Origin of the sequence: Nonomuraea sp. NPDC050478 (genome assembly GCF_044458265.1) — a bacterium.
Taxonomy (GTDB): Bacteria; Actinomycetota; Actinomycetes; order Streptosporangiales; family Streptosporangiaceae; genus Nonomuraea; species Nonomuraea ferruginea.
In genome coordinates, this window is record NZ_JBITHT010000010.1 from 221,284 (window position 1) to 278,954 (window position 57,671).

The window sequence follows — 57,671 nt, forward strand, 5'->3', positions numbered from 1 at the left end:
GCCGCAACCGTACGGACAGGAGGACGGCACCGTCGCGCTGTACCACCTCGACGACGCGCGCGGTGCCTCGGTACGCGACGCCTGGCCCCTCTATCTGGGCGGGGGCGCCGGGCATCCGGGCGCCGCCACGGCAGGCGTGCAGGCCGAGTCGCCCGGCCGTTTCGGCACCGCGATGCGGTTCGCGGTCCTGGACGCCGAGATCGCCGTCCCGCACGCCGCCGCGCTGTCCACCGGCGCCACCGCGAGCCTCACGGCGGAGTGTTTCGTCAAGCCCGACACCATGACGGGTGACGGCGCGGTGCTGTCCAAGCACGCCGATCCGGCGGACGCCGCGCTGCCGGGCTGGGCTCTGAGCGTCGGCGCGTTCGGCCGCGGCATCCCGCGCAACGTGCGCCTGCGCATCGGGGACGGCACGACGTCACGCGACCTGTTCGCCGACCGCCCGCTCCCCACCGCCCGCTTCACGCATCTCGCCGCGGTGGTGGACCGCGCCGCCGGCCAGGCGCGCCTCGTCGTCGACGGTGAGGTCGTGGCCGCCGCTCCGCTCACCGCCACCGGCGGCCTGCCCGCGCTCTCCGGCGCCCTCGCCAACACCGAACCCGTACGCATCGGCAGGAAGGGCGTCAACGCGACGAGCACGTTCGCGGGGACGATCGACGAGGTGCGGCTGTCGTCGGCGGCCCGCGCCGCGTTCCACCCGGTGCTGGGCGAGGCCGACGAGGGGTACCGGCTCCGCCTGCGCATCTTCCGCCGCTGGGTGCTGCCGACGCGGAGCGGGGTGCAGGCGGCGCTCAACGACGTCGTCGGCACGCTCGCCGGGGTGGCGGACCCGTTCGTGGTGACCGACGCGGACGCGACCCTCGTTCAGGCCACCCATGCCCTGACCGTGCTTCCGGTCGCGGTCCCGGCGGGCGGCACGCTGGACGACACCGGACGGCGCGGGCTCGGCGAAGCGGACGTCCTGGAGCCGCCCGCGCGGGACAAGGCGTTCGCGGCGGAACTGCTCGTGGACGGCAGCGACCCACGGGTGGAGTTCGCCCAGCCTCCGGCGGCGGGCGATCCACGGCTCATGCGGACCGGCACCCGAGTGGCCCTGCGCACTTTGCTCGGCGCGCTGGCGGCGAGCGGCGTCGCCGGCCGGCTGCGGATACTGGCCGGCTTCGATCCCGCGGCCGAGGACCTGCGGGCCGTCGGCCGCGCCCTGGTGCTGGCCCATCCTGCACTGCCGCCGGATCGGCTGGCCGCGCAGGCCGCGCGGGCCGGCTTCGCCTTCGTTGCGCACCGGCCGGGCGCCGGACTCGCGAGCGGGGACGTGTACGCGGCCGTGCGCTCGACGGCGTCCGTGGAGATCGTGGCCGGTCCCGGCGGTGACGCCACTCCGGAGAACGGCTTCGACCTGCTGATCCACCAAACCATCGGGCTGCGGCTGGAACCGGCGCCACCCCTGGGGGCCTCCGTCCGGTGGTCGGTGATGCCGTGCGGGGAGGGACGGGCGCGCATCACAGGACAGAGCGACCTCCGGGACGTCGTGCTGAGCGCCGAGCGGCCCGGACACCTGCTCGCCCAGGTACAGGTCCGCCACCGCGGCGGGGCCTTCTCGGCGTCCCGCCTGCTGCGGATCGGCCTGGCCGAGCTGGCGGCGGGCGACTCGGTCGCGGCGTCCGGCCGGCTCGGCCCGAGTCCTCCCGGCCCGCTGCGCGACGACGAACGCGTCCATCCCGTCTACCTGGTGGACGCGCCGGTCGCGTTCGGCCGCCCTCCGGGAAGCCAGCCGCGGACCCGCCGCGTGCATCCGGCGCTGGCCGCCCGGCTGGCGGCGCTGGCCACGCTTCTGCCCTCCGGGCACCCTGAGCTGCGGTCCGCCTGGGATCCCGCCGACGACGGACCGGCGGGCGCCGGCCGCGCGGTGACCCTGAGACGAGGGACGTCCACGGCGTCGCTCGCCAGGCTGGGAGCTCTGGCGCACGCGGCAGGGTTCGGCTACGTCGCCAACGACGGGTCGGAACTCACGCTGGCGCAGGAGGCCGGCCCGGCCGCTCCGATCGAGGGCCCGGTGACGGTCGACGCGGGCGCGTCCGTCACCTTGCGGGTCGCCCGGGCGGAGCCGTGCGCGCTCGCGGCCGCGGCCGGTCAGGTGTGGACGGTGAACGGCGGCACGGGCAGCGTGTCGGCGGTCGATCCGGAGACTGGCACGGTGAGGGCCTGCGTCAAAGCCGGGCTGGGCCCGCGGGCGATCGCCGCGGCGCCGGACGGTGCCCGGCTCCTGATCGCGGACGCCGGGGACACCACGCTCACCGTCGTCAGCACCGCGGACCACCGGGTGGCCGGGCAGATCGTCCTCCCCGCCGCGCCCACCGATGTGACGTACCATCCGGGCGGCGCCCGCGCCTATGCCGCCCTGCGATCTGGGGACGTCGCCGAGGTGGACCCCGTCACCCGGACCGTGACCCGGGTCCTCAGCCTCGGCTCACCCGTGGTGGCGGTGCGTTGCGAGCCCGGCGGCGCCCGGCTGTGGGCCGCGACGCAGGATGGCCGGTTGCGGGCGGTGTCCCTCCCCACGTTCACGGCCGCGCAGATCGTGAGCCTGCCGGGGGCGCCGCACGGCCTCGCGGTGGGGGCGGCACGCGCCTACGTCACGGTGCCCGGGGCGTCGTCCCTGCTGGTCGTCGATCTCGCCGCCGCCTCCGTGCAGGCGACCTTCACGGACGTGGGCGCCGAGCCGGCGGCTCTCGCGCTCGCCCCGTCCGCCGACGTCCTCTACGTCGTCGATCTCGCCGGCGGACGCGTGCACCTGCGCCGACCGGACGGGACGGCGCACGCGCCGCCCGGCCTTCCCGCGTCCGTGCCCCTGCCCGGCGCCACCGCCGTGACGGCGGACGCCGGCCGCTGCTACGTCGCCTCGACCGGGGACGTGCCCGATACGGTCGCCGTGCTCGACGCCGCGGACGGCACGCTGCTCACCTGCTGGCCGCTCGGCACCGGGCTCGGCGAACGCCTCGTGTGGTCGGTGCGCTTGACGGGCGGAGCGGACGCGCGGCTGTCCAGCACGACCCGGCCGTGGGCCTCGGTGCTCGCCCAGGGGGCGGGAACCGTACAGGTACGGGCCGTCCAGCAGTGGAACGACGCGACGCCCGCGTACACGATGCGCGTGGAACTGGCCGAGAGCTTGCGTGAGGTGGAGCGCGAGGGCGGCCGTGTCGTCATCCGCAAGGACCAGTACGACCTGGTGATGAACGTGCTCAGCCATCTGTGCCCGATAGGGGTCGAGGTCGACACGCGTGTCATCCGGGCACACGTGCTGGAGCTCCAGGCCGCGCTGATCGACGCCTTCCCGCCGTACACCTATCCGGACTTCCGCGCTCACGGCCCGAGGCCACCCGGCTGGACGTTCGGGCTGGACCCATGACCGGCGGCATTCCCCAAGGAGGACAACCACGATGGCCGTGACCTACACGCCCGAGTTCCGGCACAAGGACTGGGTGGACAACGTCGACCGGGTCCGGGCGGCGGGCGACAACGGGTTCAACGTCCGCTTCCACGCGCTGGAGGCCGAGTTCGCCCGGATCGCCGACATCATGGACAAGGTCAGCGACGCGCTCGACGCGTTGTCCCAGACGCCCGTCCCCAAACCGGTGAAGCTCACCCTGACGCCGACGCTGATCACGCTGACCGACCCGTGGAACCACGTCTTCGGAGGCGCCGACAAACCGTCGGGCGCCACCGACGCCAGCGGCATGATGTCCGTCACGCTGCCGCACGGGGCGACGATCCGTGAGCTGCGCGCCTGCGGGCGCAAGGACTCCGGGAACCTGTCGGTCAACCTGCGCCGGCAGAGCCTGGCCGCCGGGTCCACCACCGAGCTGCTCGTGGGCCTGACGTTGAGCAACGGCAACTTCGACTCCTCGGCCGTCGCCCCCGCGGGAGCGGCGTCGAAGGTGGACAACGATCAGTTCCGCTACTACCTCACCGCGGAGCTCGACGGCGCGGGCTCGACCGCGGTCGTCTCGCTGACCTGCTTCCAGATCACCTGTGTCCCGTCGTAACCGTCATCGACAGAAGGAGAGGCGTTCACCATGACCAGAGTGCCCGGAGACCTCTACATCAAGTACGACAGCGGCGACGACGGCAGCGACGTGATCCCCCAAGGAGCGGCGTTCTGGGCCTCACCTTCGATCTGGCTCACCGATACGGGCGGCAACAGCCTCCCTCACGCGATCACAGGCGTGGACAACTGGGTCCACGTCCAGGTGGACAGCATGAGCACCGACCCGCGCTCCAGCGTCAAGGTGCAGACGTGGGTGTGCGACTACACCCCCGGCTACATCGGGCCGGACTCGGCCCGGCCGAGTTCGGGCGGCGCGAACGGACGGACGGCCACCGTTGCGACGGCCGTGACGAAGAGCGCGCCCGGCACGGTCCACGTGACCTGGCGTCCGACCACCGCGGACCTCATCAACGGACCCAACGCCGACACCGGGCACCTGTGCGTCGGGGCGAACGTCTATGTCGAGACCCTGCCGACGCCCGAGGGAGCCAGGCTCAGCGGCGGCAAGCTCGACGTGATCAACAATCGGCACCACGGATGGAAGAACATCACCGTCATCCGCAACGCCGGCCGCCGCACGCCGTTCGCGTTCCGGCTGGCCAACCCGGGAGCGGAACCGGACGACTTCGTCGTACGGGCGTGGGAGCTCGACCGCGAGACGGCGATGGGCCGGGTGGAGCAGGAGCACCTGCTCATGACAGCCTTCGTCGACCTGGTCGACGGCGAGCCCGAACCCCCTCCGGTGCCCGCGGCATGCCAGCAGGAGCCGCGCGAGCGCACCTGGCTGGCCCAGGGCGGGCGGCTGGTGCTGCGCGGCCTGCCGGAAGCGACACCCCTGCGCCCGGCGGAACACCCGGCCCATGTCGAGCTCCGCACCGTGAACGGCCGGGACCAGTCGGTGGGCCTGACCATCAGGCCCGGAGAGCTCGTACCGGTGGTCTTCGTGATGGGCTGCGAGGGCGAGCCCGGCGAGGTGCACGCGTTCGACATCGTGCAGCAGACGCGGGACGACCTCGTCCTCGGCGGGGCACGGCTCATCGTCGTCGACGTGCCGGAGTGGCACTGCTGCTGACGCCTGTCGCCGGCAACCTGTGACTTCAAGGGAGCGGGCCCTGATGATGAGTCACATGGACGGGAACCGTGGGAGGCGCTGGGCGGCGTCGCCGGTGGCGCTGGTCGCGATCCCGGTGGCGATCGGGCTCGTGGGGAACCTGGCGACCAGCACCGTGGAGATAGAGGCGTGGTGGTGGGTCCCGCTCACCTGGACGGTGACCGCTCTGCTCGTCGGAGCGGCCGTGGTGAGCCAGATCGCGCAGTCCCGCCCCGCCGGACACGGCGCCCCCACGGCCACGTCCGCGTCGACTGTCGAGGAGAGCGACCCGATCGCCCTGGGGGTGCATCCGGCGATCGCGCTGGATCCGGCGGCAGGGAGGCCGGAGCTGTCCCGGAGGCTCCCCACGTACGTGCAGCGCGATCACGACCGGCTGCTCCGGCGTCTCCTGGACAACCCGGAGCATCCCACCCTCGTGATGCTGGTCGGCACTTCTTCGACCGGAAAGACACGCAGCGCGTACGAGGCCGTCCTGAACTGCCTGCCCGGCTGGACGATCCTCCATCCCCTGCACGCCACCGACCTGCTCACCACTCTGGAAGGAGGAGTCGAGCCGCGCACCGTGCTGTGGCTGAACGAGAGCCAGATCTACTTCGACGGCGACCAGGGTGAGGCCGTCGCGACAGAAACACGTCGTCTCCTCACCATGACCTCGGACGTCGTCGTCATCGGCTCGATGTGGCCCGAATACTGGTTCGCCTACACCAGGACGCCGCGGCCTGGCGTGCCCGATCCTCACCACCAGGTGCGTGCGCTGCTGGACAACGCGACGAAGATCTCCGTCCCGGACGCGTTCACCCCGACCGAACTGCGGAACGCTCACCAGGTAGCCGAGCGCGATTCCCGGTTGGCCACCGCCCTGACGGCGATGGACAACGGATACGGGGTCACCCAGACCCTGGCCGGAGGGCCCGATCTCATGAGCCGATGGGAGGACGCTCCGGACCCGTACAAGCGGGCGGTGGTCAACGCCGCGATCGACGCACGCCGGCTGGGACACCTCAGCCCGCTGTCCGCCGAACTGCTCCACAAGCTCAGCGCCGCGTCGCTGAACGGGCCGCAACGGGCCGCCGCTCCGCCAGGATGGTTCGAGGACTCCTTGGGGTACGCGTGCGAGCCCCTCAGAGGCGGCATCTCCCTCCTGACAGCGACATCACGGGCGGAGAACCGCGTCGAAGGCTACGTGCTCGCGGACTTCATCCACCAGCAGGGTCGCGCGGCGCGCCGCTGCTCGCCGGTCTCCGACGAGATGTGGCGAGCACTGGCCGTTCACAGCGGCGATGCGGACGACCTCGAGCGTTTGGGGGCGTCCGCGTCGAGCCGTGGACGCTACCTCCAGGCACTCGCATCGTGGCGGGCGTCCTTCGCCAGGGGCAGGCTGTCCACATGGTCGCCGCTGTGGCGACTGCTGGGACAGATGGGCAGGTCACGCGAGGCTGAGGACGTCCTCCGGCAGGCCGCCGACGCCGGGGACGTCCATGCGCAGCGCCTGCTGCTCGCCTTGCTGCGGCGGGCACGCCGCGGCGGGGAAATAGAGCAGGCGCTCCGTGGGATGGCCGCCAACGGCGACCCGCAGGCCGAACGCGAACTCGCGATCCTCCTGCACCACGGTGAACGCCGGCGAGAAGCCGAGCAACTGCTCCGGACGGCGTTCCAGAGAGGGGACCGGTCGGCTGCCAGGTTGCTGCTCATCCTCCTCCGGCGCGCCGGCCGGACGAACGAGGCGGAAGAGCTCAGACGGCTCCTCGACGACCAGGTGATGGCGACGCCCTCTCGTCGCCGGGCCCAGCTGTCGGGATGGCAACTGCTCGAACGCGACATGCGGGCGGCCACGGCGTTCCCCGAGGCGGTGAGCGCACTGTTGCGCCTGCTGCGCCAGAAGGATCCCAGGTTCGACCCCGAGCGACTGCGACGGCGGATGATGGCCGGCAGATTCGACGCGGGCAACGAACTGACCGGTCTCTTCAGCGACGAGCCGATGAGGGGCAAGGCCGTTCGAGCCCTGGACGACGCACGAGCCGCTCCGGAGAAGGATCCGGGACTTGGTCTGCTGCTGGCGAAGCTGCTGCTCAAGGGCGACCGCCAGGCCGAAGCCGAGCAGCTCCTGCGCCGCTTGGTCGATCTCGACTACCAAGCGCTCGCGGCTCTCGCCGACCTGCTGACGAACTCGGGCAGACAGGAGGAGTGTGTCGAGGTCCTCCAGGCCGGGGTCGGATCACATGGCGCCAGAGCCCGCTACCTGCTGGCGCAGGCGCTGCGCGACCTCGGCAGGCACGAGGAGTCCGACCGGCTGCTGCGGTCGGCGGCGGCGGAAGGAGTCGACGCGGCGATCCAGGAGCTCGTGCGGCGGCTGCTCAAGGACGGCCACGTGGCGGAAGCCGTGGACATCGTGAGAGCAGCCTCGCGGGCAGGCCGAGCCGACTCGGTGCGGCAGGCCGCCGTGCTGCTCTTCAACGCGGGGTGGACGGAGGTGGCATTGAGCCTGTTGCGCGAGGCCGTCGTGTGCTGCGGGAACGCCGAAGCCCTGCCGCTCATCGTGCTCCTGCTGACCCGAACGCAACGCGCCGAGGAGGCCGCGGCGGTCTCGCGCCGCGGTTTGACGTCCGACGGTGCGACCGTGCAGCTTCGCCCTTCCGGGCTTCGGAACCCATGACCCTTGTCCGCGCCCGCCGTCGTTCCTGGATGGATACGCGGCGGACCGTCCGGCCTTCGAGGGTGCCGGGGACGCCCGGTGGTATTGATGATTCATGGGGGATGAGACTGCGGGTCGACGGACCGGCGTTCGATGAGCCAGCTGTGGTGGATCGCGGGGCGTGGACTGCTCGGAGGCCTGCTCGTGATGGTCTTCGCGGTGATCGGCGAGATGATGACGCCCAAGCGTTTCGCCGGCATCTTCGCCGCCGCTCCGGCCGTGGCGATAGCCGGGATGACGGTGACGGTGCTGCACCAGGGGCATGGCCCGCTCGCGGAGTCCGCGCTCGGCATGATCGCCGGATCGGTGGCGCTGGTGGCGTACTGTGTGGCGGCCGTGCCGCTCGTGGGTCGCCTGGGCGCCTTCGCGGGTTCGCTGGCGGCGCTCGCCGTGTGGGGGGCCGTCGCGGGCGCGGGCTGGGCGCTGCTGACATGAGAGCCTGGAGCGGGATCCGGCTACGGCCGTCGAAGCTGCGGGAGACGCCGGTGCGCGGGCTGGTGGTGCGCTTCGTCTTCGGCGCGTTCGTCTCGGTGGTCGCCGGGGTGGTCGGGCACGTCTGGGGGCCGGTGGCAGGGGGTGTGTTCCTGGCCTTTCCCGCCATCCTGGGCGCCACGCTGACCCTCATCGAGGAGGAGGAGCACCGGCGCGATCCGGCCGAGCAGGACGCGCGGGGCGCGGTGCTGGGCGCGACGGGCATGATCGCCTTCGCCGCGTGCGTATGGGCGCTGGCCCTCCGGCTGCCCGCTCCACTGGTGCTGGGGATCGCGACGGTGGCATGGGCGGTGGTCGCCGGCACCCTGTACCAGGCCTTCGGCGCCCGCTGATCGGGTCTGGCGCGGCCTTTCTTCCTTCGGCTCCCCCGAGGTCGCCCTGGCCCCGGACGGCACCGAGACCGACCAGCCCTCGACCGGAGCGCCGGCCTCCTGACCCTGGGTTCCAGGCTCCCGGCACGTCTCAACGAGTGATGCGAAGGGCCCACTCGACCGCGTCGGTGGCCTGGATCCGTACCGTCAGGGTCTTTCTCTCGCCGAGGTCGAGGCGGTTCATGATGGGGCTGACCACGTCGTCGAGGCAGGTGAAGGGCATGGTGATGCCCGGCTCCAGAACGATCTCCACCTTGCCCTGCCCGCGGCAATTGAACAGCACCCACAGTTCGTCCTTGCCGGGTGGGATGTCCCCGACGACCATGGATCCCTTCCTCGGCCCCGCCTTGAGGACGGTCTTCGTGCCGGCGTCCATGCCCGGCAGGCGGAGAGGTGATGGCGTGGCGACCGCGGTCCCGGCCGGGGCGGCCGACGAGGTGGCGCCTCGCGGCTCCGACACCGGATCGGCTGGAGGTGATGCCGCGCAGGCCGCCGCCGAAAGTGCGAGGGTGCTGGAGATCAGGAGAGGCGCCACCTGTCGGATCGTCATGTTCGGATCACCTTTGCTTGATGTACCAGCCAACGCGCCACGGGGTCCACGCGGTCACGCTTCTCTTCTTTCGGGACAAACGTGGTCTTCTTCCGCCAGACGCTGTACGTGGCGGTGGTCGTCTTCCGCGCCGGCGTGGGGGAGTCACTCATGCTGATGGCCGGCGAGCAACCTCTTGTGCTGGGCCGTCTCGTATGCTGCACCGTTCGCAGGGTCGCCGCATTCGCGGATTATGGGCTTATGCTTACCGCCCGTCCATAACAAAAGCCCACAGTGTTGCCGGAGTTAATAAGAAGCATCCGGTTTCCTGGGCGAATGTGATGTGGTGTCATCGAAGGTCCCTGGGACGCTGTGGCCGAACCGCAGCAGGCCGTCGCGGTGAACCATCACCACGGCCGTGTCGAGCATCCGCGTCCGGTCTCCTGGTCGCTGAGCCGGGCGCGGCGCCGGCTGGGGCCGGTGGGCCTCGGCGGGCACGCTTCTCGGCGAGCACGCGGGCGTCGTAGGCGGTGCGGGCGGCGGCGATCTCGTTCTGGTGCGTCTCGGTCCAGGTGCCGCGCGTACGGGTGAGCATGCGCCGGCTGACCCCGTCGATCATGCGGCGCAGCCCGGTGAAGCGCAGGCTGCGCCGGTCGAGTGCTCGGCTACGGCGGCTTCATGCTGCTGGGCGGCCGGGCGGCCGACCTGCGGCGGCTTCGATCTGGCCGGCGCCCTCAGCATCACCGGCGCGATGCTGCTGCTGGTGTACGGCGTGGTCCGGCTTGAGCATCCCGGCGACGGCCTCGCGGGCACGATCGGCGTGAGGTGCGCGGCTGGAGCAGCCTGCAGACCGGTCTGGCCATGCTGGTGATCAGCATCGACACGATCCTCGACCACGTTCTCGTACTGGAGCCCCCGGCAGAACACGGTGAGCCTGACACCGTGGCCATGACAGCATGGACCAATGGCGGTGGAGTGGTCGCGAGCGGAGATCGTCGAAGCGCTGAGAACGTGCGCGCTCCGGGTAGGCGGGACGGAGGACGGGTACTCCGGGCTCGACGTCATCGCGGAGCCGGACACCATGCTCGTGACGTTCCGCTGGCGGCTCGATCCGAACGTCTACGCCGTCGAGGTCGCGTTCCCGACGGAGCCGACCAGTCCGTGGACCGGCCTGGCGGTGACCTCGGCGTACGAGTGGGCCGCGGACGTCATGGCCGGGCTCTCGGAGAACCTCGCGACCGGGCTGGTCGGCTGGGGCGGCCGGACGATCCGCGATGGCCACGTCGTGCTGGACTCGCGCCATCCTGTGGACGTCGTTCCCGCCGGGTACTACGTCGCGTCGGTTCCCCTCGTGGGCGTGCCCCGCTCGTCGGGGCCCAAGCGGAAGGGGACCTTCTTCACGTGGGGGTCGCCGGAAGCGCTGGTGCCGCTGCCTCCGTCCGAGATGGGCTCCTGGCTGGCCGAGGAGGGGATGGACGTGAGCCTTCCCCGGCAGCTGGTCGTCGAGGACAGGCTGGCCTGCTGGGTGCAGGCCTACGTCGACAACGCCCGCGCAGAACCCCACGTGGGACACGCCGTCGCGTCCTGGGAGGACGCGCGGCACACCGTCGCACGTCTGGAACTGGTGCACCTCCAGCCCGGCGTCCCGTCGGACGTGGGGGCGGCGCTGGCGCACGGGGCGGTCCGCGTGGTGACCGAGGCCGGTGCTCTGCGCGTGGTCACCGCGATCGACGGTCCCGAGCTTCGAGGACTGGGGTTCCAGCCGGCGAACGGGGGCGGGCTCACGTTCTCCACCAGCGTCACCCCACCCCCGCCGCACGACGCGGCTGAGCTCTGACCCAGGCCGGATCCTCGTTACCGGACCTCTCACGACCCGGCGGCGGCGGCCCGTCACGCCGGCTCGACGTTCTCGGCTGCGGCCCCGGGGGGTTCGATGCCGGTCAGACCTGCCATTCGTCGTCGCGGAGGAGCTCGACCGCGCCGCCGTCGTGGCCGACTCCGGTGACGGTGACGTCGGGGCCGCCCACCATGAAGTCGACGTGCACGCGGGAACGGTTGACCCCGGCCGCGTCCAGGTCGGCGGCCTCCCGCGCGCGCAGGTGCGCGGGCACGCCGGGAGGCAGCCCGGCGCCCCAGGCCAGATGGCAGGTGGCGTTCTCGTCCAGCAGCGTTTCGAGGTACGTGATCCCCGACCGTCCGACTGGTGAGGAGCCGTCGACGAGTGCCAGCTCACCGAGCCGGGCGGCCCCGGCATCGGTCGCCTGGTGGGTGCGGACGACGTCCGCGCCGCTGCTCGCTCGTACCTCGGTCACCACACCTGCGGTGAAGGTCAGTTCGAGGTCGCGGATGACGGTTCCGTTGAGGATCAGCGGACGCGTCGAGCGAACCGTGCCGTCCACCCGGCGGTAGTCGGGAGTGGTGAACACCTCCTCCGTGGGGAGGTTGCACTGGAAGACGTGCCCCTTGACCGATTCGAGCCGCGCCGCGGTCCAGTGGGCGTCGGGCAGCAGGCCGATGGTCAGGTCGGTCCCCGGCCCTTCGAACCGTACGGCGTCGAGACGCAGGTCCTCCAGCACCTCCGCGCGGCGGAGCAGTTCGGCGATCCGCCGCTCCCAGGCGGCCCGGGGATCGGGCTGGTCGAGCCGGAGGATGGGGCGCAGGTGCTGCCACAACCGGGCCTCGTCCGGCTCCCCGAAGATCGCCTGAGCCCACTCCGCCGTCGGACCGGGGACGATGGCCCAGCGGACCAGGTTGCCGAGCTGGAGCCGCTGCCTCGACGTGAGGTAGGGCATCCGATCCAGACCCGCCCGGATCGGATCCTGCCCGACCAGGAGGTCCGGGGTCGCGGTGCCCCGGATGTTGACCAGGACGCCGCAGTGGCGGGCGAGCTCCTCATTGCGCGCGTCCAGCCAGGAAGGAACCTCGCCCAGCGTCGCTTCGTCCGCGTGCTGGACCCGTGACCGCCTGGCGTACGGGTCGAAGTACCAGATGTCGACATAGCGAGCGCCTCGGGCGTACGCGGCCTCCGCCAGGGCGCGGGCGAGCGGGGCATGCTCGATCTCGGCGTTGATCAGGACCCGGTCGTCGCGGTCGACCGGCACGGCGATGTCGAAGACGACGTCGGCGTACCCGGCCAGCTCAGCGGGGGGAATGGTCATGGATGTCTCCGTGGGGTGAGGCCTCACGAGGCTTGCGGCCGAGGGGGAGGAACAGCAGGGGCGCCAGTGCCGCCACCGCGGCCGCGGCGGCGAACCCGTACGTCAGCCCGAGGGACTGCGCGATGGCGCCGAGCGCGAGCGCGGCCGTCAGGAACCCGAGGTCGAAGAACGCCGTCGTGGTGGCCAGCGCCGAGCCGCGCTGCTCGGCGGGCAGGCCGGTCACCGCCATGGTCAGGAACGCCGGAAGGCCCAGCGCCTGCCCGGTACCGAGCACCGCCGCCGCGAGCAGCGCTCCCGTGACGGACGGCCAGACGATGAGCATGGCCAGCCCTGCCGCGGTGAGGATGAGCGAGGCCGCCGCCATCGTGCGCGGGGCGATCCGGGTCGACAGCCGATGACCGGCCAGCCGTACCGTGAGCAGCACGCAGCCGTAGAGCAGGAAGTGGATGCCGCTGTCGTCGCCGCCCAGCGCCGCGACGTGCAACGGCAGGAAGGCGCTGAAGGCCGTGTATCCCCACACCGACGCCCAGTAGGCGAATCCGGGAGCAAGGCCCGCTCGGTGGACGAGCGGCCCGGCCTTCCTCGTGCGGGACGGCTCGCCGCCCGCGGGCCCGGCCAGGAACAGGCAGCCGGCGAAGGCCGCGACGGCCACCGTTCCCGACAACGCCCACACGGCCCACAGACCGGCGGCGACGCGTACGGCCTCGGCCAGGGGCGGCCCCGCGAGCAGACCGGCGTTGACCGCGACGGAGAAGTGGTTGATCGCCGCGCCGCGCCGTTCGTGGTCGCTGGCCGAGGCGGCCAGGCCGACGTACGTCAGAGCCTCGCCGACCCCCGCGACGGCGCGGCAGACCAGGAACAGCGGCAGCGAGTCGGCCAGGAGCACGGCCGACGAACCGGCGGCCAGCAGCAGGGCGCCGGCGCACGCGGTCGCCCTGCGACCCCGGCGGTCGGCCAGCCTGCCCGCGACCGGCCGGGCGAGCAGGCCGAACATGGAGGTCATCGCCAGACAGACGCCGACCAGGACCGGGCCCTGGTCCAGCGGGCCGGTGACGTACCTCGGGATGACGGGTATGAGCAGCCCCAGCGACAGGAAGCACGCTCCTGTGCACAGCAGCAGGCGGGTCATCGCGCGTCGTCGAGTTCCAGCAGAAGGGCGGTCATGCTCACCTTGATCCTGTCGCTGGACCGGGGCGGCCCCGCCTTGCCATGGACCAGAGCGACCGCCTGGTCGACCAGCCCCACGACCTCCTCCCACACGGACCGGTCCAGCCACACCTCGGCGTCCATCGACGTGCGCGTGACCTGAGCCTGGGTGAGACGTCGTGACAGGTCGACGCTGAGCGCCTCGTGGAGGAGTTGCCGCCCCTGCGTCCGATCCAGGCGGGCTCCGCTGGAGGGGTCGTAACGGTAGCGCCTCCGGGGTCTGCCTTTGCCTCCTCGCGGCGGCTGCTCGTCGACGTGCTCCAGGAAACCCGCCTCGGCGAGCTGGCGCAGATGGTAGCTGGCCGAGGCGTGGGCGATCCCCAGCTCCTCCGCGACCTCGGTGGCCGACATGGACGTGCCGGTGAGCAGCGAGACGATGCGGATGCGGAGCGGGTTGGCCAGTGCTCGCAGCGGTACCAGATCGTCGTCGTTTTCCCAAGACATGTTGGGATCATAGCTTTCCAACATCTCTTGGGAAAGAGGTCCGTCTGGCCGCCGAGACTTCTGACAGGCGAGACGGCGACCCTGCGGGGATGGGAGGCTTGGACCGTGCGTACCTGGTTCGAGCCCGAAGAGGCCGAGGAGTTCGAGGCGACCAAGGACCTGCTGATCCGGCGGTGCGTCACCTGGGCGAAGGAGCACGGGCATCCAGCCGATGGCCTGCTGCTCTCCGCCGCCGTCGACGCCCGGCACGAGAGCCGTGACGGCCGGCTGGCGTACTGGGACCGTACGCGCATCAGGTTCTTCCTGCTGCGGTACGTGCCGTACAAGGTGACGGCTTCGCGGGAGGAGCTCGACCTCGCCCCGGAGGTGCTGCGCACGTACCTGCGCTATCTCGACGTCACGGGCCTTCGCGACCCGCGCGGCGCCACGCTCGCGGAGGCGGAGGAGATCATCGCCGGGGCGCAGGCGGAGTACGCGTCCGCGCTCGACGATCCCACGCTGCGAGGGTTGGCGACGTTCTGGGCGCACACGGCTCTCGACCAGGGATTCGATCTCACCGTCCCGGGGGCGTTCGAGCGGTTCAAGCGCGAACTCGACGCCGGACGCGTCCCGTACGACCAGCAGGTGCTCGACAAGATCATGCAGAACCGCTTGGTGTACGGCGGCATCGACGAGGAACGCGCCTTCCCTCAGCCGCCTGTCTCCCTGCCCCCCGCGTCCGAGCTGGCGGAGGCCGCCGGGCGCAGCCGGACCGTCCAGCGCCTCATCACCCTGGCCGATTGGGTGGGCAAGGACGGCCGCGCCCTCACCGACGCGGGCAACCTCCGCGTCGCCGACGCCCTCGAGGTGTCGGCCCTGCTGGGCACCGGCGAGGACCAGCCGCACGTCCGCAGCGCCGCCGACCTGCCGCAGCTCAACCTGCTGCTCGCCTGGGCCAGGAAGCTGCGGCTGACCCGCACCAGCAAGGGGCGGCTGCTCCGCGTGGCCAAGGCCGTACCCCTGCTGCGCGACCCGGAGACGCTGTGGGGTCGCGCGTTCGAGGTCCTGCCGGAGCTGGGGCGCGTGGTCACCGTGCCCGTCGCGACGTGGCGGCCCGAGCCCATCCTGGCCGAGATCTTCGACGAGATTCTCCCGGACGTGCTCAACTCCATGTACGGGCTGGACGAGATGCCTGTGGTCCGGCTCGAAGAGATGGTGTGGCTGGCCTGCCAGGAGTACGTCGTTCTCGACGAGGAGGAGCACCGGCTTGATCTCTTGCGCCGCGAGGTCGCCCGGGACCTGGGACGCATGTTCGAGGTCCTGTCCGACCTCGGGGCCGTGGAGCTCACCCACGGCCCCGCCGACCCCCTCTACGCGAGCGACCTCGACCACGACGACCAGCCCTTGCCGCCGGACGCGGTCGAACGCCTGCGCGCCGCCCTCTCCGAGTCCGACCTCCCGCTGGTCCGCCTCACTCCACTCGGCGTGCGCGGCGTCCGCGACCGCCTCCTCGCCGAGGGCCGCGACGCTCCCCTCGTCGGCGAACTGGCCACCGCCCCGCCGGCCGAGCTGCTCGGGGTGCTCGCCCAGCACTATCCACCGGAGGACGCCGTCGCGGAGCTCCAGGGGTGGCTGGCCCGGCCGGGGCAGGACGTCGAGATGTTGGTGCAGGCCGTACGGGATTGCCCGTTCCGTACGCGGGTGGGGGCGATGCTGCGCGTGCTGGCCGGCGCCCTTCCCGAAAGGCGGCTGCTGCAGGACCTACGGCACGACCCGGTCCTCGGGCCCGCCGTGTGGACGCAGCTCATCGATGCGGGGGAGATGAGGCCCGGGTCGTTGAGCGAGCGGGAGAACCTGCTGCTGGGGTCGGAGAACTTTCTGTCGGTGCTGGAACTCGCGGGGCCTGAGGGGCTTGTCGAGCAGCTCAGGAGAATGGGGGGCGGGGACGCGGACGAGTTCCTGGAGGCGATCCTGGCGTCGGGGCACCCTGATGTCGTGGGGTTGCGGGAGCTACGCGAGCTGGTGGCCGAGCCGCTCCGCAGGACCGCCCGCCACCCCCTCCGCCTCGTCCCCACCCGGCCGCCGGGAGCCCGAGGTCGCCGGAAGAAGCGTAAACGCTGATCTTGATCATTGAACTGCGCGGCCAGGTTACGGGTTGTCCGGGTCGACCGGTTCCAGGGGCCGAGTGGCCGGACCGTGCAGGACAGCTCCGTCGGGTCCGAATCGGGAGCCGTGGCAGGGGCATTCCCAGGTCTGTTCGGCCTGGTTGAAGGCGACGACGCAGCCGAGGTGGGTGCAGGTGGCGGAGACCGCGTGGACGACGCCTGCCGCGTCGCGGGAGACCGCGCACCGCCGCCCGCCGATACGGACGATGGCGCCCGATCCCGGAGCGACGTCGTCGACCGAATCGGCGTGGGAGGGGCGCAGCCGATCGCCGATCAGGTGGCGTGCGGCCTTGGCCTGGAGCTTGGCGATGGGGCCGGCTTCACGCAGCGGGTGAAGCCGCCGGGGATCGTACAGCTCGGCCCACGGCAGATCGTGCCCGGTGATGAGAGCGGAGAGGAGTTTGCCGGACATGACGCCGTTGCTCATGCCCCAGCCGCCGAATCCGGTGGCGACGTAGACGTGCTTGGCGCCGGGGTGGAAGTGGCCCACGTAGGGCAGGTGGTCGGTGCTGGTGTTGTCCTGTGCCGCCCACCGGTGGCTGATCTGTGTGCCGGTGAACCGGTCGCGGGTCCAGGCGGCCAGGCGCTGGAATCGTTCGCCGGCGTCACCGGAGCCGGGGTCGGCGGTCTCCCCTGTGACGATGAGCAGGCGCTGCCCATCCCGATATGGGGTGGTGCGGATCGACCGGGTGTTGTGCTCCGAGGTGATGTACATCCCGCCCGGGTCCTGCTCAGCTGGGATCGGCCCGGCGACCACGAGCTCACGCCGCGGCTCCAGCCGGGAGAACATCAGCGCCCGGTCGAAGATCGGATAGTGCGTGGCCACCACGACATCGCCGGCGGTGACCGTGGTGCCGTTCTCGCACGCCAGCCGGCACGGCCGCCCCTCCTCCAGCCCCATCACCCGGGTACGTTCGAACACCCGGGCGCCGTCGTCGGCCATCCGCCGCACCAGTGCGAGAAGGAACTTACGAGGGTGGAACTGGGCCTGGTCCTCCACCCGGACGGCCGCCGCGACGTCGAACGGGAGACCCGTCCGGGTCACCAAGGAGGCGGGCAGTCCGGCCTGCTGGGCCGCCTCCACCTCAGCGGTGATCTGCTCGGTCTCCCCGCCGGACTCCACATAGGTGTAGGCGGGCAGGCGTTCCAGGTCGCAGTCGATCCCCAGCTCGGCGGCGGTCGCGAACACGTGCTCGACCGCGTCCTGTTGCGACTGCGCGTACAGCCTGGCGGCCTGCTCCCCGTGCGACTTGCGCAACCGTGCGTAGATGAGCGTGTGCTGTACGGACAGCTTGGCGGTGGTGTAGCCGGTGACGCCCCCGGCGACGCGGTCCGCTTCGAGCACGACGACCGAGCGCCCCGTCCGCGACAACTCCCACGCCGCGCACAACCCGGCGATCCCACCGCCGACGACGGCGACATCGGCGGTGATGTCCTGCTCAAGCGAGGGAAACGAGGTGGTGGGGGTCGACTCGACCCAGTACGACTCGGGCACTCCCGGAAGCGCTGCCATGACGGACGCCCTGCCCTCGCGCCCGCCGGTTAGACGCACCACCGGTTATACGCACCGAGAGCCTCGAAGACGCCGATGGCGGTGACGCGGCGGGCCGCATAGTGTGTGGCGTAGATCGTACTTCGGGGCCGAGTTCCGGACGAGACCAGGGGCGAGCACGGAGATGACGTCAGAAGCCTCGGCGACACCGGCCGACGTGGCCACCTCCGGCAGGGTGCCGCTCGACGCGCTGGACGTCCCTCGCAGGTCGGGTGCCGAGCCGTTCACCGAGGCCGGGGCCCCGGCCGGTGCCACCTTGGCCGACTTCTGGGGATGGGCGTGCTCCGACGTGGTCGGCAACAGGCTGCGCGGCGTCCTCGCCGAGTACATCGTCGCCCTGGCCCTGGAAGTCCATGAAGGTGTCCGTACGGAGTGGGACGCGGTCGACCTGGTGCTGCCCAGCAGGCTGAAGGTCGAGGTCAAGTCGGCGGCCTACCTGCAGTCATGGAGCCAGCGGCAGCCGTCGGCCATCAAGTTCACCATCGCCCGTGCCAAGGGCTGGGACGCGCGGACGAACGTGGTGGCCGCCACGCCGGAGCGGCCCAGCGACGTGTACGTCTTCTGCCTTCTCCACCACACGGACAAGCGGACGATCGACCCGCTCAACCTGGACCAGTGGGAGTTCTACGTCACCTCGACGGCGGCGCTGGAGGCGGCGTTCGGCGACCGGACGCAGATCTCGCTGGCGGCACTGCGGACGATCGTCCCCGTCCCCGTACCGTTCGGCGGGCTCAAGGATTGCGTGCTCTCCTGCCAGGGCTCACGCAAGGTCGTCCCACGTGACGTCCGGATCGGGTTCGAGGTAGGTGACCGCGATGCTCGCGGCCGCTATGCCGAGCAGTGACCAGTCGGAGGCGGCGCTCGCCGTGGTGGGATTGGCGGGCACGCGCCGGGTGAGCAGGTCCGGGTCGGACAGCGACATCAGCACCAGGCCACGCATCGCCGCACAGGCCAGGGTCGCGATGAGCGGGAAACTGCCGCCCGTCCCCGGCCGCAGCCGGTAGCCCAGCGCCGTCGCCACCGTCTCCCAGCCGCGCGCCACGCGATCGACGAACCGCCGCTCGGAGCGGGCGAGCGCGGCCTGCACGTCGGCCCGCAGGTCCCCTTCCGGCAGGCTCAGGAACGTGGCCTGCAAGGCCAGGTACGTGCGCCACTCCGGGGAGCCGTGGACCGCCTCGAAGTCGCTGACCGCGGTCACCCGCAGGAGTTCGGTGACCAGGTCGTGGCGGCCCTGAGGCGAGGCCAGGTCCTCGGAACGGCTGGACAGGACCTCACTGAGCACCTCCCCGGTGATCTCCAGGGCCGGCGCGGAGGCGGGCGCGGCGCCGCGGGCCAGCTCGCGCAGCAGGTCGCTGAAGAACAGGTCCTTGTACGGCCAGCGGCGGTAGACGGCTGTCCTGGACACCCCGGCGTCACGGATGACGTCCTCGAAACCCAGGTGGTCGAGCCCCACGGTCAGGCCGTCGCGGTGGACCATCGCCACGGCCGTGTCGAGCATCCGCCGTTCGGTCTCCTGGTCGCTGAGCCGGGCGCGGCGCCGGGCGGGGGCGGTGGGCCTCGACGGGTCGTGGTCCGGCGGGTAGTTTCGAGCCATGAGACATGGTATCCCAAGTTCCATTAGTGGCGTGGCGGTGTTCTTCCCGCTGGTGTTCCTGTTCAGCGTCCCGTTCGTGGTGGTGGGGTCCCTGTCCAGCGCGCAGATCGTGCCGGGCGTGCCTCTGTCGGGGCTGGCCTTCGTCTGTCCGGCTCTGGCCGCGGCCGTGCTCGTCCACCGCGAGGGCGGGATGGACGGGGTGCGAGCGCTCGCCGGACGCGCCTTCGACGCCGGCCGGGTCGGCCGCAAGGCGTGGTTCGTGCCCGCTCTGCTGCTGTACCCGGCCGTGGTGGCCCTGTCGTACGTGCTGTTACGCCTGTCCGGCACCTCCTTGCCGGACGCGCGCATCTCCCTGACCTCGGCGCTGTCACTGGCCGCCGCGCTCTTCGTGGGCGCGCTGTGCGAGGAACTGGGCTGGTCGGGCTACGCCACCCGGCCCTTGCAAGCTCGCTGGGGACCGGCGTGGGCGGCCCTGATCCTCGGGTCGGCCTGGGCCGTCTGGCACTGGCCTGCGCTGCTCCAGGTGGGCCGTCCGGTGTCCTGGATCGCCTGGTGGTCGCTCGGCACCGTCGCGGCCCGCGTGATCATGGTGTGGCTGTTCGCCCACATGGGCGGCAGCGTCCTGGCCATGGCGCTGTTCCACATGACACTCAACCTGGCCTGGCAGCTCTTCCCGGTCGACGGATCACATTTCCCCGTGGCGCTGGTGGCGGTGCTGATGACGATCGTGGCTGTGACCATCGTCGTGCTGGACTTCAGTAGAGCGAAGGCAGCGTCCGCGCGACCGCGTCGTTGAAGCGGTCGAGCAGCGGTTCGAGACCTTTGCTGTGCTGCCGTGCCTCGTCAAGGCTGCCGGCCCAGATGGAGTCGCCGGCCACTTTTTCGACCTCTGCGGCGAGCGAGCGAATGCCGTCATCGAAAACCCGGGCCCGGGAGGACTTCAACAGGAGCAAGGCCGTGGACCATCCGACGGCCGTGGGCGTCTCCCATCGCCGTGCCGGCCACTGCCCTGTCTCTTTCGAGACGGCGATGAGCCTGTCGAGTTCGGCGTACGCCGATTGGACCAGATCCGTTATCGCGCTCTGGAGAGTGAGGATGCTGTCCCGCTGGAACGTGTCGCGCGCCGTCCGTCGCTCCCGTTCGTACTGACGATCGCTCTGGTCCGTCTCACGCTTGCCCTTCTGGACTTCCGCATAGATCGTCACGATCGCCGTGATGACAGAGCCCACCAGGACTCCGATCAAGCCGAAAAGCGCCTCGCTCACGTTGGCCCTCTTCCCTCAGATGCGGTCAGCCGGGTGTCCTCCCACCATCATGGGGCTGCCTTCGTCGGAGCCGCTCGCCTCCGACAGACGGCTCCGTCCGTACACATGCACAGGAGGTGGGCCCTCCCGGGCCCACCTCCTGGTGCGGGTGGTGTCAGACGATCGGACCCTCACTGGCGAGCTGGACGCCGGGGCGGCCGTTCTCGACGACGTATGTGGCTCGGGTGGACGCCGGAGCGCCCGGCCGGTCGACGTACGGGAGCACCCGGAAGTCGGTGCTCCACAGGTCCTCGGTCACCGTGCACCGCAGGTATCCCCGCCGGTAGTTGGCGAACTTGATGTGCGGGTTGGCGCGTACCGACAGCTGCGAGTAGGAGTCCATGTCGGAACCGTTGCCCTCGGCGCTGATCGAGGTGCAGACGAACTCGCTGGCCAGCACCGGGGCGGCCGGGTCGCGGTAGTCGGCCTTGATGTCGCCGGCGTGGTGCCGGTGGCGGTCGCCGGTCAGCACGACGAGGTTGTCGACCCCGCGGTTCCGCGCGCCGTCGAGCACCCGGCGGCGGTTCGCGTCGTACCCGTCCCAGGGGTCCATGAAGACCGAGACCGCAGCGGTGTCGTCCATGTCGGTCTCGGCCATCGGCGCCTGGTTGGCCAGCACCTGCCACCGGACGTGGGAGCGCTCGAAGCTGTCCAGGAGCCACCGCTCCTGCTCCCAGCCCATCATCGTCCGGTTCGGGTCCAGGCTGTCCGGGTTCGGGGCGGCCAGGCCGCCGCCGGCCGCCTGGTCGTCGCGGTACTGCCGGGTGTCGAGCACGTTGATGTCGAGCAGGTCGCCGTAGGCGAGCCTCCGGTACAACTGCATGTCCGGACCGTTCGGCAGGGCCGACGCGCGCAGCGGCAGGTTCTCGTAGTAGGCCTGGAAGGCGGCGGCGCGCCGGTCCATGAAGCCCGGGATGTCGGCAGGGTTCTGCGGGATGTCGTCGGCCCAGTCGTTGTCGACCTCGTGGTCGTCGAGGGTCACCGCCCAGGGGTGGGCGGCGTGCGCCGCCATCAGGTCCGCGTCGCTCTTGTACAGGCTGTACTGCAGGCGGTAGCGCTCCAGCGTGACCGTCTCGGGGGACAGGTAGTCCGGGACCGTGGTCTGACGGGTGCCGCCGTTCGCCGGTACGCCGTTCTCGTAGATGTAGTCGCCGACGTGGAGGACCAGGTCGAGGTCGTCCTCGGCCATCCGCTGGTACGCGGTGTAGAAACCCTGCTGCCACAGGGCACAGCTGGCGACCGCCAGGGAGACCGAGCTGACGTGGGCGCCGTGGGCCGGGGCGGTCTTGGTCCGCCCGACGGGACTGATGTCGGTGCCGACCTTGAACCGGTAGAAGTAGTGCCGGCCGGGTCGCAGGCCCCACACCTCTGGGTGGACGGAGTGGTTGAGCTCCGGCGTGGCGACGGCGGTGCCGCGCTTGACGATCCGGCGGAAGCCCTCGTCCTCGGCGACCTGCCAGTGGACGGGGACCCGCCGCCGCGGCATGCCGCCCGACCCGTCGGCGGCGAGCGGATCCGGGGCGATGCGGGTCCACAGCACGACGGAATCCGGCAGCGGGTCGCCGGAGGCGACACCGAGCTTGAACGGGTTGTCCGGCAGACCGCGCTGCAGCGGCGTCGCCCCGGCCGGGTCGGGGATGGCACTGGTGCCGAGGAGTACGGCCGCCGCGCCGGCGCCGCCGAGGAAACCGCGTCGGCTGAGGGTGCGTCCGAGCGGAGAATTCATTGAGGGGTGTCCTTCGAAGATCAGGAATGAGGGCAGCGATGCTAACGGCGGGGGGTGAACCACGGGTTGGCGGTAGGTGATCGGCGGGGAAATGCCAGGTACGGTACAAGATCGCTACTTTGTTCACAACCGGTGCTTGACCAGTGGGTGTCAAGAAGAGCGGGCGGGACTCCGTGAGACCGGAGGCCCGCCCGTGTCTGCGGTTGGAACCGCTGGTCAAGATCGAGTGCCACCGGCAGGATTCGAACCGGCGTGAGCCGCGGCTGAGGGCGCGCGGCTGCTCATGGGCGAGTCTGGCGGATGAAGACCTGCGGCTGAGAAGCCACAGGTCAGACTGGCTGATCCTCGATCGGGCGGCCGAAGGTGACGGCCTCCCGCACGGATTGCGGCGCCGTGTCGCGGAGGGCGGCGTCGGGACGTGCGCCGAGCGCGTCGTTGACGGTAGAGAACGCGATGCGCAGTGCCACGAAGACGGTGACCGCGAAGATCTGACCGTCGTCGTACCCCGCTTCCCGCAGCGCGAGCACGTCCGTCTGGCCGATCCCGTTGGGATCGCGTGCCACCTTCCGCGCCCAGCGCGCCAGCGCTCGCTCCCGGGGCGTCAATCCGTCGTCGTCGCCCCGCAGCACTCCCGACGCCACACGGGCGTCGGCGGCCTCGGCCAGCTTGTTTCCCCAGGCCAGCGAGCAGTACGAGTCCCCCATGGCCGAGGCGCAGGCGGTCACCAGGATGCCGCGGGTGCGCAGGTCGAGCCCGCCTGCCTCGACGCACTGCCGTAGCAGGTCGAACAGTCCCGCGATGGTGTCCGGCTGGTGGGCCCACAGCCTGGTGAGGTTCATGACATAGCCGCACTCGGCCAGGTCATCGTCGAACAGCCGCCGTACCTCCGAAGTCATCTCCGGAGGTTGGAGGAATCCGCTCATGAAGTTCTCTCCCTTCCGTAGGAAGAGTCGTCGAGCGTGCTTGCCAAACGCTTGCGAACCGCTCATAGCCGAAGAGGGCTCGGCATGCCAGCGGTGGGTGAGCCGGTGGGCAGGATCAACTAAGGTGCCCGTTCATGCACGGAATCCGAAGGATGCCGTCTATCCTCACGCTCGTGCGGAAAACGAGCGTGGCGCTGATGGCGCTGCTGGTCCTGACCGGTTGTACGCAGCAGGCTGGTGAAGACGGGCTGCTGGACGCGATGGCCAGCGTCTCGGGGGAGGGACCCGCCGCGGCGTACTTCGAATACGGCGAGCCGGCCTGGTGGCGTGACCTCGGCGTCGATGCCGGCTCCGGCGGGGATCGCCGCTGGCTTCCCGCGGCGGTCTCAGGTCTCGGAAGCCTGGGCGCCGCTTGGCAGACCCTGCCACAGGCCACCGGCATGGCTCCCGCGACCGGCACCCGGGCGATCTCGATCGGCGTGCCTCCGCAGCAGGCGTTCCGGTTCGACGGCGACGTCGACTCGGACGCCGTACGGACGAAGCTGACCGCTCTCGGCGCCAAGCCTCGCACCATGGGCGGCCACGAAGGGCTCTCCTTCTCCCCTGGAGCCGAGATAGACCTGTCCCGTCTGATCGTTCCCGGGCTGACCAACCAGCTCAACCAGGTCGTGGTCACCGACTCCCTGGCAGCGGCGGCCTCCACCCCCGGCCCGCTGGAGGCCGTCCTGGGCGGGGAGCGTACTCTGGCCGACAACCCCGCGCATGCCGCCGTGGCCGCCTGCCTCGGCGACGTCGCCGCCGCCACGATCATGGCCCCGTCTCCTCCCGGCGCGGTCACACTGTACGGCGTCGGGCTGCGCCGCCCGGCCAGCCTGGACGACCGGCCGGTCAACGTCATCTGCGTGCTGCCGTCAGCACCCGCCGCCGCCGACGTCGAACGCGCGCTGACAACCCGCCTCACCCCTGAGGGAAAGATGCGGGACGGCGGGACCTTCGGAACGTACGCCCCAGAGATCGCACACGATCGGATCACCTCGGACGATCATGTGGTGCTGAGAGCCGTCCTCACGCTGAGCGGCACCAAGACCGTGATGTTCGCCAACCAGATGCTGGTTCGGAACGAGCTCCAGGGCCTGATCAACTCATCACGTTGATCCATTGCGTCGCCTATGTCAGCATGCGCACCTGTAATGTTAGTTGGGCTTGGGAGTACATTCATGTAGTTCGCCGTAGCGTTTGCGGGCAATGGTGAGCAATTGCGTCAAGTCGCTCACCGGGTCACGCCCTTTCGTCACTTCCGACAGATCAACGCTGATCCATGGTCGTTCGTCCCCGCATCGAAACAACATCATCGTGTAGTACGGCCTGGTGCGCGGCAACCGAGCGGTATAAGCGATGAGCCCGGCGCCGAGGTCCTCTGGGAGTGCAGCCAGTTGACGCTTGCCGAAGTTCTCGCGTGCGATGTCCAAGACGCCGTCACCATCTCTTACCGACCACACGAGCGAGAGTCGGTCATAATCATTGCGAAGCGCGCATTGCCCATGAGTCGTGGGCACACCAGTCTTGCGCTCCTCAACTGTCACAGTAAGGCCAGTGATCGCCCGGACTGCCTGCTGGGGGAGGAAGTCACACCAGTAGGGTGAGGAGTCGACGACAGGACTGGTCGAATCTTTGGCCTCTGGACCGGGCGACGGCGGCGAAGTGGCATCGGTACAGCCGGCGGCCAGTGCAAATAACAGTGTCAGGCCGGCGACGGTGCTGCGGGACTGTCGGGCAGCTCGAAACGGCATGTCAGTATCCAGTGATGTTGAGGTTGTCGTGCGTATGGTCACGGGCCGTGTGCACGGTGTTCGCCAACTCGTTGGAGCTGCTTTCTATGATGGAATGCCGATGTGCCCATTCCATGGATGGAATCCATGTCCGGTGGGTGCCCTGGGAACGGCGGGTCAGACTGGTATCACCGCTGAAGTAATGTCGCGCTCCGTACTCGATATTTAGAGTTCGATACATGGCTGAGAGCCCTCGGATGACCTTGCCGACGATGCTGGTGCTGCAAGTGCTGCTCTCCGATCCGGCCAAGCGCCGTTATGGCCTGGAACTGTGCGAGAAGACCAAGCAGCATCCCGGTACGGTCTACCCGATCCTGGCGAGGCTGGAGCGTGAATTCGGCTGGCTTGAGCGGCACGAGGAATCTCCGGCCGAGCACCTGACCGAAGGCCGCCGTGCCCGCCACTACTACCTGCTGACCGACAAAGGCGCGGTGAAGGCGCGCGCTGCGCTCGATCGGGCTGAGCGGTCGCGCATGGCCGTGAGCTTCCGGACGGCGACGTCATGACTCACCCGGTAACCCCGCTGTCGACCGAGCTGAGCGCCGGATTCACGGCCGTGGAACTCGGCAGGATCCAGCGCGCTTACGAACTTGCCGCCCATATCCATGCGGGCCAGGTGCGCAAGAGCGGCGATCCGTACATCACCCATCCGGTCGCTGTCGCGGAAATCGTCGGCGAGGTGGGTCTGGACTGCGACAGCGTTTGCGCCGCTCTGCTCCACGACGTGATCACGGACACAGAATGCACCTCCGCGCGGCTCCGCGCCGAGTTCGGTGACGAGATCACCGGCCTGGTCCAGGGTATGAGCGACCTCGACCGCCAGTACGATCAAGCCGCCATCGACGGCGCTGACGATCGCGTCCTCACGCTGAAAGTGCTCGATCGACTGCACAACATGCGGACACTTCAGCCCTTGCCTCTGGCCAAGCGACAGCGCAAGAGCCGGGAAACAGTGGATCTCGTAGCACCGGCCGCAAGACGTCTCGGCCTGCAGGCTATTGCGGATGAACTCGAAACGATCGCTCGTCAACACCTACCGAGTGACACCGGCCTGGCGGGCCGCGTTCTCGCCCTCGCGTCGATGATCCTCCCTGCGGCGTTCAGAGCGAGCTATCGGAAGGAATGGCTCGGCGATCTTGAACAGTTACGGGGCCGCCGGGCTCGTGCATGGTTCGCGGTCGGGCTCCTGTATGGCATGCCCGCCCTCGCCTTGGCCTTACGCCGCTCGCCAGGGCGGACATCGAAGACCTGGCTGTTGGCGGTGTCACACTGGATACTGCGCTCAAATTCCCGCACATGGGCCCCGCTGGCCCTGTTCTTGGGTTGGGTGGTCATGGAAATCGCACGGAACAGTCTCGGTGACGCAATCGTGGCCCTGATAACCGTGCCTCCAGTTTTCCACGCCGGTGTCGGATACCTTCGCGCGAAGTTGGGTCTCAGCACATCGGACGAGTAGCCTCCGCATTGTGTTCCTAAGCTGGTTGGACTGTTCTACGCGTCTGGTCGGCCAGTGTCCTGCACTACATCGCTTCGGGGCTGCATCGATGTATTTCGCCAAATCGGTCGCGCGCTATGCGGAGCAACGCGACCAGGTCTGCGACCACGTTCCGGCCCTTGGCCACCTCTGAGAAGTCGATGCCCATCCAGGGTCTTTTGTCGCCGCATCGGAACAGTATGAAGGCGACGTAAGGGCCTGTCCTGGGCTCGCCCTCAGTGTAGGCAATCAACCCTTTTCCGAGGTCAGGCGGTAGGTCTGCCAGTCGCCGGCGACCGAAGTTCTCCTGTGCGAGGTCAAGCGCGTTATCGCCCCCACGGATCGACCAGTTGAGGGAGAAGCGGGTGTACTCATTCCTCAGCAAGCATCCACCATGGGTGGTCGGCACGCCGTCTTTGTTCTCCTCCAGCGGTATGGACAAGCCGCTGATCAGGCGGACTGCCTGCTGCGGGATGACATCACACCAGTAAGGACCTGAAGCACTCACCGGGCGTAGGTCCGCCGTCGCCGGGGGCGGAGATGGGGGACCGCTCTGCTTACTGCAGCCGGATGTCAGGGCCAGCGCGAGCAGGGTGCCGAGGATCGTGGCCAGAGTACGTGTAGACATATCAGTAGTTCCGGTCGATGCCGAGGTTCTCGTGAACATCCACACCGGCACTGTTGTCCATCGCCTCTTTCACGGTTTGCAGATCACTCTCGATCTTGGCGTGCCAGCGTGCCCACTTGATGAATTGATCGAACATGGCCGGGTCCGCCACGATCTCGTCGAGCGGCTTGAGAGCAGGAGGCTGGCCGTCTGTGGCGAATATCTTTCCTTTGAGATCCGCTCGGGCCTCGGTGTTCCATCGGCCGTGTGCGATCCTGGCGCTGAGCATCATTGTCTCAATCATCGACATGGTCATCGTGCGATCGTTGCTCGCCTGCTGCATGGCCGACCCCGTGGTCATACCGTCCCGCAGCATCCGGTCAACCAATAACGCCGAGAGCTTCTCGAACGCCATCGGGGTGAGCTTCTCATGCGCCTTGTCGCCGAAGAACCCGAAGCGAGTGGCGAATTTCCCCGCCGGTCCGGTCAGCTCGCTCAGCACACTGTTGATCATTCCTTTCATCTCCTCTTTGACCTGCTCATCAGTCTTGGCTTGGGCCAACAAGTACAGTCGCCGGGTCTCCAGGATGTGGCCCATGAAGCGCGCCTCAGGAATGAGTACGTCCTCTATCTGCTCCCCGCCGTCCCGCCGGTAGGACTCGTGGACCATGCTCAGCATCCGTTGGACCTCGGCCTCCACCAAGGATTTCGTGGCAGCTGCGTCGGATCCCACGAAGGCCAGCAGCCGATCCATCTCAGCATGATTGATGCCTTTCAGATCTGGCTTGCGTTCATCGAAAACGGTGAAAACCTTGTCGATGTGCGCGGCCATGACTGATCCGATCGGGCCGGCCAGGAATGACAGTCGCTTCAGCTTCTCTGTGTCGGTGATCTGAAGCTTGCCGTCGCCGCCACGTCCGAAGACGCCATCGAGTTCGTTCTTGAGAATGATGAGCGCCTCGTTCGTGTGTTTGAGCGACTCCTTGTCCTTGCTGCTCAACGCCGTGCGCAGCAGCCCTGCGAACGGGGCGTGGTTCCCCGTCTTGTTGAAGCCGTCCAGTCGGTCGGTGAGCAGGTACGCCATGATCGACTTGTTCCAGCCCTTCGGGGTGTGGAAGAGCAATGCCTGCGCGGCCGGCAGCGAATACTGGGCCGCCTGGGCCAGGTCATCGATGACGCTCGCTTTGATCGGCTCTCCCGGCTGCCCCATCCGCGGCCCACCTGGCTGCATGGAGTCGCTGATGCCGAGCACCGTGGCCAGGTCCATGCTGTTGGCGTAAGGAGTTCGCGAGTCGGACAGCTCCTTCTGATGCATGATGGCGTCCCTGCCGACCACTTCCATGAACCGCTCGGAGAAGGGCGGCTTGCCGTCGCTGGCTCTCCATATCAGCGCCTGAGCCTGGTAGCCGACGTAGGTCACTTCGAGCGCCTTGTGCTCGGCCCGCCCTTCCTCGACCAACTGATACAGGAAGGCCTCTCCCATGAACGCCTCGTCTTTTGGGTTGGTCCCCTTCGCCAGCGTGGTGGCCAGCAGTTTCATGACCTGCTGGACTTGTTTCACCTGTTGCGGATCACGCGTGGAATTGACATTGGCGCGCACCTGCAGGCCCAGCGCGGCCGGAAGTTCGGTGATGCCCTTGGCTCCCAGCTTGGCGAGGAAGGTCTTGACGAACTCCGGATCGTTCACCCTTCCCGCGTACTTCTGAAGCTCCGCCATCGCCTTGCGGTCACCGCGGCCGGCGGCGGCCGCCGCCTTGGCAGCCAGTGTGCCGTCGAGCTGTCCTTGGGCCTGGCGGAGCGAGTCCGGCACCGCGATAAGGGATCCCGTCGCTACGGACGTTCCAAGGGTGATCTTGTGCCGCTCGATCTCACGGACGATGCGCTGCCGTTTGCGAAGATCATCTGCTTCCTGGCCGACCTGTGTCGCGAGCTTTCTGATTCGTTCCGCGGGGGTGGTGTCGAGCCCTGCGCTCGTGAGCTCTCCGTATAACAGGGAGGCCAGCTTTTCCATTTGCGCGGCGGCTGCGGTGTGACGGGTGACAAGCATGTCGAACTCCGGCAGCTTGACTCCGCTGAAGCTCATCTCGTCTTCACCAGCTCATCCCTGGCCATGGCGACGGCCTGGGCGAGCATCGCATGCAGTTCCCGCTGAGAGTTGTGCACCGACTGATCGAATCGGCTGCCGGTCGGCCCCACCCAGGCGTCGGCTTCCATGAGCTGGCAGGAAGCGTGCAGAGCCCACCAGTTGTCGTCGGACAGCTTCTGAATGCGTTGCACCGCTGCCTGCATGAGCTCGCGATCAGGACCAGGCATGCCGATCTCCTCGTACAGCTGTCAAGGGCCCCAACTGACGATAACCCCGCACGGGCCAATTGCCCCGGTAACCAACTTTCTTGTGATTCCTCCCAATGCGTTGACCCAGGAAGCGAACGCCATACGTACAAGTAGGCCGTCGCACACCATCCGGCAAGGCTGGTTCCGCGTCGAAGCCCAGGCGATGCCGCTCAGCGAACCCCACGGCCCGACGAAGATCCAGGTAATCTTCTGGACGTATCGGTGATGCGGCCCGACGGGCTTCCGCCTCGGTAGCGGACACGCCCCCATACCGCACGAGTCTTTCGTGCTGCCTGGGGGTACATCCGTGGCCGTTTTCCGGCATTCGGCGGAAAGCCTGGTCCAGTTGGTTTCTGAGTCGGTGCCCGAGCGCGTCCTCAGCGAGGTGATCGCTGAGAACCTGCGGGCGACCCAGGGCATCAATCCGGGCAAGGGGGAGCGCAGGTCCTGGGACCGGAGCATCCCGATCCTGGCGCGAGATCTGGTCGAAGCCGGGCTGGGCGGCGTCGAGATGCTCATCGAGTACCAACTGCCGTTAACCAGCAAGCGCGCGGACGTCATCCTCGCCGGACGTGACCGGCGCACGGGGGCCGACTCCTACCTGATCGTCGAGCTCAAGCAGTGGAGCCAGGCCGAGCTGTACGAGGACGACGCTGAGCTCGTCCTGGTGTCAGGCATGGGCAACCGGCCCAAGCTCCACCCGGTCGTGCAGGTGCGTGGCTACTGCGAATACCTGGCTGACTTCGTCGGAGCCCTGGACCAGCACAGGAACGCGGTGCGTGGGGTGGCCTACCTGCACAACGCCAACGACCTGGACATCCACGATCTCTACAACCACGTCGAGGACGAACGTACCCGGCTCTTCAGCAAGACGCGCCGCGGTCAGTTCGTCGACTACCTCAAGGCGCAGTTCGCGCCCGAGCCGGGAGCCGCCGCGGCGGATCGCCTGCTCTCCAGCTCCATCCGGCCGTCCAAGCAGCTGCTCAAGGCCGCTGCCGGGGAGATCAAGAACCGTGACCAGTTCGTCCTGCTGGCCGAGCAGCGCCTGGCCTTCGAGATGGTCATGCACGCGATGGAGAAGGCCCGTGCGGGCAATTCCAAGCAGGTCGTGATCATCACCGGCGGGCCCGGCTCCGGCAAGAGCGTCATCGCGCTGTCCCTGCTCGGCGAGGTCTCCGAGCGTGGATACTCGGTCCTGCACGCCACCGGTTCACGCTCCTTCACCGAGACGATGAGGCGGGTCGTCGCCAAGGGGTCGACCCGGATGAAGGCCATGTTCAAGTACTTCAACAACTTCATGGCCGCCAAGCCGAACGATCTGGATGTCCTCATCTGCGACGAGGCGCACCGTATTCGCGAGACCTCGGAAAACAGGTTCACCAAAGCGGCTCAGCGCACGGGCCGGCCACAGGTGGACGAACTCATCAACGCGGCGAGAGTGCCGGTCTTCCTGCTGGACGAGCATCAGGTCGTACGGCCGGGCGAGATGGGACGCGTGGCCGACATCACCGCCTACGCTCAATCCCTGGGCCTTGCCGTGCACCAGGTCGATCTGGACGCGCAGTTCCGCTGCGGCGGGAGCCGCAAGTACGAGGAGTGGGTGCTACGCCTGCTGGGCCTGGACGGCGAGGCTCCAGAAGTGTGGAAGGGCGACGACCACTTCGCCGTCTCCCTCACCGAGTCCCCGTACGAGCTGGAGGCCCAGCTACGGGCCCGGCTCGCGGCCGGGTTCTCGGCACGGATCACAGCAGGATTCTGCTGGCCCTGGAGCAGCCCCAACGACGATGACAGCCTGGTCGCCGACGTGCGCATCGGTGACTGGGCGCGACCGTGGAACGTCAAGGGCGACAGAGCTGTGGGGAACGCACCGGCCAGCGCCTTGTGGGCCTCCGCACCGGGCGGCTTCGAACAGGTGGGGTGCGTCTACACGGCGCAGGGCTTCGAGTACGACTGGAACGGCGTGATCTTCGGCCCGGATCTCGTCTACCGTGACGGCAGGCTGGTCACCGTACGCAGCGCCAGCAAGGACCCGGCGCTGACGCGTAAGGGCGTCAGCGACGAACAGGCGGACCAGTTGATCCGCAACACCTACAAGGTGCTGCTCACCCGCGGCATGATGGGCACCGCCGTGTACTCGGTCGATCCCGAGACGCAGGAGTTCCTCTCGGGGCTGGTCACCATGTGAGGCGCTTGTTCAAAGCTGGTGGCCAGAGGCAGGGCCGGCCATTGACGCGATGTGCCTTCGGCCACTCGTCCGGTCGTCCAAGGTGTACAGCGGGCGGCGGTCGATGCGCCGGCGGACCTCGTCCGTGCCGAAGTGGTAGTCGATGCGCCGGGTCGCCTCGGCCCAGTCCTCCATCGAGCGGACCGCCGACAGGGTCTCCACCACGAACGGGTCGCTCCATCTTTCCTTGACGCGCTCCCACAGGGTGTCGGCGTCCTCGGTGAGGAGGTTGCCGACGGTGCCCTCGTAGATCGGCATCGCGCGGACCTCGCCGTCCGGCTCCACCTGCAGCATGGGGAAGCCGTGCCGCTGCACGAGGTCCGGGTGCATCATCAAGATCATGTTGTTCGACGTCATGAGCTGCACCGAGCGGGGGGCGAGGGAACGCAGCCGTTCGACGTGCTCGCGGCTCACCAGGGTGCGCAGTTGGCCGAAGTCCAGCAGCTCGTGTTCGGCGAATTCCTTCCTGCTCGCGAGACCGGACGGCACCGCGGCGGCGAAGGTGAGGAAACGCAGGTGAGGGAACCGGGGCGCGACCGCGCGGCAGAACTCCTCCAGCTCATCGAGGTTGGACCGCACAACCGCGTAGTCGACCCCGAACTCGACCGGATCGGCACCGCGCCCCCCGGAGACCTCGTCCAGGATGGCCAGCGTACGCATCGCCCGCTCGAACGAACCGGCCCGTCCGCGGATCCGGTCGTGCACCCCTGCGCTCGCCCCGTCGACGCTCACGGTGATCCGGGAGAAGACCTGGGACGCCTCTTCGGCCCACCGACGGTCGAAGGTCCATCCGCCGGTGTAGAGGTTGACCGCCACCCCCGCTCCGCTGATCCGCTCGGCGACCTCCAGGAGGTCTCTGACCAGCAGCGGCTCGCCACCCGCGAACTCCACCGCCTGCGGGCGCAGAGAGACGATCGCGTCGGCGGCCCTGAGCATCTCGTCACGGTTCAGCTGCCGCGCCGGGCGTCTGCCGGACTCGGAGTAGCAGTGCACGCAGCGCAGAGGGCAGGCGTACGTGATGTCCCAGATGACGTCGCTGGGCTCCTGTGGGGTGCTCATGGCGTGGTCCTTTCCTCGTCGCCTGACGCGGCGTTTCTCAGGGTTCGATGAACGGTGGTCCCGTTCCGGGACGACGAACTGTCCAGGAACGGGACCACCTCCGGTGCTCAGTCCCGATCAGGGCCGAGCACGCTGGTCACGACCGCCGCCTCGTCAGGAGGTGAAGGTGGCGTAGCAGGTCCAGTCGCACAGCCAGGTCATGACACAGGGGTACAGTTCCGACTCCTGGTCGGCGGGCAGCATGTCCAGGGCGTCGATGTTGAGCTCCATCGTGTTTCCTTTCCCTAACCGTTGTGCCGCTCGTTTCGAGACGGCCTGTCCACCGGCCTCGTCACAACGACGAGGCCGGAGCCTGTGGGCCTGCTAGGCGGGCACGGACGTGCCCTGGTGCAGGATTCGAGTGGCTCTTTCGCTCAGGAAGTCGATGAGACGGTCGGCGACCAGGTGTCCCTCGCTGGAGACCAGCGGGTCGTGGCCGGCTCCGGGGATCTCCAGGTAGACCGGTGCCACCGGGTGGGCGGCCGCCAGCAGCCGGCTGTGCAGCCGCCGGGAGTGGGCGACCGGGATGACCGGGTCCTGCTCACCGTGCACGATCATGATCGGCAGCCGCATGCGATCCGCCAGCCGGGCCAGGTCGCGCGGGCCGAGCTCGTCGTCGAGCTCCACCCGGCCGCCGAGGCGGTCGAGCAGCGCGCGTACGCTGGGCGGCCCGTCCCGGTACAGCTCCCCGCCGGACAGGAAGGGGGCGATGACGGCGGCTCTGGCCCACAGGTCCGGCTCCGCGGCGACGGCGAGCAGAGCCAGGTAGGCGCCGTAGCTGATGCCGTACAGCATGGGCCGCCGCCGACCCGGGCCACGGGCGTCGGCCAGCGTGCGCCCGAGATGAAGAATGTCCGCGAGGTCCGGGCCGCCCCACGCGCCGCGGATGGCGTCGCGGTGCGCGGCGCCGTAGCCGGTGCTCCCTCGCTGATTGGGCGCGACCACCGCCATGCCCGCCGCGGCCATCCGCTGGAACAACGGCTCGAAACCGAAGTGCCAGGCGGCCTCCGGGCCACCGTGCAACGCCAGGACCACCCGCTCGCTCGCCACCGGATCGCCGTACACGATGGCCTCGACCGGCCCTGGATAGTCCACCGTTCGCGCGGATGTCCAGCGTCCCGGCTGCTCCTCGGCGGTTGCCCGTACCCGGGACCGGAGCGGATCGGGCAGGGTGACCACGCTGAGCGGGCGGTCCGGCGTGGTGTGCAACAGGTGCAGTCCGCCGGTGGTCCAGCGGGCCGTGGGCTGCAAGGTCCCGGCCGGCAGCTCCGCCTCGACGGTGGTGTCCGCGACGAGATCGTGCAGCAGCAGGTGGGAGCGGCTCCGGCGGGCGGCCGACAGGGCCAGGCACCGTCCGCCGGGATCCAGGGCCAAGGGGGTGACGCTGCCCTCGATGCGGTTCAGTCGCTCGGGGAACACCGTCGACGCCGGGTCGTCGCGGTGCCGTACACCGAGACGGAACGCGCCGTCCCGCCGTGCCACGGTGAGAAGCACTCCGGTACGAGGTGCGGCCATGAGCAGGTGTTCGCCGTCCGCCACTCCTTCGAGCGGCGCCGAGAGACCGGTGGCGAGGTCGAGCACGAACGTGCCACCTGCCCCCGGCTCGGGACGGGCCAGTGCCAGACGCCGGCCGTCCGCGTCGAGCCAGACTCCGCCGCCGGCCGGGCCGGTCAGCTCGGCGACCGGCTCGGGAGGTTCGGCATGCCCTGACACCCGCCACACCTTGGTACGGCGGTCTTCGTCGTTCTCGAACAGCAGGGCGGCGGTGCCCGGCGCGATGCCACCGACGAGCCCGAGCCCCGGGCCGCGCGAGGCGAACAGTTCGTGCTCCTCGGCCGGCGCGCCGTCCGTCCCGGGGACGGCGAGCAGCAGCCGCGCGGACTGCTTGCCGTGGCGGCAGAGCAGCACACCGACGTCCCCTGCGGGCAGCGGGAAGGTCCAGGAGTCCTCACCGTCCCTGGTGGGCAGCAGGCGTGGCCGTGGCACGGGGCCGGTGAGGTCCCACAACTCCGGCATGAGCCGGGCGCGGCCATGGGCGGCCAGGCAGGCGGCGTACTCCCCAGTGGCGGAGAACCGGAAGTTGATCCGTCTGAGCTCCGCGGGCAGGCCGGTGGTGGCCATAGGGGTCATGACGCCCTCCCGGAGGCGGCCGCGAACGCCTCGCGAGCGGAGGCCGTACCGATCGCGGCGTCGGCCATCCATGGGCGGGGCCCACCGTGGCGCAGCCGCCACAGGAAGGCGAGCACGCCGGCCAGCCCGGTGTTCCAGCCGAACGTCACCTCAAGGCCGTTCTCGTCGGGCACCACGAGCAGCCCGTCGCGCATCGTGGCGCGCGCCCACACCATGCTCGCCAGCTCCCCGGCCTGCTCGCGGTAGACCGGCTCGCCGGTCAGATCCGCCATGTCCAGCAGGAACTGCCCGTCCCCGGCCAGTCCGTGACAGGCAGCGGTGCCGGAGCGCAGCCGGTGGCCGTGCACGGCGACGGCGGCGGCCCGCGCCACCTCCACCGCGCGCCGGTCACCGGTGGCCGCGTGCAGGCGTACCAGGAACGTCCCGATCCCCGAGGATCCGTTGCACCAGTGGGTCAGCTTCGCCCCGCCGCGCGGGCCCTCCGCCCACAAGGCGGCCGCGCCCTGGTGGTCGGCCGCGTCCATGAGGGTACGACCGGCCAAGGCGGCGGTTTCCAGGCAGTCCTCGCGTCCGAGCGCGACGCCGGCCGCCAGCAGGTACGCGCCGATCCCGGCGACGCCGTGGGCGAACCCGTAGTGCACCACCCCCGCCAGCGCGGAGTCGAAATCGCGCGGGATGGGCCACAGCACCGTGTCGGGAGTACGTTGGGCGACCTTGAGCAGTTCGTCGGCGCATCCGCTCGCCCGGTCGCGGAGCCTCGTGTCACCGGTGGCGCTCCACAGGTGCAACAGCGCCATCCCCGTCCCGGCCAGGCCATGGCAGATGTCGGGGTTCGGCCAGCTGACCGGCAGTTCGAGCGCGAGGCCGAGACCCGCCGAGCGCACATCGTGGTCGTCGAGCGCCCTGCCCGCCTCGTACAGGGCCCAGGCCATGCCCGCCCGGCCGAAATACAGCCCCGGTGACGGGCGATGCTCACCCGCGAGACGGCCGATCATCCATCCGGCGCCGTCGCGCAGCCCCGTCGTCAGCGGGACGCGCAGCTCCTGCGGCAGGCTCGCGGCATGGGGCCCTACCACGGAGGCCATCAGGTGGAGCACGCCGGCCGCACCGTATTGGACGCCCCAGGGATCGGCGCCGACGCCGTACCCGGCGCCGACGGGCCACAGCCGCGCTTCCGGCCCTGTCCCGCCGTCCGGGGGCTCTGCGGACATGCTGCGCCAGGTGTACGCCAGCCCGTCGTGCAGCAACCGGTCCTGCTCGGCGGTGCCGAGCCGGTGCCGGCCTCCCGCCACGGCGGGCGACCGCGGGCCCAGATCGGACAGGAATGCGCGGACCCTGGCGAGATCCCACCGCCGGGCAGGATCCTCCGCCATCAGACCCAGGATCAGGGGAGCGAGCTCAGTGGCCAGGGGATCGCCTGATACGGCCACCTCGACCAGCGTACGGACCCGGGAGTCCCACGATCTGGCCTGCTCTCCCTCGTCGGGCGCCAACATCGGCTGGCATGCGGTCACCAGGTAGAACACGGTCGCGCCCAGCGCGTACAGGTCCACTTCGACGCCGGGGCAGGGCCCATGGGCGGGGGCCCGCTCCTGCTCCGGGGGAGCGTACCCACGGGTGCGGGCCCGCCCGACCGGAGTGCCGGGCACCGCTGCGGTCTCCAGGTCGATCAGCCGGACGTCGCCGTCCTCGGTGACGATGACGTTGTTCGGGGTCAGGTCGCGCACGATGTAGCCCTGCTCGTGCACAGTCGTGACCTGGTCGACGAGCCGCCTCACCAGACACAGCACTGTCTCGCGCCGGCGCTCGCCCGCCCAGGCGGTGAGCACGGTCCCCTCGACGCGCTCCTGCACCAGGAACAGGCTGTCGTCCTTGTCGAAGAGCGCCACCCTGCGCGCGGTGATGCCCAGCGGCCCGAACAGGCCGAGCATCCGCCACTCGTGACGTAAGTTGTCGCGCTCGTCGCGTCCGCTCATCTTGGCGCCCATGTGCGGCCTGGCCTGCTTGACGATCACGTTCCCGCCGGTGTCACGGTCCTCGGCCAGGAACACCCCGCCCTTGGCGCTGTGCCGGACGGCCTGGCGCACCACGAACCGGTCGGCGAGCAGCACGGCCTCCGGCGCGGCCGACCGGACCGGAGCTTCGCCCGACTCGAAGGGGCAGGACGCCCACGGCGGTGGTGAGTACCAGGGGTTGCGCTTGTCGGTCACCAGCGTGCCGTCGGGAGCCGTCAGCCGGGAGGCGTAGGAGCCGTCGTTGTCCAGCACGAGAGGCGCCGAGAACACCCCGTAGCGGTAGTGGACCAGGCTGCCCGGCTTATAGACACGATCGGACAGGATGCGCGGCCCGGGCAGACCCATGGTGGCCTCGTGCAGTTCCTCGGCGATCACGGTCGCGGCCCGGTCGTCGGGCGGATAGACGGTGACGAACTTGCCCACCGCCCCGCGATCCTGCTCCCTGGACACCAGATTGGACAGTTCGGCCAGCGTCGCCGCGAACTTGAAAGGGCAACGGCGCCGAGCCAGCACCTCCACCACGCGGGCGAGCACCACGGGAGCCGACAGCGGCGTCGCCGATACGTGCAGCTTCCAGCCCTGCGCCTGGCGTGTTACGCCGTCCGGCGTCACGTACATCCACGGCCGGCGATGACGGAACTCCCAAGTGGCGGCGCCCTCCTCGCCGTCCACCGCCGCCAGGTCCGCTCGTGCCAAGGCCGCTCTGGCGATGTCCTCCAGCACGTGCCGATCGACGTCGACCTCGTCTTCACGCGCCTTGCGCCCGTCCATGCCGTACCCCCACATGCGTCATCCCTTGGCGAAGCCGCCGGACGATAAGCGGGGCGGGCGTCGGCGTTAATCCGCCGGCCCACCGCAGATATCGACAGGTACGCCCCGATGTCTGACCGGCTTCAGGTATAGGTACGGCGACTTGGAACTGTCTTGGAGATGAATGGCGTCGGCGGCGAGTTTTTTGGCAGTCAGTTGCAAGTGTCGTCCAACCGGTAAACACCGACGAATCCGTGAATGCCCAGGTCAGAGCCATTCGACATCAACAGCCTGCGACGGGATGTGGGCGGTGAGTTATCAAACTTGTTCACAAGTCGCTCTAAGTGACGTTCCAGTCGGTTCCTAGTGTCATTGAGGTATTACATGGAGTGATTGCGGCCGGAGGCGTTCATCGAAAGGCGGATGCTGTGCTCGCATTTCAGGCGAAGAGCCTCGGGATTCGCTCTGGGACACAAATGTCTGTAGGCGCCTTCACGTACATGGATCGCGGTACAGAGGTTGAGGTTCCTCGGCGTGATTGCGTGCCTTTCGGCCGGTCGGTGACCATCCCGGCCGGGAACCTGCTCGGCGAAGGTGCGCTTGGCCCAGGCGGTGTTGTCGCAGAAGAAGCGACGGACCTGTACCTGACCCAGCACCTCCTGCCCGGCCACCGGCAGATCCGGCAGGCGCCGCTCATAACGGCTGTGAACCCGCACCGACTCCCATCCGCAGGCAGGACATTCACCCTTCGGCTCCGTCGTCGCGGCCTTCACCTGCACGGTCACGCCTATCCGATGCACCCGCTCGACACGAACGGCGGCAAGATGCGGAAACACGACCGCCAACAGCTGCGTGATCGACACAGAGCAGCGTCCCGACACCTGCACCGGCCCGCATCCGGTTCAACATGATCGTGATCTCGAAGTGCGGCCGATCACGTGGGCCGGGAGCGAAGGCCCGCACGGCTGTGCAGTGGAGTGGAGCGCGAGCTGCCGCCGCTACGGCACTCATTGCTTCCTGGGAAGCCTGTGGGCACTCAGGCGTGCAGTCAGCAGAGCCCTGGGGGTGAGGTGAGGCGGCAGCACTCTTCCCCCGAGCACCCTCGGCTTGGCCTCCGGGGCGAAATGGGGCGGCGGTGACGGTTCGGATCCGTCCATCCCCATCGACTTTCTGGCGGCCGGAGCCTCCGGCCACAGGGCTCCGCCACAGGCGGAAGTGGTTCCGTGCTCGCGACGGATTAAATGCGTCCCCTTCTACGTCGGTCGCAGCCCATCCCGGCCGGGTTCACGGTGATCCCTTCGGCAGCGAGGACCAGTACTCCAGTACTTGAACAATGTCATCGATGCCTGTGACGCCCAAGAATGTGAATATGGACGCCGCCATACCAGACAACACGGTCCAATATGTCCCCCAAGACATTCTCCCTCGCAGTGCTTCGATGCGAAAGATCTCTGCGATCCGAGTGGAAAGAATGCAAGGAGCCACAAATAGCCCCAAAGCAAATATGCCCTGCTCAACCGACACTTTCTCCCTATGGGCAAGTCGGGCGTATTGCACGTATTTTGTCACCAGGACCACCCCGACGATAGCCCCTAGGATCATCCAGATCACATCCAGGACATCGTTTTTGCTTTCATCTATATTTTCGCCGGCGCCATCCGCCATGCGCCCACTCCCCGTTTCAAATTGATCAAGCTGCGAAGCCTTCCGTCGCGGGTACGTCGCACAGCAAGCGGCGTACGTCGAGCACTAGGCCCACAGCCAGGGCGGCGACGACCTGGTCCATGAGTGCCGGTAGCTGCTGATCTTCCGGCCGCCAGATGAGACCCCCTCTAATGAGATCTTGTTTCCATGCCCGTCATTCTGGCCCCATGTGCGTGGATCGCGCAGGGATTCCGTCGATGTGAACACGGAGACCGGTATCGGTGCCGGGCGGGCTGTTCGGTCACCTGTGCGTGCGCGCCGACGACCTCCGTACGGCATGTCGCTTCGGAAGCGAGTCCACCCCGTCGATGCCAGTGCCGATCTCCGGTGGAGGCGGTCCGTGACTCCGGCGTCGCCGACGAGATCGACATTGAACGGCTCGGACCGTCGGGCCAGACTTGTGCTGGCCGCAGGGTTCCTGGCCTGCGTCGTGCTCGGCATCTGGTCGAAGGCCTGGGGCGGCGCCCCCGAAAGAATTGAGAGGGGCGACGGAATCAACAAGGTCCTACGGCTGCATACGGGTGCTTTCGGCGGCCTATGAAGGATCAGGAACGCAAAAGACCTGCGGCTGAAAAACCGCAGGTCAACGGGCGAAAACCCTGGCCGAAGAGAGTGCCCCGGCAGGATTCGAACCTGCGGCACTCGCTTTAGGAGAGTGGTGGCTACTCGGCCTGAAAAGGCTGCTTGAGCTGGGAAAATGGACTAATAAGACATGTGAGCTAAGCAAGATCATCCCGTGTATGTCCCCAGGACATGGCTGGTGGCCGACGTTGCTGTCAGCATTGCCGTCACAGATACCACCATGCCCAGTGCCGCGGCCCGACGAAGGAGGGCCTTGGCGGCGATCGCCTCAGCCCGTGATATGGGTGCCGAAGTCTGCGATCGTCACGGCCTCAGCCCCGTTGTGACGGGGTTGTCAGGCTCTCCGCGCCGCGCCGACGCTTATCGCGGGCTTCTTGGCCTGCGTAGGCGTCGAGATGGTTGGCATGCCCATCGCCTCGCTTGTGTCGTCTTGCCTCAATGCCATGGCTTCAGCGTTCGCGCAGTGTTCTCGCCTTTTCGGTCCAACCGTAATGCTTGACTGTTGAGCACTCTAATGGATGTCTCTATACGTACCGTGCACGAAGTACTTCATTGCGTTAGGGAAATTGGGTGTGTCAAACTTAATGCGCCTTATCGGTAGACCAAGATGGAGGTATGGGATAGCCTGCAAGGCTCTGTTGATCAGGAATGAGGCGGACAGGTAGGGCACTGGATGAGCACGCATATCGAGGAATTGGCGCAGCGGTCGCCGAACTTCGGGTTCCTGCTTACTCATGAGCCGATGCTCGTTTTGGATGGTGTGTCTGCTGAGTCGCATGTCTACACCGACCCTGACGCCGCCATGTACAAGGCTCGGCGCTTTACGGAGATCCTCGCCAAGCTACTGGTCCGGCTCACCAACACCACGGTCCCGCATGACGACCAGAAGGGCCGCATCCACGCCCTGAGCAGGGCCGGAGTGCTGGTCCCCAATATCCGTCAGGCGTTCGACCAGGTACGCAGCGCTGGGAACCAGGCTGTCCATACTCACTACGGGGACGTCCGCGCCGCCCTCCGCTCCGTGAAACTCTGCTTTGAGCTGGGAGTCTGGTTCCATCGGGCGCTACGTCCCGGCGATGCGCGAATGTTTGCGTTCGTGCCCCCGGCCGAGCCGGAAGCGGCCCAGGCGGCGAACGCGGCCGAGCAGGCTCAGCTCGACCAGCTCCGCGCCGAACTGACCGCTCACCGTGAGCGGCTGGCTGAGGCGCTGGTGACTCGGGAGGAGAAAGCTACCCTGCTGGAGGCCGAAGCGCGGGCGCGTGCTGAGGCTCAGCAAGCTCTGGAGCGGGCGACCGCGGACCGGAACCGGTTGCAGACCCTTGTCGAGCAGATGGACGCGCGTCTGGTCGAGATGGAGGCCGAGTTCGCCCGGAGCCTCCAGAAGATCAAGAAGCCGTCCGCGGTTGAGCGGGACAACCTCATCGCGCGGGCCGTCCACGTCGCCCGGCAGCCTCGCACCGAGAAGGAGGTCCGCGAGGAGGTCGACCGGATGCTTGCCGCGTCCGGCTGGCTGGTCCAGGACGCCGACAAGGTGAACCTGTATGCGGGCCAGGGTGTGGCCATCCGCGAGGCGTACACCGCCAGCGGCCCGGCGGACTACCTACTCTACGTCGACCGGCAGCTGGTCGGTGTCGTGGAGGCAAAGCGTGAGGGTACGGCGCTGCGCGCGGTCGAGAACCAGTCGGCCCGGTACGCCGAGAGGCTGACCGCGTCCCAGCAGCTCCAGGCCTGGCGGATGCCGCTGCCGTTCCGCTACGAGACGACCGCGACCGAGACCCACTTCACCAACACGCTCGACCCCAACTCCCGCTCCCGCGAGGTCTTCTCCTTCCACCGGCCCGAGACGCTGGCCCGGTGGATGCGCGCGGCCGGGGACGACGAGGCGGCGCCGACTCTCCGGGCCAAGCTCCACCGGGGCCTGCCGGAACTGGGTGAGAAGGGGCTGCGCCCGGCGCAGGTGCGCGCCGTACGGGGGCTGGAGGCGTCGCTGGGGCGGAACGCGCCGCGATCTCTCATCCAGATGGCGACCGGGGCGGGCAAGACTTACACCGCCGTCACCTCCTCCTACCGGCTGCTCCAGCACGCTGGAGCGTTCCGGATCCTCTTCCTGGTGGACCGGAACAACCTGGGAAAGCAGGCGCTGACCGAGTTCACCAACTACGTCACGCCCGACGACGGTCGCAAGTTTAGCGACCTGTTCAACGTGCAGCGGCTGGCCGGCGCCGACATGCTCGAATCGTCCAAGGTCGTGATCTCTACGGTCCAGCGGCTCTACGCCATGCTCAAGGGCAAGGAGGTCCCGTCCGCGGACACCGAGGACGAGGCGCTCGACTCCTACGACGTCGACGAGGTGGTGGGGGTCGAGTACAACCCGAAGATCCCGCCGGAGACCTTCGACCTCATCATCGTGGACGAGTGCCACCGCTCTATCTACGGCCAGTGGCGCGCGGTCCTGGAGTATTTCGACGCGTTCCTCGTCGGACTGACCGCGACCCCGGTCGCGCAGACCTTCGGGTTCTTCCACCAGAACCTGGTCAGTGAGTACACCTACACCGAGGCGGTCGCCGACAACGTCAACGTCGACTTCAACGTCTACCGGATCCGCACCGAGATCGGGGAGAACGGCGCGGTCATCCCCGAGGGCATCGTCGTGCCCAAGCTCGACCGAAAGACCCGGGCGCAGCGCTACGAGGAGCTGGACGACGACTACACCTACACCGGCCGCCAACTCGGCCGGAAGGTCGTGAGCAAGGGCCAGCTCAAGCTCGTCCTGGAGTCCTTCCGCGACCGGCTGTTCACCGAGATCTTCCCCCGGCAGCCCGGACAGCCCGAGCGGAAGTACGTGCCCAAGACACTCGTCTTCGCCGTGGACGAGAACCACGCCGAGGAAATCGTCGGCATGGTCCGCCAGATCTTCGACCGGGGCAACGAGTTCTGCCAGAAGATCACATACACGGCGAAGAATCCCGACAAGCTCATCGCGGCCTTCCGTAACAGCCCGGAGCTGCGGATCGCCGTCACCGTCAACATGATCGCCACAGGGACCGACATCAAACCCCTGGAATGCGTCTTCTTCCTCAACGAGGTGAAGAGCTGGGCGATGTTCGAGCAGATGAAGGGGCGCGGCGCCCGCAGCATCGACCCGAACGAGCTGCACGCCGTCACCCCCGACGTCGCATCCAAGGACCGTTTCGTGCTGGTCGACGCGGTCGGCGTGACCGACTCCGAGCGGGTGGACGCCTCCCCGCTGGAGAAGCACACCGAGAAGCAGATCAGCCTGGAGCGGCTGCTGAAGAAGGCCGGCACGCTCAGCCTGACCCTGGCGGAGACCTCCACGCTTGCCTCCCGCCTCGCCCGCCTCAACAAGCAGATCACTCCCGAGGAGCGTGGCGAGCTGGAACACCTCGCCGGGCAGCCGCTGGCCGACGTGGTGCGGAGTCTGTCTCGGTGTAACGACCCCGACGTGCTGGAGGAAGCCCGGCAAACCGGCAGGGGCTGGGAACGCCGCCTGGTGGAAGTGGCCGTTGAACCGCTGGCCGACCCGGAGTTTCGGCAGCGGCTGCTCGACATCCGCCGCGCCCACGACATCGTGTACGACGAGGTCAACCAGGACAGCCTGATCGAAGCACGAGGTGTGGACCGCGGTGAAACCGCCGAGCGCATCGTCACTTCCTGGGCCGACTATGTCCGGGAGCATCGCGACGAGTTGACCGCTCTTGAGATCGCCTACCGCAACGGAGCCTATGGGCGCGAGGTGTACCGGCAGCTCAAGGAGCTCTCCTCACAGCTGGCCCGCCCGCCGTACCAGTGGACCCCCAACCGGCTCTGGGAGGCGTACGAGCAGGTGGGCAAGGCCGCCGCTGCCCCGGGGGTAGGGCACGGCGTGGGAGATCTGATCCAGCTCATTCGCTTTGAGTTGGGCCTGATCGACGGGCAGCCCCGGCCGCATCAGAGCGTTGTCGAGGAGCGCTTCGCCAACTGGCTCGCCCGCCAGGAGCAAGCGGGGGCCTGCTTCACGGATGATCAGGTCTGGTGGCTGGAGCGAATTCGCGATGTGGTCGCGATCAGCGCGGCTTTCGACCACAATGACTTGGAGCAAGTACCGTTCACCGAGCGTGGCGGCACCGACGGCTTCCTTCACGCCTTTGGTGACGATCGCGCCGAAGTCATCCTTCACGATCTGAATCGGGACCTCACCGCATGACAGACCTACCCTCTGGCTGGGTTCGGACCACCTTGGGTGAGCTTGGCTTTTATCTCAACGGACGCGGCTTTAGAAAGACGGAGTGGTCAGATTCCGGCCGCCCTATTATTCGAATTCAGAACCTAACAGGCTCGGGAGGTGATTTCAACCATTATGATGGAGATCTGGAAGATCGCTATATTGTTCGTCCTGGCGATCTACTGATCTCCTGGGCGGCGACACTGGGTGCGTTTATTTGGCATGGACCAGAAGGTGCATTGAATCAGCATATATTCAAGGTAGATTCATTCATTGATAAGCGCTTCCATTATTATTTGGTTCAGTATCAGCTCGATGAGCTCTATCGCCATACCCACGGATCGGGGATGGTGCACGTAACGAAAGGTCGCTTCGACTCTCTGCCGGTACTCCTTCCGCCCATGAAAGAACAGCAGCGTATCGTTGCTGCCCTCGAAGACCACCTCTCTCGCCTCGACGCAGGACGCAATTATTGCCTGAACGCACAGCGTCAGATTTCTTCATTTTCTGCCGCCTTGCGTACAGCTGCTGTCGAAGGCCGCCTGGTTCAAGCAGTTCCCTGCCAGGAAGACCTAAAGGCGCAATTCGATGAGGTGCGGAGACTCCGTTGGCATAAAGCTTTTGGCGATCGGCGGTACAAGGAGCCGGTCAAACCTGACCTTGAACTGCAGCCTGCCATCCCTGCTGAGTGGGCAGTGCTCAGCCTCGAAGCCGCAACGGATCCTGTGCGCGTAATTCGATATGGAATCCTAATGCCCAAAACAAAGGAGGGCGGAACGGTTCCATATGTTGAGGTGAAGGATCTTGCGGGTGAGACACTTGCCAAGAAGGTGCTGCATAAGACGAGCCGCGAACTCGACGAGAAATTTGCCGGGGCCCGCCTAGCGCCTGGCGACGTCGTACTAGCCGTCCGAGGTTCATACGAGAGATCTGCAGTGGTTCCCGCCTCTTTGGTGGGGGCGAATATTAGCCGTGACGTGGTGCGAATCGCTCCGCTTCCCGGTCTGCATCCCGAATACCTTCAATGCTATCTTCAGAGCTCCTTTGTGAAGCGATATCTCCGACGCCATGCACGAGGTGTCGCGGTTAAGGGCGTGAACACCGCAGCGATTCGAGCACTCCCGGTCGTGGTGCCGCCGCTCGATATTCAAGAGGACATTGTTGGTGCTGTATCGCAACAACTCTCAGTGAAGGGGAAACTTGCGGACGAGGTCGTTCGAGCCACTGTGCGGGCGGATCATCTGAGACGATCCCTGCTCGCCGAGGCCTTCGCGGGTCGGCTTGTAGCGCAAGATTCGACCGATGAACCAGCTTCATCGCTGCTCGAGCGGATCAAAATGGAGCGCGCCGCTGTACAGGTTCCCACACGCCGCGGCCCCCGTAGTCGGCAGAAGGTAGCCGAGCCTGTGAACGAAAGCTGGCCGCGACCAGAAGCCGCAATGAGACCAATCATCGATATCCCTGACCCTTCGCCCACGCCGCTGAAGGGCACACCCGTACAGGAGACGCTGCTGTGAGCGCGGTGGACACGCGACGACTGGTCGCGAAGCTGTGGAACTATTGCGACGTTCTCCGTGACGACGGCGTCTCCACGATTGACTACGTCGAGCAACTCACCTACCTGCTGTTTCTAAAGATGGCGCACGAGCGGGCAAATCGGAGACTCAATCCGGACACCGCGCTCGCCGGAGTGGCCGCAAGGTGGCAGGCTCTGCTTGATGCCGAGGCTCAGGACCTTGAGAAGGTCTACCGCGAGACGCTGGAGCATCTCGCCAAGCAGCCCGGCACGCTTGGGGTGATCTATCGCAAGGCGCAGAACCGGATCCAGGATCCGGCAAAGTTGAAGCGGCTCATCGTCGACCTGATTGGCAAGGAGAACTGGTCAAGCCAGGGAACTGACGTCAAGGGCGATGCCTATGAGGAGCTGCTCGCCAAGGGCGCCGAAGACGTCAAGACCGGCGCTGGCCAGTACTTCACCCCGCGCGCTCTTATCGCGGCGATGGTTGACTGCGTCCAGCCAGGGCCAGACGACACGGTCGCCGACCCGGCCTGCGGCACCGGCGGCTTCCTGCTGGCCGCGCACGACTACATCGTCGGGCACTACGGCTCATCGCTCAAGCCTGAGCAGCGTGACCGGTTGGCCTCTGGTGCGATTAGCGGGATCGAGCTGGTGGATGGCACGGCCAGGCTCGCAGCGATGAACATGATCGTGCACGGGATCGGCAGACCGAACGGCGCCTCTCTGATCGAGGTTCGTGACGCCCTGGCCGAACCTCCCGCCCGGTACCCGAGCGTGGTGCTGGCCAATCCGCCGTTCGGCAAGAAGTCTTCAATCACTGTGATTGGTGAAGATGGCCGGGCGGACAAGGAGGCGATCTCCTACAACCGGCAGGACTTCTGGACCACCACCACCAACAAGCAGCTCAACTTCGTCCAGCACATCGCCTCGATGCTCGCGATTCCCGGCAGGGCTGCGGTGGTCGTCCCCGACAACATCCTGTTTGAGGGCGGGGCGGGTGAGACCGTACGCAAGCGCCTGCTCAAACAGTTCGACGTTCACACACTGCTGCGGCTGCCGACCGGCATCTTCTACGCCGGCGGGGTCAAGGCCAATGTGTTGTTCTTCGACAAGAAGGAAGCCCGACCCGGCCAGGCGTGGACGGAGACGCTGTGGGTCTATGACTTCCGCGTCGGCCAGCACTTCACGCTCAAGCAGAACCCGCTCCGTCGCGAGCACCTGGACGACTTCGTCAAGTGCTACCGGCCGGGGGAGCCACGTGCGAACCGGATTGAGACGGAGCGGTTCCGACCGTTCGGCTATGACGAGCTGATTTCCCGGGACAAGGTCAACCTCGACATCACCTGGCTGAAGGATCCCGCCCTGGAGGACGCCGACTCGCTGCTGCCTCCCGAGGTGATCGCCCAGGAGATCGTGGAGGATCTGGAGGCCGCGCTCAGCGAGTTCGCCGCGATCGCTGAGGCGTTGCAGGTGGCGCGAGCAAAGTCGGCCGAGTCGTAGGCGTCCGTGACGATGGGGAGCGCATGACACATGAGGTGGGACTCTGGCGGATCGGTGCAAATAGCGAACCCGTTCGCATCACCTCCAGCGCAATTCCTTTGGAATCCCAGTTAGAGACGTTGATCGCCCGGGATCCCGTGATCCTGGGCGAACCCCTGATGATCATCGGGCGGCAGATAACCACGAGCTTCGGCGGGATCATCGACCTCCTCGGGGTCGAGGGTGATGGCGTGCTGCACATTGTGGAATTGAAGCGGGGCCGCACGCCGCGCGAGGTTGTGGCCCAGATCCTTGACTACGCCTCGTGGGCCAAGGAACTGAGCCACGACGACGTACTGGCCATCTACGCAGAGTCCCAGCAGGAGCCCCCCTTCGAAGTGGCGTTCTCGAACGTGTTCGGCGCCGGCCCACCGGACGAACTCAACACCGGCCACCGACTGACGATCGTTGCTCATGACGCCGACCCCGCTACAGAGCGCATCGTGAGCTACCTCAGTTCGTTCGCAGTTCCTGTCAACGTTGTGTTCTTTCGGTACTTCGAAGATGACGATCGCCGGTACCTGGCCCGTACTTGGCTGATCGACGAAAGCAAACCGTCGCGTACAGCCTCTGTAAAACAGCGGAGCGGTACCAAGGAGGCATGGAACGGCCAGGACTGGTACGTGGCTCTGGGGGAGGACAACGGGCATCGTAGCTGGGACGACGCTCGCAGGTACGGCTTCGTTTCCGCGGGGGGCGGCACTTGGTTTTCCCGGACGCTGGTCAACCTGCCCATTGGAGCGCGCATCTTCACCTGCATCCCCAAGACCGGTTACGTTGGCATAGGCACAGTGATTGGCGAGGCTCGACCGGCGAAGGAAGCGGTGCTGGAGATCGACGGGGAGACTCGGCGTTTCATGGACCTCGATTTGAAGGCGAGCTATCGACACGAGGGCGATGATCAAGACGTGACGCTCTCGGAATACGTCGTGCCCATTACCTGGATACAGGATGTCCCGCGTGAGCAGGCCAAGTGGACGCGTGGGATGTTTGCCAACCAGAACAGTGCCTGCAAGCTACGCAATAAATTCACATTGGAGCGCCTACTGGAAGCGTTCCACCTGGATGAATAGGCATGGGAGCGACCGAGCATGAGCCCGGCTAGTACAGGCTGACCGCGACCGTGGTTAGGTGTGGACGGTAGCGCGGGTGTGTCGGCGTGGGGATTTGCCGTCAGTGCTGCTGTCGCCTCAGCCGTGGTCACCCGGGCGCAAGGTCCGACGTAGGAGGGCCTTGCCGGCGATCGCCCCAACCCCGGTCGGTGAAAGCCGAAGTCAGCGATCGTCACGGCCGCACCCCGAACACTTCATTACGAGTGAGAACACGATCATCCAGGGCTGTCCACGTTGGGCGACATTGTCTCTTCGAGGCTGCTCTCACGTGAGGCACCGCCCACTCACATCCGTGATCGTCCAGGACTGTTGTTAGCACCACCGTTAGCAACGCCCACCTCTACTACTATCTTCGGCGGCAGAGCGTTCCGGAACGGATCATGGCAGGAGCGGCGCTGCTACAGCGCCTTGGGATCTGACCTAGCCTCAGAGTCCCGCGTCTGTGATCCCCAGGTGCGTTGGCATCCCCCATTCTCTGACTCTCTCTTCAAAGGTAGCCCCTAGTGCCCGAAGCCCTCGCCACACGTTGAGCAGTAGATGATCGATGGTCTCCTCAAGGATTCCCATCTTGCCCAGTTCCTCGACGCTAATCACAGCACCAAGGCGTGGTAGCACGGCCAGGTTCCCAGCGAGGAGCTCTCGGCATGCATGCAACTGATGAACGTAGTGAACGGGCAGAATCCACGAGCTGATCCGCCAAACGTCGAGGGCCAGCAGCCGTTCACAGAACCGCGCAGCCAGCGGCCTCATCTCTCTATCTCCGAAAACTCTTTCTAATTCGTCGAACTGATAGCTGGCCACATTGAACAAATGCATCAGCTTCGAGCGTCCACCATAAAGACGGAGGAGTTCGGCCGAAGGGCGGCCCGGTACGGTGAGGGCACTGGGAATGAAGATTCTCTTCTTAGTCCTCGTTCGCCAGTCCGGATCCTCCCGATCCAGTACTCTCTCGATGTAGTCAGTGAGACTGATCATATAGGTTGTGCGAGTGTCAAGCGTAACAAGGAAGAGAACAACCGCGAAGGAAGCCCCCATTGCCTCCACCGTGAGTAATTCACTCACCTCAAGGTCGTAGGAAACGGCCTCGTACTCCACCGAAAGTTGAGGCCCCTGCCTTTTGCCTCCTGCCAACGGGCTACCGTAGGAGCGCGCGATCCGGAGACTAAGGGTTGTCCTGTTGATAGATTTGAGCTGGAAAAAGATATGTTCACCCAGCGTTTCATAGACGTCACCCCCCTCACTTACCGGTTCAAAAATCTCGATGGTCCCATCGATGCCATAATCCGGCTTATACTCATGGATAACCCATTCGCTCGGAAGTGCAGCACGGAGCAGCCCTCCAGACTCCTCTTCCATAACGTGACGTCTGTCGCGCCGTTTCCTATGCTGCATTACCGCTCCCTTCGAACAATGAACTTTATGGCGACTGCTTCAACTTCCACTGGACGCTATACGCGCGCTTAACTAACCGCCCGCACTCACGCGGTCCTTCGGAACGCTCTGGAGTGCGCCGTACGAGAGAAGATTATCGCTCGGAACGTCGCCAAGCTTGTCAAGGTCCCGGTGCCTAAGTTCGAGGTCAATCGGCGGCCTGACCGTCCCGCAGGCTCATGCCGTCCTCAAGGCCACTCGGGAGCACCGGCTCTACGCGTTGTACATACTGGCGCTCTGCCTCGGCCTGCGCCGTGGGGAGCTCCTTGGGCTCCGCTGGACGGACGTCGACCTTGAGGCCGGCAAGTTGGAAGTGGTCCAGAGCCTCCAGCTGGTCGCGGTCCGACTCCAGTTCGTCCACCCGAAGACCTTCGACTCGGAGCGGACTGTCCCTCTGCCTGGAGGCCCTGCGGGAGCACCGAAGGAAGCAGGTGACTTCACTAGATCCAAGCGGAACGATTTCCATACACGGCGTGAAGCGTTGACGAGCACCTCGCCACCTTTGATCTCATACGTATTGATTTCTGCCGTCAACGTTCCAGGGGTACCGTCGGAGGGCCGAATGCGCAGGTCACCTCCATTGATACTTCCCGGCCCGGCGCTGATAGAGGTATCTCCCTGCGGACATACGTCAAGATTCACGTACGGATGCCCCGTAAGCTTAGAAGGAACTGTGATATTAACACGATCAGTCTTTGTATCGTCGAAGACGAGGCGTCCAGATAGTTCGTATGCATGCATCCGGACATCAACTTCTTCGAGCCTGGATCGCGAAAAGTCAACTTCTCCGGAGATGTGCGAATGTTGCGACTGAAAGAAGAAGAGGGTGCCGTCGCTATCGAATTTAAAATCAGTCCCTGTAGCATTTATATCACAAAAAGACAGATCTGCGTTTCCGTCGATGTCCATAAAGTCAAGTAGGAGCTGGCATTTACTCATACTGGATCCATCAAACCAAACGCGAGAGCCCTCCCCGATGCGCATCCCCTGTAGGAGGATAGTCATGTTTTTGAACGTAGAACCCGTGAAATCTATACGTGTTCTGCCTGTTAATTTGGTGCCGCGAAGTCGAATCTCTCCGCCCTCGAATACGCAATTACGAAATTGCATCACGACGTCATGCAGCACGGTTTTGTCTAGATCTACATTATCGAAATGTCCACCAGAAAAATCCAGTTCCTGGTCATGCCATGAAGTTTTCTCGGTGCGGTCAGTTAGGTGAGAACGTATTACCTTCCAGACAGTGCGCCGGACCTCTCTTTCTCCGGCTCTCTCCATTCCGGATTCTGTCGCCGGCATTGGTAGGCGCATATAAGAGGCAAGGGCTAAGGTGCATGCTGCCTTGCCTGCTATCCAGTCATCTGCCAAAATTGCAAGGGCGTGCACGGCCGCCAGTCGGGCTGCTGGACGCTCATTAGCAAGCAGATCGGCCGCCTTGATATATCTCTCAGAAAATGCTGCCTCATCTTCTCTTGCGGATTCACGCTCAGTCAGTACTTGCTTTCTGAAGGCATACACCGCGCCTAGCGATGCGCCAATTAGAGCAGTTGTGGCGATAGCTGCGGTTAGAAGTCCTGTGAGATTTTGTTGGTTTGGCGCGGCAAAGCCGGATAGAAGAAATATGATAATCCAGTAGATAAAGAAGAGGGTCACGACTGAAAGAATCGCCAGGATGGCGGCCACCGGCAACAGTCTGTGCAGACCTAGAAATTGGCCCGGCGATGTAGCTTCAGCGAGCCATCGCGTTATGATTCTTGGCTGTGACGACAGCAGACGCCTCGTCGTTCCCCGTACGGTGCTCACGCATCACCTCGGTCGCTTGGAGTGCCTAGTAGCCGGTGGTAACTAGGTAATTTACGCACCAAGCTCGGAACTGGCTAGCGCTTCAGCCATCGACAGTACCTACACCGGTTGAATTCGTAGAGTCGGTCATAGTTTTTCCGGGGTGTCGAGGGTGGGGCCGGTCTGGGCCAGGCAACCGGTGAGCAGATGCGGCCGATACTGAATCTTCTTCAGCTTGCGTTTGACGAGCCGGACCAGCCCGGGCAAATCAGCGACAACGAAGTTGGCCAGCGACCGCCGCAACAGGGACCAGACGCCCTCGACAGGGTTGAGCTCGGGAGCGTAGCTGGGTAACTGGACGATGCGCAGCCAGTCGGCGTTCGCGGCGGCGAAATCGGCGAGCTGGCCGGCCAGGTGCACGTTGAGGTTGTCCCAGCACCAGACCAGTGGCGCGCCCAGTTGCTGGTGAGTAGCCACGATCAGATCCCGGTAGTCCATCCAGGAGAACGTCTTCGGCTCGCCCTTGCGCCGCCGGTAGACGTGCAGGCGGTAGAACAGGTGCGGCCGTTCGCCGTCCCGGTAAGCCACGACGCCGGCCATGTTGACCCGGCCCGAGCCTTTGCCGCGCACCGTGACCACCGGCCGGGCACCCACCGGTGCCCAGATACGTCCTTTCGGCGGCCTCAGCCCCTGACCTGCCTCGTCTTCGAAGCAGATGTAGGCGCCCAGGTCCGCCGCGGTGCTTTTACCACCGGCCACACCTCGTCCTTCCAGACCGCGATGGCCTCCTCATCGCGCTCCAGAGCACGCCGGGCCGGGACCTGCACCGACCAGCCATGGCGGCGCAGCAGCTTGCCCACGCCCTCGATGGTGTAGCCGATATGGAACAGCCGCCCGATCAGCGCCTTGACCCGGCCCAGGGTCCAGCACTGATCCTCCACATAGCCCCAGGCCAGCGGCCCGCGCCGCAGCTCGGCATCCAGCCGCGCCCACTGCCGGGCCGATAACTTCTCCCTCGACACCGGCCCCTTCGAGCGCAGCGCCTCAGTCCCGCCCTCAAGCCAGGCCTTGCGCCAGCGGGTCACCGACCGCTCGTGCACCCGTAACCGCGCGGCGACCGTTCTGGCCGACTCTCCAGCCTCGAACCACTCGGCCGCCTGCAGCCGTACACGCTCCCGCCGCTCCTGCTCCGCGGGCGTGTATCCACCCCTTTGCCCGTACCGCATACCTCGGTCGTACCGCATCGACCGCTATCCGTCACGCCCCGGAGACACTACGAATTCAACCGGTGTATTATCTCGGACCCGGCAAATCCACACCGGGGCCCGTCCTGACGATCACAGGGTTGTTGGCGGGTGCGACTGCCGCCCCAGCTGCGCCGTTAGGGCTTTCTCTCGCCTTGGGTGCCTGTTGCTCTTTGGTGACTGGCGCGTGGGCGGTGCTGGCCGCGACCGGCCGGAGAGCCGCAGCGCGGCCAGTGACCGCCCGACGCGCGGCAGTGCGCCGTAGGCGGGCTGCCCTTGATGACGTAGAGAAAGTTCTCATCCGCCGACACTGGGCCCAAAAATGATCTTGGTGGAGTGCCGGGTGTTCACTCGGCGTCGCTGGCCGTGGTCCCGTCGCCGGCACTTTTCACGAAGCTGCCCAGGTTGGGCACGGTGTAGATCTTGTCCGCCGCTCTGAGGCGTTCCATGGCCTTGCGTATGGTGGGGCGAGCGACTCCGAACTCCTCCATCAGCTTGACTTCGGAGATCTTGAACTTGGGTCCCCACTCGCCCGCGTCGATCCGCACGACGAGGACCTCAAGGATCTGCTCCCATCGAGAGCGGTCCTCGTCAAACTCCCAGGTGCGCGTGTGCTCGACATATCTCGCCACATGATGAGGCTAGAAGGGCATTTCATGCCCCTTCACACCGGATCACGCAGCTCCATGAAGCTTCATGGAATAGACAGGGGCTTACAGGCTGGCTATGCTTGAAGCATGGCATCGATGAGCGGCAGGGCAGAGCCCCTCCGGGTGGGGCAAGAGCACATGCGCTCGGCCACTGGCACGCAGGCGCGTGCTGCACGGCTTGATTCTGTCGGTCGCTCATCGATGCCCTCCAGCGAGAGGACCGGACGGACCGCGGCCGAGATTGGGGCCTATCACAGCGTCCACCCCGCCAAGGAGCGCCCCAATCTGACCCCGGTCCACTGGCGCCCCGGTGCTTCCCGCGCCGCTCGTGTCCGTGTGCGTGCCTACACCTGTGACTGTCTGCCGGTCGTCTTCGAGCTCTGCGTCGCCGGCGGCCTTGCCTTCGTGCGCCGTCACGAACGTTCGATCGGCCGCCTGGTCGTCGTTGAAAGCGAGTGGGAGACGTGGCGTCGAACCGAAGAGCTCTGGACCGCGATCTTGAGGGGTGAAGCAGGCTAGAAGGACGCCACGCCGGTATCCAGTAGCGCCACTGTCACGTTGCGCTACTGACGCGTGACGGCATGTTTCCGCAGGTCGAAGGCCGACCTGCGGATCGGCGTGCCCGTGCACTGGCAGTTTTTCTGCTGGTGAAGCAGGTCACCCGCCTTATCGTCGAGTCAGCCGACGGAGATAAGGAGGGCGGACACGTGGCTACCGAGAACCTGACACAGGGACAGCGGATCGCGCGCGCTCGGCATCGTAAGGGCTGGGACCAAGCGACCCTGGCCGAGAAGATCGGCCGTTCCGTCTCATGGCTGTCCAAGGTCGAGAACGGGCGCTTGCCGCTGGACCGCATGAGTGTGCTCGGCCAACTCGCCGGAGTACTCGGTGTGGAGGTCGCCGAACTGACAGGACAGCCGTACCGGCATGAGACGGCAGAACTCGACTCGGGCCACGCCGCGGTTCCGGGACTGCGCCTCGCCCTGCAGCAAGCCTCACTCCCGGCCGGTGTCGCGCCGCTGCCTTCGCGGGGGCCGCGCGCGCTGGCCGACTTGGAGGCCAACGTCCGCCTGGCCGAGCAACTCCGCCAGGACGCCAAGTTCACCGCGCTGGGAGAGGTCCTGCCCGGCATCCTCACCGACCTGATCACTATCACTGGAGACTCATCGGCAGACTGCGACCGGGCGGAGGCCCTCATGCTGCGGGCCTGTCACATGGCACGTGTCTCCTCCAACCTTCTGGGTCACCACGACCTCGGATGGACGGCGGTGCAACGTGAACTGGTCGCCGCGCAACGAGTGGGCTCGCCCGACTTGATCGCCGCCGCCAGTTGGGACCTGTGCGGCGTCTGGCTCCACGAAGCCCAGCTGGACCCGGCGAAGAACGCTGCACTGACCGCCCTCGACCACATCGAACCGTACGTGGGCGCGAGCGACACGATCAAGGCGATGTGGGGCGCCCTGCACCTGCGGGCGGCCGTCGCCTGCTCCCGGCTATGGGACCAGCGCGAGGCCGAGGGCCATCTCGACGAGGCCCGCCGCGTCGCCGAAGTTCTGCCCCCGGACGGCAACGTCTTCCAGACCCAGTTCAACCGCGTCAACACCACTATCCACGCGGTGGAGGTCAGCATGGAGCTGGGAAGACCCAGGGACGTCATCACCCGCGCGGAACAAGTAGAGATCGCCACCATCGCCTCTTCCGAAAGACAGGCGCATTACTGGACCTGTACAGCCGCCGGCTTTCACATGAACCGTAGAGACAACGAAGCCGCGGACGCCCTGCTCCGTGCGGATCGCATCGCTCCACAGCACGTCCGCAACCGGCCGCTCGTCCGCAACATCGTGCGCGACCTGCGCGACAGCGCCCGCCTGCACCGCCAACGCGAGGTCCTCAACCTCGCCAAGGCGATGCGACTTCTTTAATCCATCACCGGAGCCGGCAGTCCACCGGCTCTCCCGCCCATCAGGTAACCCGGGGGCGCTGTGGCGTCCTGCCTAACGAATGGGGTAGTGCTCGTGGGTCTCACAGAGGACGAACGCCAAGTGCTGCTACGCGAGCTGGCAGAGATCACGGTCGGCCTGGCCGAACTCCAGCGGCGAACAGAAGGGATTACTTCTCGGATCGATCAGGCTGAGTCCGGGCGTCTAGCTCGTCCAGCCTGACTGTCAGCTTCTCCATGTGCTGCCGGATCTCGCGGAGCTGGTCGGAGATGATGCGGAACTCTTCGCTGCGCTCACCGGGGGACAGCTCGGAAGTGGCGTCATCAGGGGAACGAGTGACGAAGCTGCCCGCTCCCTGGCGGGTCTCAATCAATCCTTCGTCACGCAGTACGGCAAGCGCGTTGCCGATGGTCATCATGGCCACCCCGTACTTCTCGGACAGCTCGCGAGCTACGGGGAGTTGCTCACCCACGGCATATCGGCCTGACGCGATGTCGCGCCGGATGTCCTCGGCAATCCTGAGGTACGGCCGGCGCCGGTCAGTGGGTGCCATGTGTCTACAGTAGACGTTCTAGATGCCTAGGTCTCTGGGCAATGGGTAACCAATCTCGAAAAGATCATGGCGTTACAGGTTTCCAAAGCTAGATACCTAGGTATCTTGATAACTAGTACAGTCACTCAGAGGAGTTCCACCCATGCGTACCGTCCCCATCCCTGTGGACACCAGCAAACTCGCCATCACCTGCGTGAAGGCCCCGCGCCCTCGCGTGCTACCGCGACACCGGCGAGATCAAGACCGACAAGAACGGCAACACCGTCTACGAGGTCACCGTCTCCGTCGAAGACGAGCTCGGCCGGATCGAACTCGTCAAGATCGGCATCACCGGGGAGCCGCCCATCAAGGCCGGCGACCTGGTCAACGCCGTCGGCCTGCTCGGCTACGTCTGGGAGATCGCCGGCCGGTGGGGCATTTCCTACCGTGCCACCGCCCTCCTCCCGCTACGGGAGGCGGCCGATGTCTGACCTGCACTGGTGGGCGCTCGGAGTCCTGGCCGCTGTCGCGGCCGGGCTCTGGGCCTGGCGCCGCTGGCACTACCGCTCCTTCTGGCTCGTCGTCGGCTTCCCGATCGTGGCCATCACCGTGCGGGCCACCTGGCGCAAGGTCGCCCTCGGCTGCGGCCTGACCAAGAAGCGGCAGCGCTTCTGGTTCACCACCGTCCCCGGCCTGGTCTCCTCGACCGGCGTCGTCCGCGTCCGGCGCAAGTTCCAGCGCGTCGCCGTGGACACCAAGCCCTGGATGTGGCTGCCCCTGCCGACCCGGCACGGCTGGCGGGTCACCCTGCACACCTTGGAAGGCCAGATTCCGGCCGACTACGCCGACGTCGCCGAACGGCTCGCGCACTCGTGGGGCGTGCACGCCGTGCGCGTCTCCTCCGACAAGCCCGGACGGGTGCGGCTGGCCGCGACCATGCGCGACCCGCTGGTCAAGGTCGACGAGCTGCCGCCCTCGACCGAGCTGCTCAAGGTCACCGTCGGCCGGTTGGAGACCGGCGGGCCGTGGGTCGTCGACTTCAAGACCGTCCCGCACTGGCTCAACGCCGGGGCCACGCAGTCCGGCAAGTCGAACCTCGCCAACGCCCTGATCGTCGGCCTGGCGCCGCAGCCGGTGGCGCTGGTCGGCTTCGACCTCAAGGGCGGAGTCGAGTTCACCCCGTACGCGCCTCGGCTGTCGGCGCTGGCCACCAGCCGGGCCGAGTGCGGCGGGCTGCTGGATGACCTGGTGGCGCTCATGGCCGACCGGATGGGCGTGTGCCGGATGGCCGGCGCCCGCAACATCTGGCAACTCCCGCCCACCCTGCGGCCGGTGCCGGTCGTGGTCCTGGTCGACGAGCTGGCCGAGCTCTACCTGATGGCCGACAAGAGCGAGAAGGACGAGATCGCCAAGACCTCGACCGCGCTGCTGCGGGTGGCGCAGCTCGGGCGGGCGTTCGGCATCTACCTGTTTTGCTGCGGCCAGCGGATCGGTTCCGACCTCGGCCCCGGCGTCACCGCGCTGCGGGCGCAGTGCTCGGGCCGGATCTGCCACCGGGTCAACGATCCGGAGACCGCGACCATGACGCTCGGCGACCTCGACCCGGCCGCGCTCGACTCCGCCCGCGCCATCCCGGCCCAGACGCCCGGCGTGGCCATCGTC

General features: G+C 67.2%; 45 protein-coding genes (2 of these 45 only partly in view). 20 read left to right on the forward strand and 25 right to left on the reverse strand.

The annotated features are described in order from the left end of the window. From ACIBF7_RS40180 to ACIBF7_RS40205, 6 genes are all read left to right on the forward strand, one after another. A protein-coding gene (locus ACIBF7_RS40180) for a LamG-like jellyroll fold domain-containing protein (protein ID WP_397199448.1) crosses the window boundary here: on the forward strand, positions 1–3,406 show its 3' portion. 581 nt of this gene lie to the left of the window's left edge; the window shows 3,406 of its 3,987 coding nt (coding positions 582–3,987); its start codon lies beyond the left edge, outside the window; it ends in the stop codon at positions 3,404–3,406. Between the two features lie 31 nt (positions 3,407–3,437). Beyond that, positions 3,438–4,043 (forward strand): hypothetical protein, encoded by a 606-nt coding sequence (locus tag ACIBF7_RS40185; protein WP_271277261.1) that lies wholly within the window; start codon positions 3,438–3,440, stop codon positions 4,041–4,043. A 30-nt stretch (positions 4,044–4,073) separates the two neighbouring features. Next, positions 4,074–5,117 (forward strand): hypothetical protein, encoded by a 1,044-nt coding sequence (locus ACIBF7_RS40190; RefSeq protein ID WP_271277262.1) that lies wholly within the window; start codon positions 4,074–4,076, stop codon positions 5,115–5,117. A gap of 55 nt (positions 5,118–5,172) precedes the next feature. Next, entirely contained in the window at positions 5,173–7,809 is a 2,637-nt protein-coding gene (locus tag ACIBF7_RS40195; protein WP_397199449.1) for a hypothetical protein, read from the forward strand. Between the two features lie 132 nt (positions 7,810–7,941). Next, the gene (locus tag ACIBF7_RS40200; protein ID WP_397199450.1) at positions 7,942–8,283 is read left to right on the forward strand and encodes a DUF3147 family protein; all 342 of its coding nucleotides are present in this window, start codon (positions 7,942–7,944) and stop codon (positions 8,281–8,283) included. Continuing rightward, positions 8,280–8,672, forward strand: a complete 393-nt coding sequence (locus ACIBF7_RS40205) for a DUF3147 family protein (RefSeq protein WP_271277265.1) — start codon at positions 8,280–8,282, stop codon at positions 8,670–8,672. The genes ACIBF7_RS40200 and ACIBF7_RS40205 overlap by 4 nt, the downstream gene beginning before the upstream one ends. 130 nt (positions 8,673–8,802) lie before the next feature. Here ACIBF7_RS40205 and ACIBF7_RS40210 read toward each other — a convergent pair whose 3' ends face one another. Further along, positions 8,803–9,261, reverse strand: coding sequence for a hypothetical protein (locus ACIBF7_RS40210; protein ID WP_397199451.1), 459 nt, complete (start codon positions 9,259–9,261; stop codon positions 8,803–8,805). A gap of 943 nt (positions 9,262–10,204) precedes the next feature. Here ACIBF7_RS40210 and ACIBF7_RS40215 point away from each other — a divergent pair. Further along, the gene (locus ACIBF7_RS40215) at positions 10,205–11,077 is read left to right on the forward strand and encodes a hypothetical protein (protein ID WP_397199452.1); all 873 of its coding nucleotides are present in this window, start codon (positions 10,205–10,207) and stop codon (positions 11,075–11,077) included. Between the two features lie 103 nt (positions 11,078–11,180). Here ACIBF7_RS40215 and ACIBF7_RS40220 read toward each other — a convergent pair whose 3' ends face one another. The 3 genes from ACIBF7_RS40220 to ACIBF7_RS40230 are packed head-to-tail and all read right to left on the reverse strand — an operon-like array spanning position 11,181 to position 14,048. Further along, the gene (locus ACIBF7_RS40220; RefSeq protein WP_397199453.1) at positions 11,181–12,398 is read right to left on the reverse strand and encodes an aminopeptidase; all 1,218 of its coding nucleotides are present in this window, start codon (positions 12,396–12,398) and stop codon (positions 11,181–11,183) included. After that, positions 12,379–13,527, reverse strand: a complete 1,149-nt coding sequence (locus ACIBF7_RS40225; RefSeq protein WP_397199454.1) for an MFS transporter — start codon at positions 13,525–13,527, stop codon at positions 12,379–12,381. Before ACIBF7_RS40225 ends, ACIBF7_RS40220 begins: the two co-directional genes overlap by 20 nt. Continuing rightward, positions 13,524–14,048: a transcriptional regulator gene (locus ACIBF7_RS40230; RefSeq protein WP_148034960.1), complete on the reverse strand. Its 525-nt coding sequence runs from the start codon at positions 14,046–14,048 to the stop codon at positions 13,524–13,526. Before ACIBF7_RS40230 ends, ACIBF7_RS40225 begins: the two co-directional genes overlap by 4 nt. A 105-nt stretch (positions 14,049–14,153) precedes the next feature. Between ACIBF7_RS40230 and ACIBF7_RS40235 the strand changes: the two genes are divergently transcribed. Further along, positions 14,154–16,148, forward strand: coding sequence for a hypothetical protein (locus ACIBF7_RS40235; RefSeq protein WP_397199455.1), 1,995 nt, complete (start codon positions 14,154–14,156; stop codon positions 16,146–16,148). A 27-nt stretch (positions 16,149–16,175) separates the two neighbouring features. Here ACIBF7_RS40235 and ACIBF7_RS40240 read toward each other — a convergent pair whose 3' ends face one another. After that, positions 16,176–17,705, reverse strand: a complete 1,530-nt coding sequence (locus ACIBF7_RS40240; protein WP_397199456.1) for an FAD-dependent oxidoreductase — start codon at positions 17,703–17,705, stop codon at positions 16,176–16,178. Positions 17,706–17,868: 163 nt separating this feature from the next. On the opposite strand from ACIBF7_RS40240, the gene ACIBF7_RS40245 reads away from it, so the two are divergent. Beyond that, complete coding sequence (locus tag ACIBF7_RS40245) at positions 17,869–18,588, forward strand: hypothetical protein (RefSeq protein ID WP_397199457.1); 720 nt, start codon at positions 17,869–17,871, stop codon at positions 18,586–18,588. Here the strand turns inward: ACIBF7_RS40245 and ACIBF7_RS40250 are convergent. Continuing rightward, positions 18,505–19,338 (reverse strand): TetR/AcrR family transcriptional regulator, encoded by an 834-nt coding sequence (locus ACIBF7_RS40250; protein WP_397199458.1) that lies wholly within the window; start codon positions 19,336–19,338, stop codon positions 18,505–18,507. The two genes, ACIBF7_RS40245 and ACIBF7_RS40250, sit on opposite strands and share 84 nt — an antisense overlap. A gap of 31 nt (positions 19,339–19,369) precedes the next feature. On the opposite strand from ACIBF7_RS40250, the gene ACIBF7_RS40255 reads away from it, so the two are divergent. Continuing rightward, positions 19,370–20,134 (forward strand): CPBP family intramembrane glutamic endopeptidase, encoded by a 765-nt coding sequence (locus ACIBF7_RS40255; RefSeq protein ID WP_397199459.1) that lies wholly within the window; start codon positions 19,370–19,372, stop codon positions 20,132–20,134. Here ACIBF7_RS40255 and ACIBF7_RS40260 read toward each other — a convergent pair. The 3 genes from ACIBF7_RS40260 to ACIBF7_RS40270 form a co-directional block, all read right to left on the reverse strand. After that, positions 20,094–20,603: a hypothetical protein gene (locus ACIBF7_RS40260; RefSeq protein WP_148034956.1), complete on the reverse strand. Its 510-nt coding sequence runs from the start codon at positions 20,601–20,603 to the stop codon at positions 20,094–20,096. The genes ACIBF7_RS40255 and ACIBF7_RS40260 overlap by 41 nt on opposite strands. 154 nt (positions 20,604–20,757) lie before the next feature. After that, a complete protein-coding gene (locus tag ACIBF7_RS40265) occupies positions 20,758–22,368 on the reverse strand; it encodes an alkaline phosphatase D family protein (protein WP_397199460.1) in 1,611 nt (536 codons plus the stop codon). Positions 22,369–22,697: 329 nt separating this feature from the next. Then, on the reverse strand, positions 22,698–23,291 hold the full coding sequence (locus ACIBF7_RS40270) for a carboxymuconolactone decarboxylase family protein (RefSeq protein WP_397199461.1): 594 nt from the start codon (positions 23,289–23,291) through the stop codon (positions 22,698–22,700). A gap of 173 nt (positions 23,292–23,464) precedes the next feature. Between ACIBF7_RS40270 and ACIBF7_RS40275 the strand changes: the two genes are divergently transcribed. Beyond that, positions 23,465–24,445: a hypothetical protein gene (locus ACIBF7_RS40275; protein ID WP_397199462.1), complete on the forward strand. Its 981-nt coding sequence runs from the start codon at positions 23,465–23,467 to the stop codon at positions 24,443–24,445. A 39-nt stretch (positions 24,446–24,484) separates the two neighbouring features. Here the strand turns inward: ACIBF7_RS40275 and ACIBF7_RS40280 are convergent, their stop codons facing one another. Further along, a complete protein-coding gene (locus ACIBF7_RS40280; protein ID WP_397199463.1) occupies positions 24,485–25,123 on the reverse strand; it encodes a hypothetical protein in 639 nt (212 codons plus the stop codon). Positions 25,124–25,299: 176 nt separating this feature from the next. On the opposite strand from ACIBF7_RS40280, the gene ACIBF7_RS40285 reads away from it, so the two are divergent. After that, on the forward strand, positions 25,300–25,626 hold the full coding sequence (locus tag ACIBF7_RS40285) for a PadR family transcriptional regulator (RefSeq protein ID WP_397199464.1): 327 nt from the start codon (positions 25,300–25,302) through the stop codon (positions 25,624–25,626). Then, positions 25,623–26,576: an HD domain-containing protein gene (locus ACIBF7_RS40290; RefSeq protein WP_397199465.1), complete on the forward strand. Its 954-nt coding sequence runs from the start codon at positions 25,623–25,625 to the stop codon at positions 26,574–26,576. Before ACIBF7_RS40285 ends, ACIBF7_RS40290 begins: the two co-directional genes overlap by 4 nt. 64 nt (positions 26,577–26,640) lie before the next feature. On the opposite strand, the gene ACIBF7_RS40295 is transcribed toward ACIBF7_RS40290, so the two are convergent. From ACIBF7_RS40295 to ACIBF7_RS40305, 3 genes are all read right to left on the reverse strand, one after another. Next, entirely contained in the window at positions 26,641–27,036 is a 396-nt protein-coding gene (locus tag ACIBF7_RS40295; protein WP_219545921.1) for a hypothetical protein, read from the reverse strand. A 187-nt stretch (positions 27,037–27,223) separates the two neighbouring features. After that, complete coding sequence (locus ACIBF7_RS40300; RefSeq protein ID WP_397199466.1) at positions 27,224–29,284, reverse strand: hypothetical protein; 2,061 nt, start codon at positions 29,282–29,284, stop codon at positions 27,224–27,226. Beyond that, the gene (locus ACIBF7_RS40305; protein ID WP_148028993.1) at positions 29,281–29,514 is read right to left on the reverse strand and encodes a hypothetical protein; all 234 of its coding nucleotides are present in this window, start codon (positions 29,512–29,514) and stop codon (positions 29,281–29,283) included. The genes ACIBF7_RS40300 and ACIBF7_RS40305 overlap by 4 nt, the downstream gene beginning before the upstream one ends. Before the next feature lie 367 nt (positions 29,515–29,881). Here ACIBF7_RS40305 and ACIBF7_RS40310 point away from each other — a divergent pair, with 367 nt between their 5' ends. Further along, a complete protein-coding gene (locus tag ACIBF7_RS40310) occupies positions 29,882–31,720 on the forward strand; it encodes a DNA/RNA helicase domain-containing protein (RefSeq protein ID WP_397199467.1) in 1,839 nt (612 codons plus the stop codon). A gap of 9 nt (positions 31,721–31,729) precedes the next feature. Here ACIBF7_RS40310 and ACIBF7_RS40315 read toward each other — a convergent pair whose 3' ends face one another. The 6 genes from ACIBF7_RS40315 to ACIBF7_RS40340 all read right to left on the reverse strand — a co-directional run bounded on the left by ACIBF7_RS40315 (position 31,730) and on the right by ACIBF7_RS40340 (position 39,417). Next, positions 31,730–32,818, reverse strand: a complete 1,089-nt coding sequence (locus ACIBF7_RS40315) for a radical SAM protein (protein WP_397199468.1) — start codon at positions 32,816–32,818, stop codon at positions 31,730–31,732. Positions 32,819–32,971: 153 nt separating this feature from the next. Continuing rightward, on the reverse strand, positions 32,972–33,088 hold the full coding sequence (locus ACIBF7_RS40320) for an ALQxL family class IV lanthipeptide (RefSeq protein ID WP_397199469.1): 117 nt from the start codon (positions 33,086–33,088) through the stop codon (positions 32,972–32,974). A 93-nt stretch (positions 33,089–33,181) separates the two neighbouring features. Beyond that, on the reverse strand, positions 33,182–34,987 hold the full coding sequence (locus tag ACIBF7_RS40325; RefSeq protein WP_397199470.1) for an alpha/beta hydrolase family protein: 1,806 nt from the start codon (positions 34,985–34,987) through the stop codon (positions 33,182–33,184). Further along, positions 34,984–37,788, reverse strand: coding sequence for a class IV lanthionine synthetase LanL (gene lanL / locus ACIBF7_RS40330; RefSeq protein WP_397199471.1), 2,805 nt, complete (start codon positions 37,786–37,788; stop codon positions 34,984–34,986). The genes ACIBF7_RS40325 and lanL overlap by 4 nt, the downstream gene beginning before the upstream one ends. Before the next feature lie 344 nt (positions 37,789–38,132). After that, positions 38,133–38,615: a transposase family protein gene (locus ACIBF7_RS40335; RefSeq protein ID WP_397199472.1), complete on the reverse strand. Its 483-nt coding sequence runs from the start codon at positions 38,613–38,615 to the stop codon at positions 38,133–38,135. A gap of 421 nt (positions 38,616–39,036) precedes the next feature. Then, positions 39,037–39,417, reverse strand: a complete 381-nt coding sequence (locus ACIBF7_RS40340; protein ID WP_397199473.1) for a hypothetical protein — start codon at positions 39,415–39,417, stop codon at positions 39,037–39,039. A gap of 1,381 nt (positions 39,418–40,798) precedes the next feature. Between ACIBF7_RS40340 and ACIBF7_RS40345 the strand changes: the two genes are divergently transcribed. From ACIBF7_RS40345 to ACIBF7_RS40360, 4 genes are read left to right on the forward strand one after another with little or no spacing between them, the layout of a single operon-like run. Next, a complete protein-coding gene (locus ACIBF7_RS40345; RefSeq protein ID WP_397199474.1) occupies positions 40,799–44,242 on the forward strand; it encodes a DEAD/DEAH box helicase family protein in 3,444 nt (1,147 codons plus the stop codon). Further along, positions 44,239–45,777: a restriction endonuclease subunit S gene (locus ACIBF7_RS40350; protein ID WP_397199475.1), complete on the forward strand. Its 1,539-nt coding sequence runs from the start codon at positions 44,239–44,241 to the stop codon at positions 45,775–45,777. Before ACIBF7_RS40345 ends, ACIBF7_RS40350 begins: the two co-directional genes overlap by 4 nt. Continuing rightward, a complete protein-coding gene (locus tag ACIBF7_RS40355; protein WP_397199476.1) occupies positions 45,774–47,279 on the forward strand; it encodes an N-6 DNA methylase in 1,506 nt (501 codons plus the stop codon). The genes ACIBF7_RS40350 and ACIBF7_RS40355 overlap by 4 nt, the downstream gene beginning before the upstream one ends. A 23-nt stretch (positions 47,280–47,302) precedes the next feature. Next, on the forward strand, positions 47,303–48,391 hold the full coding sequence (locus ACIBF7_RS40360) for an endonuclease NucS domain-containing protein (RefSeq protein ID WP_397199477.1): 1,089 nt from the start codon (positions 47,303–47,305) through the stop codon (positions 48,389–48,391). A gap of 465 nt (positions 48,392–48,856) precedes the next feature. Here ACIBF7_RS40360 and ACIBF7_RS40365 read toward each other — a convergent pair whose 3' ends face one another. The 5 genes from ACIBF7_RS40365 to ACIBF7_RS40385 all read right to left on the reverse strand — a co-directional run bounded on the left by ACIBF7_RS40365 (position 48,857) and on the right by ACIBF7_RS40385 (position 53,519). Next, a complete protein-coding gene (locus ACIBF7_RS40365; RefSeq protein ID WP_397199478.1) occupies positions 48,857–49,786 on the reverse strand; it encodes a DUF4365 domain-containing protein in 930 nt (309 codons plus the stop codon). A 288-nt stretch (positions 49,787–50,074) separates the two neighbouring features. Then, positions 50,075–51,544, reverse strand: a complete 1,470-nt coding sequence (locus tag ACIBF7_RS40370; RefSeq protein WP_397199479.1) for a hypothetical protein — start codon at positions 51,542–51,544, stop codon at positions 50,075–50,077. Between the two features lie 246 nt (positions 51,545–51,790). Continuing rightward, a complete protein-coding gene (locus tag ACIBF7_RS40375; RefSeq protein WP_397199480.1) occupies positions 51,791–52,402 on the reverse strand; it encodes a transposase in 612 nt (203 codons plus the stop codon). Next, positions 52,327–52,869, reverse strand: coding sequence for a winged helix-turn-helix domain-containing protein (locus ACIBF7_RS40380; RefSeq protein ID WP_397199481.1), 543 nt, complete (start codon positions 52,867–52,869; stop codon positions 52,327–52,329). The genes ACIBF7_RS40375 and ACIBF7_RS40380 overlap by 76 nt, the downstream gene beginning before the upstream one ends. 365 nt (positions 52,870–53,234) lie before the next feature. After that, on the reverse strand, positions 53,235–53,519 hold the full coding sequence (locus tag ACIBF7_RS40385) for a winged helix-turn-helix domain-containing protein (RefSeq protein ID WP_397199482.1): 285 nt from the start codon (positions 53,517–53,519) through the stop codon (positions 53,235–53,237). Between the two features lie 725 nt (positions 53,520–54,244). Between ACIBF7_RS40385 and ACIBF7_RS40390 the strand changes: the two genes are divergently transcribed. Next, entirely contained in the window at positions 54,245–55,459 is a 1,215-nt protein-coding gene (locus tag ACIBF7_RS40390) for a helix-turn-helix domain-containing protein (protein WP_397199483.1), read from the forward strand. 187 nt (positions 55,460–55,646) lie between these two features. Here the strand turns inward: ACIBF7_RS40390 and ACIBF7_RS40395 are convergent, their stop codons facing one another. Further along, complete coding sequence (locus tag ACIBF7_RS40395) at positions 55,647–56,030, reverse strand: GntR family transcriptional regulator (protein WP_397199484.1); 384 nt, start codon at positions 56,028–56,030, stop codon at positions 55,647–55,649. A 462-nt stretch (positions 56,031–56,492) separates the two neighbouring features. Here ACIBF7_RS40395 and ACIBF7_RS40400 point away from each other — a divergent pair, with 462 nt between their 5' ends. Further along, positions 56,493–57,671 carry the 5' portion of an FtsK/SpoIIIE domain-containing protein gene (locus ACIBF7_RS40400; protein ID WP_397199485.1) on the forward strand. The gene runs 156 nt beyond the window's last position, so the window shows 1,179 of its 1,335 coding nt (coding positions 1–1,179); its start codon is at positions 56,493–56,495; its stop codon lies beyond the right edge, outside the window.

Bases quoted from the DNA above. Each gene is read 5' to 3' on its own strand.
- ACIBF7_RS40185 (WP_271277261.1), top strand. From the start codon at position 3,438: ATGGCCGTGACCTACACGCCCGAGTTCCGGCACAAGGACTGGGTGGAC.
- ACIBF7_RS40190 (WP_271277262.1), top strand. From the start codon at position 4,074: ATGACCAGAGTGCCCGGAGACCTCTACATCAAGTACGACAGCGGCGAC.
- ACIBF7_RS40195 (WP_397199449.1), top strand. From the start codon at position 5,173: ATGGACGGGAACCGTGGGAGGCGCTGGGCGGCGTCGCCGGTGGCGCTG.
- ACIBF7_RS40200 (WP_397199450.1), top strand. From the start codon at position 7,942: ATGAGCCAGCTGTGGTGGATCGCGGGGCGTGGACTGCTCGGAGGCCTG.
- ACIBF7_RS40205 (WP_271277265.1), top strand. From the start codon at position 8,280: ATGAGAGCCTGGAGCGGGATCCGGCTACGGCCGTCGAAGCTGCGGGAG.
- ACIBF7_RS40210 (WP_397199451.1), bottom strand. From the start codon at position 9,261: ATGACGATCCGACAGGTGGCGCCTCTCCTGATCTCCAGCACCCTCGCA.
- ACIBF7_RS40215 (WP_397199452.1), top strand. From the start codon at position 10,205: ATGGCGGTGGAGTGGTCGCGAGCGGAGATCGTCGAAGCGCTGAGAACG.
- ACIBF7_RS40220 (WP_397199453.1), bottom strand. From the start codon at position 12,398: ATGACCATTCCCCCCGCTGAGCTGGCCGGGTACGCCGACGTCGTCTTC.
- ACIBF7_RS40225 (WP_397199454.1), bottom strand. From the start codon at position 13,527: ATGACCCGCCTGCTGCTGTGCACAGGAGCGTGCTTCCTGTCGCTGGGG.
- ACIBF7_RS40230 (WP_148034960.1), bottom strand. From the start codon at position 14,048: ATGTCTTGGGAAAACGACGACGATCTGGTACCGCTGCGAGCACTGGCC.
- ACIBF7_RS40240 (WP_397199456.1), bottom strand. From the start codon at position 17,705: ATGGCAGCGCTTCCGGGAGTGCCCGAGTCGTACTGGGTCGAGTCGACC.
- ACIBF7_RS40245 (WP_397199457.1), top strand. From the start codon at position 17,869: ATGACGTCAGAAGCCTCGGCGACACCGGCCGACGTGGCCACCTCCGGC.
- ACIBF7_RS40250 (WP_397199458.1), bottom strand. From the start codon at position 19,338: ATGGCTCGAAACTACCCGCCGGACCACGACCCGTCGAGGCCCACCGCC.
- ACIBF7_RS40265 (WP_397199460.1), bottom strand. From the start codon at position 22,368: ATGAATTCTCCGCTCGGACGCACCCTCAGCCGACGCGGTTTCCTCGGC.
- ACIBF7_RS40270 (WP_397199461.1), bottom strand. From the start codon at position 23,291: ATGAGCGGATTCCTCCAACCTCCGGAGATGACTTCGGAGGTACGGCGG.
- ACIBF7_RS40285 (WP_397199464.1), top strand. From the start codon at position 25,300: ATGGCTGAGAGCCCTCGGATGACCTTGCCGACGATGCTGGTGCTGCAA.
- ACIBF7_RS40290 (WP_397199465.1), top strand. From the start codon at position 25,623: ATGACTCACCCGGTAACCCCGCTGTCGACCGAGCTGAGCGCCGGATTC.
- ACIBF7_RS40300 (WP_397199466.1), bottom strand. From the start codon at position 29,284: ATGAGCTTCAGCGGAGTCAAGCTGCCGGAGTTCGACATGCTTGTCACC.
- ACIBF7_RS40305 (WP_148028993.1), bottom strand. From the start codon at position 29,514: ATGCCTGGTCCTGATCGCGAGCTCATGCAGGCAGCGGTGCAACGCATT.
- ACIBF7_RS40315 (WP_397199468.1), bottom strand. From the start codon at position 32,818: ATGAGCACCCCACAGGAGCCCAGCGACGTCATCTGGGACATCACGTAC.
- ACIBF7_RS40320 (WP_397199469.1), bottom strand. From the start codon at position 33,088: ATGGAGCTCAACATCGACGCCCTGGACATGCTGCCCGCCGACCAGGAG.
- ACIBF7_RS40325 (WP_397199470.1), bottom strand. From the start codon at position 34,987: ATGACCCCTATGGCCACCACCGGCCTGCCCGCGGAGCTCAGACGGATC.
- lanL (WP_397199471.1), bottom strand. From the start codon at position 37,788: ATGTGGGGGTACGGCATGGACGGGCGCAAGGCGCGTGAAGACGAGGTC.
- ACIBF7_RS40340 (WP_397199473.1), bottom strand. From the start codon at position 39,417: ATGGCGGATGGCGCCGGCGAAAATATAGATGAAAGCAAAAACGATGTC.
- ACIBF7_RS40350 (WP_397199475.1), top strand. From the start codon at position 44,239: ATGACAGACCTACCCTCTGGCTGGGTTCGGACCACCTTGGGTGAGCTT.
- ACIBF7_RS40360 (WP_397199477.1), top strand. From the start codon at position 47,303: ATGACACATGAGGTGGGACTCTGGCGGATCGGTGCAAATAGCGAACCC.
- ACIBF7_RS40365 (WP_397199478.1), bottom strand. From the start codon at position 49,786: ATGGAAGAGGAGTCTGGAGGGCTGCTCCGTGCTGCACTTCCGAGCGAA.
- ACIBF7_RS40380 (WP_397199481.1), bottom strand. From the start codon at position 52,869: ATGCGGTACGGGCAAAGGGGTGGATACACGCCCGCGGAGCAGGAGCGG.
- ACIBF7_RS40395 (WP_397199484.1), bottom strand. From the start codon at position 56,030: ATGGCACCCACTGACCGGCGCCGGCCGTACCTCAGGATTGCCGAGGAC.